Genomic DNA, 57,671 nt, shown 5'->3' on the forward strand with positions numbered 1-57,671 from the left:
ACCCCGCGGGCTACTCCTGCGGCTCGACCCCGGCCCGCATCAGCCCGTACGCGTACGCGTCGTCCAGTGCCTGCCACGACGCGGCGATGACGTTCTCGGCGACACCGACCGTGGACCACTCGCTCTGCCCGTCGCCGGTGGACACCAGGACGCGGGTGATCGAACCGGTGCCCAGCCGGCCCTCCAGGATGCGGACCTTGTAGTCCACCAGCTCCAGCTCCGCCAGCTGCGGGTAGATCCGCTCCAGGGCCACCCGCAGCGCCCGGTCCAGCGCGTGCACCGGGCCGTTGCCCTCGGCGGTGGCCACCAGCCGCTCGCCCTTGGCCCACAGCTTCACCGTCGCCTCGTTGGCGTGCGTACCGTCCGGCCGGTCCTCGACGATCGCCCGCCACGACTCCACCCGGAAGTACCGCAGCGGCCGGCCCTCCGCCTCCTCGCGCAGCAGCAGCTCGAAGGAGGCGTCGGCGGCCTCGTACGTGTACCCGGCCAGCTCGCGTTCCTTGACCCGCTCCACGACCCGGCCGACCAGCTCCCGGTCGCCGCTCAGGTCGAAGCCCAGCTCCTTGCCCTTCAGCTCGATGGACGCGCGTCCCGCCATGTCGGAGACCAGCATCCGCATGCTGTTGCCGACCAGCGCCGGGTCGATGTGCTGGTACAGGTCGGGATCGACCTTGATCGCGGAGGCGTGCAGTCCGGCCTTGTGCGCGAACGCGGAGACGCCGACGTACGGCTGGTGCGTGGACGGCGTGAGGTTCACGACCTCGGCGATGGCGTGCGAGATGCGGGTGGTCTCGGCCAGCTTGCCCGCGGGCAGGACCTGGCGCCCGTACTTCAGCTCCAGGGCCGCCACGACCGGGAAGAGATTGGAGTTGCCGACCCGCTCGCCGTAGCCGTTCGCGGTGCACTGCACGTGCGTGGCGCCCGCGTCCACGGCGGCGAGGGTGTTGGCCACCGCGCAGCCCGTGTCGTCCTGGGCGTGGATGCCCAGGCGCGCACCGGTGTCCGCCAGCACGGTCCGCACGACGGCCGCGACCTGCGCGGGGAGCATTCCGCCGTTGGTGTCGCAGAGCACCACCACGTCGGCGCCGGCCTCGCTCGCGGTCCGTACGACCTGCTTGGCGTAGGCCGGGTCCAGGGCGTACCCGTCGAAGAAGTGCTCACAGTCCAGGAAGACCCGGCGGCCCTGCGCGCGCAGATGGGCGACGGTGTCCCGCACCATCGCGAGGTTCTCCTCCGGCGTGGTGCGCAGCGCCAGCTCCACGTGCCGCACGTGCGACTTGGCGACCAGCGTGACGACCGGTGCCTGCGACTCCAGCAGCGCGGCGACCTGCGGGTCGTCCTCGACCCGTACGCCCGCCTTGCGGGTGGCGCCGAAGGCGACCAGCCGGGCGTGCCGGAAGTCGATCTCCGCACGGGCCCGCTCGAAGAACTCGGTGTCCCGGGGGTTGGCGCCGGGCCAGCCGCCCTCGATGAAGCCCACGCCGAAGTCGTCCAGGTGCCGGGCGATGGTCAGCTTGTCCGCGACGGTCAGGTTGATGCCCTCGCGCTGGGCTCCGTCGCGCAGCGTCGTGTCGAAGACGTGGAAAGCGTCGGACAACGCGGGTTCGGGTACGTCCGTCATGCTCGTCTGGCTCCTGTCGGGTCTCGGTTTACCGGAATGACCGGTTCCACCGCCCCCTCATGGTCCCGCGCGCTCCGCCGCCGGCGAAAGGTGGGCCGGAAACGAAAAAACCTCTCGCGGATGCGAGAGGTCTGCGCGCGGGTCTGGGGCGACGGTGACCGCGCCGTACTCGGTGCGTACGGGGCGGTCACTGCGGACCGGCGCGCCTGCTGCCAATAATCGTGGCGAACGGGAGCATGGGGGCATCCTGCCACAGGTTCCCGGGGGGCGGCCGGGTATCTCACAGTGCGGGCCACTGGGGGTGGCCGGTCCTGTTGTCCTCAAGCTCCCCCAGCTACCGCTGGGAGGTGCCCCCAGACGGGCTGGATTGTGCCGGCTGCGGGCTTGAGATGGGCTCCTGCTTTGTCGGCTTCACCCGGTTGAGGTCGATCGTCTTCGTTTCGCGCATCGTCACGTAGACGATCAGGGAGACCGCCGCGCAGCCCGCCACGTACCAGTAGTAGCCCGATTCGATGCCGCCCTTCTTGAACCACAGGGCGACGTACTCGGCCGTGCCGCCGAAGAGGGCGTTGGCGATGGCGTACGGGAGGGCGACGCCGAGGGCGCGGATGCCGGTGGGGAAGAGTTCGGCCTTCACGCAGGCGTTGATCGAGGTGTAGCCGGTGACGACGAGCAGGGCGAGCAGCGCGAGGCCGAGGGCCGGCCAGAAGCTGCCCGCGTGCCGCAGCAGGGTCATGATCGGCACGGTCAGGAAGGTGGAGCCGACCGCGAAGGTGATCAGCAGCGGGCGGCGGCCGATGCGGTCGGAGAGCTTGCCCGCCAGCGGCTGGATGCACATGAAGACGAACAGCGCGCAGAAGCTGACCAGCGAGGCGGTCGGTTTGTCCATCCCGGCGCTGTTCGAGAGGTACTTGGTGAGGTAGGTCGTGTACGTGTAGTACGCGACGGTGCCGCCCATGGTGAGGGCGATGACGAGGAACGCCTCGCGCCGGTGGGCCCACAGCGCCTTGAGCGTGCCGCGCTCCGGGTCGCTGTGTGCGCTGTCGTCCTGCGCGTACACCTCCGTCTCCAGCATGTTGCGCCGCAGGTAGAAGACGATGGCCGCGCCGAGCGCGCCGATGATGAACGGGATGCGCCAGGCCCAGCTGTGCAGGGCCTCCTCGGACATGGTGCGCTGCAGGAGGATCTGGAGGCCGAGGCCGAGGAGCTGGCCCGCGGTCATGGACACGTACTGGAAGCTGGAGGCGAAGCCGCGCCGCCCCGGGGCGGACGCCTCGGTGAGGTAGGTGGCGCTGGCCGCGTACTCGCCGCCGACCGACAGCCCTTGCAGCATCCGGGCGATGAGCAGCACGGCGACGCCGCCGTACCCGGCCACCGCGTAGGTCGGCGCGACGGCGATGAGGATGGCCGAGGCGGACATCAGGGTGACGGTGAGGGTCAGCGCGGCCTTGCGGCCCTTGCGGTCACCGACCCGGCCGAGCACCCAGCCGCCGACCGGCCGCATGAAGAAGCCGACCGCGAAGATCCCCATGGTGTTCATGAGGTTGGCGGTGTCGTTCCCCTTCGGGAAGAAGGAGTCGGCGAAGTACACCGCGAAACTGGCGTACACGAACCAGTCGAACCACTCGACCATGTTGCCGGCCGAGCCGACCCAGATCTTCTTCCACTGCTCTCGTCCCATGACGGATCACGGTCGCCGACGCCGCCCGCCGCGGCAAGAGCCCGGCGGGCAACGATCACGCTTCGTTACCTGCGGGGTATGCGCGCGATCGGCGTACGGACACGTCTGCGCGCCCGGACGCGTACGGCACGGTGCCGCCCCTCAGCGGACGTGCCGCAGGAACACGTCGCTCTCGTGGTTGGTGTCGCCGCCGACCAGGTCGGCGAGGTGGGACTCGAAGACGACCGCGCGGCCGTCGGCCGTCATGCCGTCCGGCCCGGCGGTGGCCGCCCTCGGTCTGCCGTCGGTGCCGGGGCTGACGAGCGTGTCCTTGCCGGTCTTCAGGTCCTTGACGTACAGGCCGTACTCGACGCCGGCGGAGTGCAGCAGCAGGAGACGGCCGTCCGGACCGATCGCGTCGGCTTCGGCATACTGATTGCCGTCGATGCCGTCCACCCGCCGGATCGCACCGCTGCGGACGTCCCGTACGAAGACGTACGAGCGGGCCTCGTCGGGCACCGGCACGATGTTCTTGGCCGCCGAGTTGAAGACGACGGTACGGCCGTCGGCGCTGATCAGCGGGTCGGTGGAGCCGGAGGTGGCGGGCAGTCCGTCGGCGGTGGTGTCGATCTGCCGCTGCTCGCCGGTGCGCAGGTCGGCGAGGTGGATGTCGGCCCAGTCGCGCTCGCCGCCGGGGCCGCCGCCGCGCCGGCTGCGTTCCCGGTAGGCCACCTTGCCGCCGTCGGCGCTGATGCGCGGCGAGTCGTAGCCGCGGCCTTCCTTGGCGGGAATCCGGCTGGCGCGGCGTGTCGTCCCGGTCTTGCGGTCGCGTACGTAGATGCGGCCGAGGTCTTCGTTCGGCGGCGGGACGGTGCCCTGCCGGCCCAGGAAGGCGACGTAGCGGCCGTCGGCGCTGAGCGAGGGTGTCTCGCCGCCGGTGAAGCCCGCGTCCATGTCCAGGTCGGCGCGTTCCAGGCGTCCGGTGCGCACTTCGTAGACGTATACGTGGTATGTCCCGTTCGTCTCGGCGTTGAAGGCCACGTGGCGGCTGTCCGCGCTGATCGTGGCGAAGTCGGCGTTGCCGGGGCCGAGCGGGGCGTTGAGGCGGCGGAGGGTGCCGGTGCGGCGGTCGCGCAGGAAGACGTCGTGGACGATGGGGCCGGGGTTGTCGTCACCCGGCAGGAGGTTGTCCGCCCCGGAGTCGAAGGCGACGTACCGGCCGTCGGGGCTGATCGCGGCGTTGTACGAACCGCCGCCGACCGCTTCCGAGCCGTCGGGCGCGGTGTTGACCCGTTCGGTACGGGGGCCGTGGCCGCCCGCCGCCACCGCGGGTGTGCCGGTGCCGCCCGCCGCCAGCGCCCCGGCGAGGACGGCGGCCACCGCCGCGCCCGATGCCGTACGTCTGCCGCTGCCGCCTCGCCCCGTGCGCACGCCCATGTTTCCCCCCGGAAACACCCGCCTCCGGCCCTGCGCCGGAGCGCCAGGGGATACAACCGCATCAGCCGCGGCAGGGTCAATGCGCTCTTTTCCGTATAACCCGGGCCGGGTGTCAGGTGTCGGGTGCCAGATATCGGGTGTCGGGTGCCAGATGTCAGGTGTCGGGTCTGCGCGGTCAGGGCCCTTCCGCAGGGCTCAGCGCCTCGTCCAGGAACTCCCCCACATGCCGCAGCACCTGCTCCCGGTCCAGACCCGGCAGGCCGACGACGAGGTGGGTGCCGAAGCCGTCCAGCAGCGCGCGCGTACGCGTGGCGAAGCGCTCCGCGTCCACGGTCCGCAGCTCGCCCTTCGAGGCGCCTTCGGCCAGCAGCGCCACCAGGTCGCGGTGCCAGGCCAGTTCCAGGTCGAGCTGGCGCGCGCGGGTCTCGTCGTCCGCGTTCTGCGAGCGGTTCCACACCTCCAGCCACAGGGTCCAGCGCGGGTCCCGGTGCCCTTCGGGGAGGTAGAGCGCCACCAGCGCGTCGAGCCGTTCGCGGGCCGGGACGCGGCGGGCGAGCGTGGCCCGGCGCCGGGCGCCGAGCTGCTCCTCGCTCCAGTGCAGGGTCTGGAGCAGCAGCTCGTCCTTGGTACCGAAGTAGTAGAGGATGTGCCCGCTGCTCATCCCGACCTCGCGTCCCAGCCCGGCCATGGTCAGCCGGTCCAGGCCCGCTTCGGCGATGGTGGCCATGGCCGCGGCGAGGACCTGCTCGCGCGGCCGGTCGAGCCGCCGCCGTGACGGGCGGACCGGTCCGGGCACGGAAACCTCCGGGAAAAACGTCACACGGTGCCCACCTTGGGCTGCTGCTGGGTGATGCAGTGGATGCCACCGCCCGCTGCGAAGATCGTACGGGCGTCGGCCGGGGTCACCGTCCGCTCCGGGAACAGCCGCCGGAAGATCCCGGCGGCCTGCTCGTCGCGCGGATCGCCGAACGCGCACAGCACCACGCCGCCGTTGCACAGGTAGTGGTTGATGTACGAGTAGTCGACCGGCTCGCCGTCCACCTCGACGACGGTCGGCGCGGGCACCTCGACGACCTCCAGCCGCCGCCCGCGCGCGTCCGTCGAGGAGCGCAGCAGCCCGGCGATCTCCTTGCACACCTCGTGGTCGGGGTGGGCCGGGTCGGGCTGGGTGTGCGCGACGACGACGCCGGGCCGGGCGAACGCCGCGACGATGTCCACGTGGCCGCGGGTGCCGAACTGCCCGTAGTCGGCGGTCAGTCCGCGCGGCAGCCAGATCGCCTTGGTGGTGCCGAGGTACGCGTGGATCTCCGCCTCCACCTCCGCGCGCGTACGGCCCGGGTTGCGCCCGGGGTCGAGCTGCACGGTCTCCGTCAGCAGGACCGTGCCCTCGCCGTCCACGTGCAGGCCGCCGCCCTCGTTCACCAGCGACGACCGGTACGTGCGGGCGCCGGCCAGCCCGGCCACGTACGCGCCCGCCCCGGCGTCCCGCTCCCAGCGGGCCCACTCCTGGCCGCCCCAGCCGTTGAACACCCAGTCGGCGGCGGCCAGCCGGCCGTTCCCGTCCGTCAGGAAGGTCGGCCCGATGTCCCGCATCCACGCGTCGTCGAGCGGCCGCTCGACGACCTCGACGTCCGGGCCGAGCAGCCGCCGCGCCCCGCCGCCCTGGCCGGTGCCCGCCACGACCGTGACCGGCTCGTACCCGCGTACGGCGCGGGCGACGGCGGCCCAGGCCCGGCGGGCCCGCTCCAGCGCCTCGCCGCCCTCCGCGCCGAAGGTGGCGTTGGGTCCGGGCCAGGCCATCCAGGTCCGCTCGTGCGGGGCCCACTCGGCGGGCATGCGGAAGCCGTCGGCGGCGGGGGTGGTCATGGGGTCCTCCGGGCTCGGGGCGGGTGCGGGGGCGATGCAGTGCGGGGGCGGTGCGGTGCGGGGGCAGCCTGTGCACGGCGCCGCGCCGTCGACCGTCGCTTTAGTGCGGCACTCTAACTCTGATCACCGGCGGAGCCAACCAGCTCGGGCCATTGACGCAGTCATCACCCGTAGTCCACATTGAGCACCATATTGAGCACCGTTCAAACACCCCCGCCCCGCAGCTCCGGGCAGCCCGGCACACAGGGGGCGCGGCACCGAGGACTTCCCGGCCACGGCACCAGCGGTGGAGGAATGCATGGAATTACAGAGGACGGCCTTTTCCGTGCTGGCCGCATTGGCCGTCCCGGCAGGTTTGTTCTGGCACAGAAAACTCCCCTGGTATGCGGTGCTGTTCTCTTTCGCCTACCTCTCCCTGGCACTGCTGCCGGCCGGCCACTCCCCTGAGACATGGGCCACACTGGCCGCGACAACGCTGGTCAGCCTCGCCCTGGCCCTTCTGTCCAGGCCGTGGCCGGCCCACTCGTACCGCATCGCGATGACGCTGCCACCGTTCACCGCCGCCACCTGGGCCGGGATCGCACTGCTCCTCACCGCGGCAGCGGTTTACGCCTGCACGGGAATCGGCACCGGCGTCGCGTGGATCGAATCGACGCTGAAGGACGATCGCGTGTGGGTGGTTCTCTCGGGCGCCCTGATCGCCGTATTCGGCTCCCAGCGGACCGTCGCCCGGATCGTCAAACCCCAGGTCGACCACATCGAGAGCCGCATCAGTTCCGGCGCTCTCGGCATCGAGGTCCGGGAGTTCATCGCCGCCGCCGCACACATCGGCTGGATAGAACGCGTACTGCTTTTCGCGTTCCTGGCGTCCGGAAACCCGGAAGCCGCCGCACTGGTCGTGGCGGCGAAGTCCTTCATCCGGTCCCCCGGCTCCAGCCAGGGCGGAAAACTGGTGGGCGACTATTACCTGGTGGGAACGCTGGCGAGCGTGGGATCGGCGCTCCTGATATCTTGTGCGACCAGGATCGCGCTGGGACTGCCGCCGCTCTGAGGGTGGGTATGGATCTACTCGAACTTCCCTTGTTCCAGGAACTTCTGTCACTGGAACTGCCCACGGCCGACTTCGTCATCGCCGGCAGCGGACCCATGCTGGCCCACGGCATCAAGCCGGAAATCGGCGACCTCGACATCGTGGCCCGGGGAGCCGCCTGGAAGAAGGCGATCAGCCTGGGGGAACCGGTCCCCGCACCTTTGGGATACGTCGAGCACGTCCTGTTCTTCTCGGGGAACGTCGAAGTACTGAACGGCTGGTTCGCCTACAGCGTCGACGAACTGATCGAAGAGGCCGATGTGTTCTCCGGCCTGAATTTCTCCCCGCTCAAGAGAGTGCTGGAGTGGAAGACGCAGCTGGCACGGAAGAAAGACCGCGCCGATATCGAAGCCATTCACCGGTATCTGCGCACCCGCACCTGAAGCGCGCGGGTCATCTTCGAGAGAAGCAGGTCATCTTCGGGAGAAGCGGGTCATCTTCGGGAGAACAAGCCGAACGGCCGCCCGGCGACATGCCGGGCGGCCGTTCGGCGCGGTGCGTGCGGGCTCAGCCCAGCGGGTGCATCCAGCCGTGAGTGTCCGGGGTGGCGCCGGTCTGGAGGTCCAGGAGCGCCTTGCGGAGCTGCATGGTGACCTCGCCGGGCTTGCCGTCGCCGACGGTCCAGGAGGCGGCCTCGGACTTGACGGAGCCGACGGGGGTGATGACGGCGGCGGTGCCGCAGGCGAAGACCTCGGTCAGGGAGCCGTCCTCGGTGGCGGCCTTCCAGTCCTCGACGGAGATACGGCCCTCGGCGGCCTCGTAGCCCAGGTCGGTGGCGATCTTCAGGAGCGAGTCACGGGTGATGCCGGGCAGCAGTGAGCCGGACAGCTCCGGGGTGACGATCTTGTTCCCGTACACGAAGTACAGGTTCATGCCGCCCATCTCCTCGATCCAGCGGCGCTCGATCGCGTCCAGCCAGACGACCTGGTCGCAGCCGTGCTGGGCGGCCTGGGCCTGGGCGACGAGGGAGGCGGCGTAGTTGCCGCCGGTCTTGGCGGCGCCGGTGCCCCCGCGCACGGCGCGCACGTACTCCTGGGAGAGCCAGACGGAGACCGGCTTGACGCCACCGGTGAAGTAGGCGCCGGCGGGCGAGGCGATCACGATGAACAGGTACTCGTTGGCGGGCTTGACGCCCAGCCCGACCTCGCTCGCGATCATGAAGGGGCGCAGGTAGAGCGATTCCTCGCCGTTGGTCGGCACCCAGCTCTTGTCCTGCTTGACCAGTGCGTCGCAGGCCTCGACGAACGTCTCGACGGGCAGCTCGGGCATACCGAGGCGGCGGGCGGACGCCTGGAAGCGCCGGGCGTTGGCGTCCGGGCGGAATGTGGCGACGGTGCCGTCGGGCTGCCGGTAGGCCTTGAGCCCCTCGAAGATCGTCTGCGCGTAGTGCAGCGTCATGTTCGCCGGGTCCATGGACAGCGGGGCATAGGGCGCCAGCTGGGCGTCGTGCCAGCCGCGGCCCTCCGTCCACTTGATCGTCACCATGTGGTCGGTGAAGTAACGGCCGAAGCCGGGGCTGGCCAGGATCCGCTCCCGCTCCGCATCGGAGAGCGGGTGGGAGGAGGGCTTGAGCTCGATCGTGGGCGTCGTCATGAGTGCGTGTCCTTCACCGGTGAGGTTGTGGGGCCGCGCTCGCGGAGTCCTTGTCGGTACAGGACGTCCGGTATTCCCCTCGTACAGCGGCTCCACGTTCGATTATCGCTCCCGAGGTGCCGGGGACGGAAATGCCGTGCTGCTCAGGGTGGGACGCCATGGTTCCGAAGGCGGATCCGCGTGCGTCTGCCAGGGGTCGATGGTCGCACCCAACCCGGCGGTAGCACAGTCGCGGACCTACGCGACAGCGCCGGGTCGGTGCGGCCCGGCGCTGTCGTCAGCTGAGGTGCGTTCGGCGAGCGGCGGGGTTCAGCCCGCTACTCGCGCGGCGAGCGCGTCGCCGGTCTCGCCGGTGGTGCGGGGGGTTTCGCCCCGGTCCGCGAGGTCGGCCGCGACGGCCTCCTCGATCCGGGCCGCCTCGGCGTCGAATCCGAGGTGCCGCAGGAGGAGGGCGGTGGACAGGACGGTGGCCGTGGGGTCGGCCTTGCCGGTGCCCGCGATGTCCGGCGCCGAGCCGTGCACCGGCTCGAACATGGACGGGAAGGCGCCCGTGGGGTTGATGTTCCCGGAGGCGGCCAGCCCGATGCCGCCGGTCACCGCCGCGGCGAGGTCGGTGAGGATGTCGCCGAAGAGGTTGTCGGTGACGATCACGTCGAACCGCTCGGGCTGGGTGACGAAGAAGATCGTCGCGGCGTCGACGTGCAGATAGTCGGTGGTGACCTCGGGGTACTCCTCGCCCACCGCGTCGAAGATCTTCTTCCACATGTGGCCGGCGTACACCAGGACGTTGTTCTTGTGGACCAGCGTCAGCTTCTTGCGCGGCCGCGCGTCGGCCCGCTCGTACGCGTCCCGGACCACCCGCTCCACGCCGTACGCGGTGTTCAGGCTGACCTCGGTGGCGACCTCGTGCGGGGTGCCGGTGCGCAGGCTGCCGCCGTTGCCCGTGTACGGGCCCTCGGTGCCCTCCCGGACGACGACGAAGTCGATGTCCGGGCGGCCGGCGAGCGGCGTCGAGGTGTTCGGGAAGAGCTTCGACGGACGCAGGTTGACGTAGTGGTCGAAGGCGAAGCGCAGCTTCAACAGCAGGCCGCGCTCCAGGACTCCGGAGGGTACGGACGGGTCGCCGATCGCGCCGAGCAGGATCGCGTCGTGGTCCTTGAGGGACTCCAGGTCCGCGTCCGGCAGGGTCTCGCCGGTGGCGTGCCATCGCCTGGCGCCGAGGTCGTACTCCTTGGTTTCCAGCTTGACGTCCTGCGGGAGGACCGCGCCGAGGACCTTCAGTCCTTGGGCCACGACCTCCTGGCCGATACCGTCACCGGGGATCACTGCGAGGCGAATGCTGCGAGACATGTCTGGACCCTACTCTCCGTCCCATTGGTTGACACGTGCTGTCCGGGATACGGACAGATGAGCAGCCGGACACCTGCCGTTCACCCGCAGGCCCCCGACCCGTCGAACGGTGATGCGAGGTTGCGCAGCATGGACACACCACGCGTGGGCATTCCCGAACCGCTCGCGAGCCGCATGAGCATGCCCGAACAGCACGAGTACCTCCGTACGAAACTGACCCGCCGCGGACTGCTGCGCACCTCCGCCGTCACCGCCGGCGCCGTCGCGGGCGGGAGCCTGCTGGCGGGCCCGGCCCAGGCCGCCTCCCCCACCCTGCTCTCCTCCCCCGCCACCGGCGCCGTGCACGGCTCGCTGGTCGCGCCGTTCGGCCGGCACCTGGCGTTCGGCGCGGACCCCCAGCACCAGATGCGCGTCTCGTGGCAGGTGCCGTTCGCGGTCAGGCGGCCGTTCCTGCGCGTGGGGCTGCGTCCGTGGGACCTGAGCCGGAAGATCCACGCCGAGGTGCGGGAGCTGCACACACCGGCGCTGACCAAGAAACTGCCCGCGGTCGACCAGTACTACCTGCACGCCGCGCTCGACGGCCTGCGGCCGGGCACCACGTACTACTACGGCGTCGGCCACGACGGCTTCGACCCCGCAGACTCCCGCCACTTCGGCACCCTCGGCACCTTCCGCACCGCCCCGGCCCGCCCCGAGCGGTTCGTCTTCACCGCCTTCGGCGACCAGGGCGTCAGCTACCACGCGCTCGCCAACGACCAGCTCATCCTGGGCCAGAACCCGTCCTTCCACCTGCACGCCGGCGACATCTGCTACGCCGACCCGGACGGCAGCGGCTCCGAGCACGACAGCTACGACGCGCGCCAGTGGGACCAGTTCCTGGCGCAGACCGAGTCGGTGGCCAAGACCGTGCCGTGGATGGTGACGACCGGCAACCACGACATGGAGGCCTGGTACTCCCCCAACGGGTACGGCGGCCAGAACGCCCGCTGGAGCCTGCCGGAGAACGGCCCGGACGCCGAAAAGGTGCCGGGCGTCTACTCCTTCACGTACGGCAACGTCGCCGTCGTCGCGCTCGACGCCAACGACGTCTCCTACGAGATCCCCGCCAACCTGGGCGTGTCCGACGGCAAGCAGACCCGGTGGCTGGACCGCAGGCTCGGCGAACTGCGCGCCGCCAGGGGCATCGACTTCATCGTCGTCTTCTTCCACCACTGCGCCTTCTCCACCACCAACTCGCACGCCTCCGAGGGCGGAGTCCGCGACGCGTGGCTGCCGCTCTTCGAGAAGCACCAGGTGGACCTGGTGGTCAACGGCCACAACCACGTCTACGAGCGGACCGACGCCATCAAGGGCGGCCGCGTCTCCAAGGAGATGCCCATCGGCGAGACGGTGGACTCCTCGCGCGAGGGCATCGTGTACGTGACGGCCGGCGGCGCGGGCAAGTCGCTCTACGACTTCCCGGTGCCGGACAGCTACGAGGGCCACGTGAAGGACCTCGACCACGTGGACACGTACCACTGGGCCAAGGGCAAGGTGAAGGTCAAGGAAGCCGTGCAGTGGTCGCGGGTGCGCTACACCGGCTACTCCTTCATCGCGGTCGAGGTGCTGCCGGGACACCGGCCGCGGATGAAGGTCACCGCGCTCGCCGAATCCGGCGAGAGCATCGACCGCTTCGAGGTCACCCGGCGCGCCTGAGCGGGCGTGCGCGCGCAGCCGCGCCGCACCCCCGCCCACCGGACGGCTCCCGGGCCTGCGGGCCGGGGGCTCAGTGCCCGGTCGAGCCGCCGTTGTCCCGGCGGTCGAGCGCCCGCTGGAGTGCGGCGGCGGCGTTCTTACGGTCGGCCTCGCCGGTCGCACGGGCGGAGTGGCGGATCCTGCGGACAGCGGTCTTGGTCATGATGCGCCTCCAATGCAAAGCCCCGAGAGATGAACGGAAGCGTCCTTCCGGAAACGGCCGACAGACGCGGGGGCCACGGCATCAGCAGGGATCACCTGCCCGCACACACCGGGCCGCACCCGCCACCGCCCGATCGAGCGGAACGTTCGGCTCCTACAAAGCTAAGCCAGTGACGCCGTGATGTCTGCACAATTACTTGGGCTTCCTACTATCTGAGACAGGCGATGGCCTGAGGTACACGTTCGGGTGATCGTCTGTTCATCGGCGCAGTCGAGATGCCACGACTCCGTAGCGTGACGGCGTCGCTTGTGCCACAGGGCCGGGCGCGCCCACACTTGAGGAGGAGGTGCTACGCCATGACTGTTCTCGCCCGCGAGGCGCCCGAGACTGCATCGGAGGCCCAGATGTCCCTGCCTGTTCTGGACGAGGTCCTGTGGGAGGCATGGAAGGCCATGAAACTCCCCGAGGGCTTCCATGCTGAGATCGTTGAGGGGTTCATCGAGGTGTCGCCTACCGGCCGCTCTAGCCACGGCATGATCATCAACCAGCTACGGGAGCACCTCGTGGCGTACCTGGCCGACAGCGATCACGCTTCTTTCCAGGAAATGAACGTGATGCACGGCCTGACCGTGTGGATTCCCGATCTTTACATCGCCCCCAGGGACATCGCGTCATGCTTTACCCCTGACGGTCTCGGTGTAGAGGCGTCTGCCGTGGCTCTTGTCGCCGAAATGGTGTCACCCAGCCACCGGGACAGGACACGCGATCGTGTGCGCAAGCGCCGTGATTATGCGCGCGCCGGAATCCCGATCTACGTCATCATCGACGACTACGACGATCTGGGTACCGTAACCATGCTCAGCGACCCCCGCCCCGACGAGGCCAGTTACGCCGCCGAGCACCGCGTGCCTTACGGAACCAGCCTCACCATCCCCGAAGGCCCCGCCAAGGGCTTCGTCATCGGCGAGTCGATCACCGGACCGCTGCGCACCCGAGGCTGACGTCACGCCGACGGCCCGGCACCCCAACCAAGGGAGCGCCGGGCCGTCGGCATGACGTGGCTACCGGATCAGCCCATGTGCGGGTAGCGGTAGTCCGTCGGGGCGACCATCGTCTCCTTGATGGCGCGCGGGGACATCCAGCGGATCAGGTTGAACTTGGAGCCCGCCTTGTCGTTGGTGCCCGAGGCGCGGCCGCCGCCGAAGGGCTGCTGGCCGACGATCGAGCCGGTGGGGCGGTCGTTGAGGTAGAAGTTGCCGGCGGCGAAGCGGAGCTTCTCCGAGGCCGCGACGAGGACCTGGCGGTCCTGGGCGAGGACGGCGCCGGTCAGGGCGTACGCCGAGGCGGACTCCATCTGCTCCAGCATCGCGTCGAAGTCGGCGTCCTCGTAGACGTGGACGGCGATGACCGGGCCGAAGTACTCGGTCTTGAAGACCTCGTTCTCCGGGTCCGAGCAGGCGATCACGGTCGGGCGCACGAAGTAGCCCACCGAGTCGTCGTACGTGCCGCCCGCGACGATCTCGCAGGTCGGGTCCTGCTTCGCGCGGTCGATCGCGGCCTTGTTCTTGGCGAAGGAGCGGTCGTCGATGACGGCGCCGACGAAGTTCGTCAGGTCGGTGACGTCACCCATGGTCAGCGCGTCGACCTCGGCGGCCAGGTCGTCCTTGAAGCCGCTCTCCCACAGGGAGCGGGCGATGTACGCGCGGGAGGCGGCGGAACACTTCTGGCCCTGGTACTCGAACGCGCCGCGGGTGATGGCGGTCTTCAGGATCGCCGGGTCCGCGGTCGGGTGGGCGACGATGAAGTCCTTGCCGCCGGTCTCGCCGACCAGGCGCGGGTAGGAGCGGTAGCCGGTGATGTTCTCGCCGACCGCCTTCCACAGGTACTGGAAGGTGGCGGTGGAGCCGGTGAAGTGGACGCCGGCCAGCTCCGGGTGCGGCAGCGCGACCTCGGAGACCTCCTTGCCGTCACCGGTGACGAGGTTGATGACGCCCTTGGGCAGGCCGGCCTCCTCCAGGAGCTGCATGAGCAGGATCGCGGAGTGGGTCTGCGTCGGGGACGGCTTCCAGACGACGACGTTGCCCATCAGGGCGGGCGCGGTCGGCAGGTTGCCGGCGATGGCGGTGAAGTTGAAGGGCGTGATCGCGTAGACGAAGCCCTCCAGCGGGCGGTGGTCCAGGCGGTTCCAGACGCCGTTCGGCTGCATCGGCGGCTGCTCCTGGAGCAGCTCGCGGGCGAAGTGGACGTTGAAGCGCCAGAAGTCCACCAGCTCGCAGGGCGCGTCGATCTCGGCCTGCTGGGCGGTCTTGGACTGGCCGAGCATCGTCGAGGCGGCGATGGTCTCGCGCCACGGGCCGGACAGCAGGTCGGCGGCCTTGAGCAGGATCGCGGCGCGGTCGTCGAAGGACATGGCGCGCCAGGCCGGGGCGGCGGCCAGGGCGGCGTCGACCGCGTCCTGGGCGTCCTGGCGGGTGGCGTTGGCGTAGGTGCCGAGGACGGCCTTGTGGTTGTGCGGCTGGACGACGTCGAAGCGCTCGCCGCCGCCCATCCGCTTCTCGCCGTTGATGGTCATCGGCAGGTCGATCGGGTTGCCGGCCAGCTCCTTGAGCTTGGCCTCCAGGCGGGCGCGCTCCGGGGAGCCGGGGGCGTAGCCGTGCACCGGCTCGTTGTACGGGGCGGGTACGTGGGTCACGGCGTCCATGTCGGCCGTCTCCTTCGGTTCGGGGGTGTGCGGGTGCGTCAAGTTGTGGGCGCCGGGCCGTGTACGGGGGCCCGGCGCGTGCGGTCCGGCCGGGGCCGGACGCCTGGCTCAGCCCTTGGTGACGAGCGAGCGCAGGAAGAACGCGAGGTTGGCGGGGCGCTCGGCGAGGCGGCGCATGAAGTAGCCGTACCAGTCGGTGCCGTACGGGATGTAGACACGCATCCGGTGTCCTTCGGCGACCAGGCGCTGCTGCTCGGCCTCGCGGATGCCGTACAGCATCTGGAACTCGTACTCGGCGGGCTTGCGGCCGAAGCGGCGGCCGAGTTCCTGGCCTATCGCCACCATGCGCGGGTCGTGCGACCCGATCATCGGGTAGCCCTTGCCGGCCATGAGGATCTTCAGGCAGCGGACGTATGCCTTGTCGACCTCCCGCTTGTCCTGGAACGCGACCGTCGCGGGTTCCTTGTAGGCGCCCTTGACCAGGCGCACGCGGGAGCCTTCCCCGGCGAGCGCGTGGCAGTCGTCCTCGGTGCGGAAGAGGTAGGACTGGAGCACCGCGCCGGTCTGCGGGAAGCGGGCGCGCAGCTCGCCGAGGATCGCCAGGGTGGAGTCGACCGTGGTGTGGTCCTCCATGTCCAGGGTCACCGTGGTGCCGGCCTCGGCGGCGGCCTCGACGACCGGCGTGACGTTCTTCAGCGCCAGTTCGTGGCCGCCGGACAGCGCCTGCCCGAAGGCGGAGAGCTTGACCGACATCTCGGCCCGCGCGCCCAGGCCCAGGTCCTTGAGGGCGGCGGTCAGCTGGAGGTAGGCGTCGCGGTTGCGCAGCGCCTCGGCCGGATCGGTGATGTCCTCACCGAGATGGTCGAGGGTGACCTCCATACCGCGGTCCGCCAGGGACCGCACGGCGGCCATGGACACGTCCAGCCGCTCACCGGCCACGAAGCGGTCGACGACCGGACGGGTGACCGGGGCGGCCGAGACGACACGGCGGATGCTGTCGCTGCGGGCTGCTGCGAGAAGCACGGGACCCAGCACGGGGCACCTCCACGATTCAAGATGACAAGCCGGGCGGGCGCCTGGCAGGCGGGCGCGACGGCGAGATGAGCCACCTGAAACTTAAGGATCTCGCTACTTGGCGGCCATCGACAGCTGTCTGGCCTTCGTGGCCGGGATCTCAGACAGATGTATGAGAATGGGGGAAGGCCACAACGGCACCGGCGGACCCACTCCCCCCGGTGACCGCACGGACACCCGGGGCCGTCACGGCCCGGGAGCGCGACCCGAAAGGAGCCACGCGGCGTATGCGGGGCGATTACCAGCAGCTCGTGGACGAGATCTCGGCCGCCCTCGGTGCCCCGGCGACCCTGGAGGACCGCGACTTCGGGCTGATCGCCTTCGGGGCGCACGAGGGCGACGACGACCTGGTCATGGACCCCGTACGGACCCGGTCGATCCTCCAGCGGCGCTCGACGGCGGCGGTACGGGCCTGGTTCGAGGCGTTCGGCATCGCCCGCGCGAAGTCGGCGCTGCGTATCCCGCCCGATCCGGCGGCCGGGGTGTTCAAGGGCCGGATCTGCCTGCCCGTACGCCACCGCGGCATCGTGCACGGATACGTCTGGCTGCTGGACGACGGCCACCTGACCGACCTGGAGCTGGGGGGCGGCGGCGCACCGCCGGACCCCCGTATCGAGCAGGCGATGGAGTCGGCCGCCGGTATCGGCGCGCTGCTGGCGGCGGAGGCCCGCGCGGGCGCCGAGCTGGGTGACCTGCTGCGCGCGCTGCTGGTCTCGCGCCCGGCGGAGCGGACGACCGCGGCGGCCGCGCTGCGCGACGGGCTGCGGTCCGCGGCGGACGCGCACCTGATGGTGGTCGCGGTGACGCCGTGGGACGTCCCGGAAGCCGATCACGCGCCGCTGCCCAACCTGCCGGGGCTGCTCGCCGCCTGCACACTGCCTGCCGCGAACGGGGCCGCCGACGGCGCCGAGGGCCCGGCCGTGGCCGCCGCCCCGCCGCCGCGCGCGACCGCCGACGCCCCGTCGCTGGCGGCTCTCGTACGGCTGCGTTCGCCGTCCACCCTCGCCGCGGCGCATACGGCGGCCGAGCATCTGCTGCGCTCGCCGCGCGCGGGCGGCAGCCTGGCGGCGTCCGGGGCGGAAGCCCGTATGCTGCCGGGGGCCGCCGGACTCGGCATGCCCGTACGGGACTTGGCCGGTCTGCCCACCGCCTGGCAGGAGGCGCTGGCCGCGGCGCGGGCCGCGCGCGCCGAACCGCGGCTGGGCCCGGTGGCCCAATGGGACGCCATCGGCTCGTACCGCCTGCTGACGGGCCTGCCGCCGGCCGAACCTGACACGACGGTACGTCCGCTGCTGACCCCCTCGCACAGTGAACTCGCCCGTACCGCCGAGGTGTTCCTCGACTGCGCGGGCCAGGCGGGCCGCACCGCCCAGGCGCTCGGCATCCACCGCCAGACGTTGTACTACCGGCTCGGCCGTGTCGAGAAGCTGACCGGGCTCGACCTGGACGAGGGCAGTGACCGCCTGCTGCTCCACATGGCGCTGAAGACGGCACGGCTGTGAAACGGCCCGGCCGGTCCGGGGCGGCCGGGCCGCCGGGCGCGCGGTACGCCCCGAGCACTCCCGGTGCCCGCGAACGCAGATTTGTTGAGTACTGGACAGGCAGCGGGTCCGGACGCACGATGAGAATCTGTGGGAGCCCGGGACCGGCCGGGAGAACGGGGTACCCGCAGAGGGTGCGGCCGCCGCCGGGAGAAGAACCGGAAACCGGCGGCGACCGGCTGCCGGGCGACGGGGCTCCTCTTCCCCCTCACCTGGCACTGACCGCCCTTCCTGGTGGGCCGGGGGTGCGCGGGAGGACCCCTGGCTGGACAGGCCGGGAAGGGCGGGGCCGGAGTCGCCTGTTCGCTGCGTGACGCGGATCTCCGGCCGATCATGGGTGCGTACTGCTCGGCGACCTCTGGGTCTGGGAGATCCGGGTCCGGCGGCAGCTGCTGCCTGGTCCCGTACGGGGAGCGTAGAACGCGGCGGCGCGGCCGGACAAGTGCGCAGCGGTCAAATACCGAACGGTATCGGCCGGTTGGCCGACGGACCGGACACCGTCCCGGCCGGCGGGCGGACCGCGTACGGTCAGGAAGCGGGCGGACCGCGTACGGTCAGGAAGCGGCCGGTCCGCCGTCCGCGGGCTCCTCGCGCGGCGCGAGCACCGAGCCGGACAGCACCCGCCGCATCGCCTCCACGAGGTCACCGCCCGAAGGCAGCGCCGCCGGGGTGACCAGCGACTGCACCATCAGGCCGGTGAGCAGCGCCTGGTAGAAGGAGCCGACGACGCGCGCCGTCTCCGCGTCCACCTCGGTGTCCGGTACGTTCTCGAAGACCGCGACCATCCCTTCGCCGCCCTCCGGCAGGACCGTGGCGAGCGCAGCGCGCAGTTCGGGATCGCGGGGCAGCAGGCCGAGCACCTCGACCTGGGAGGCCACGAAGTCGCGCTGCTCCAGGAAGCTCCGCAGGATCCGGTCCCAGACGGCCGTGAAGCGCTCCACGGGATCACCGGCCGGTTCCCCGCCACCGGCTTCCTCCGCGCCGGTCAGCGCCGCACCCCACTCCCCGACGGATTCCACCAGCGCCTTGCGCATGAGGACGTCCTTGGAGCCGTAGTGGTAGCCGATCGAAGCCAGGTTGGTGCCGGAGGCGGCCACGATGTCGCGGGCGGTGGTGCGCGCGTACCCCTTTTCCAGGAGGCAGCGCTTGGCCCCTTCCAGCAGGTCTTCACGGTGTCCCATGCGGTCAGCCTATGCCCGGCGGACACCGGCACCGGACGGGCGTCCTGACCGGGGTTCCGGTCGGGCCTTCCGGTCGGGCGTTCCGTACGGCCGTCCACCGGCGGTGCTTCCGCTCCCGCGCGCGGCACAGTACGGAGCCCGGCCCGCCGCGCTGAGGGTGCGGCGGGCCGGGCCCGTGGGACGGCGGACGCTGCCGGGGGCGGCGCCGCGGCGTCGGCGGCCTACCGGCCCCGCTCGGGGCCCGGTCCGCCACGGCCCCGCTCGGGTCCCTGGCCGCCCCGGCCCCGCCGGTCGCGCCGGCCGGTGCCCTTGCCGTCGTCGAACTCCACCTCTTCCCGGTGGACCTCGGTGTTGACCTCCTGCTGCTCGGTGACCCGCTCGGTCTCCAGCCGGATGCGCTCCACCGGCACGTTCTCCTTGCGGACGACGACCTGCTCCTCGTAGAGCGTGACGTCCAGCTCGCCGTCACCGAGTTCCGGCTGCCGGTCCCGGCCCTTGCGGCGGTCCGCTTCGCTGATCTTCTCGCGCCTGATGCGGGCCTCGTCATGGCTGACGGGTACGGAGCGGTGCACCTCTTCGGTCGTCACATGCTTGCGCAGCCGGGCGTGGCCGCTCTCGCGCGTCTCGGTGCCCATCTCGACGTGCTCCTCGGAGATGAGCATCTCCGGGTTCTGCTCCTTGGCGCGGGCGGCGTCCGCGTCCCGGCCGCGGGACATGGCCATCGCGCCGGCCCCGGCTCCCGCCCCGGCCAGCGGCGCGGACTCGGTCCGCTCTCGGCGGCGGTCCCCGGGCCGGTTCGTGCCGGCCGCGCCCGCGGCACCGGCGGTGCCCATTCCGGCGCCGGCGGCCGTGGTGCGGCCCGGAACCGTGCCGGACGGTGCGGTACCCGGCCGCGCCATCCCGTAGTGCCGGTACAACCGCTCCTCCTCGGCCGGTTCCAGATGGCCGTCCGCGTCGATCCGCGGCGCGTCCTTGATCTGGTCCTTGGTGGACGGAACCTGTAGTTCATCGCCCACCCGCCGGGCCCCGGCGAGCGGAACGAAGGTCTCCTTCATGCCGAACAGACCGGTGCGCACGGTGATCCACTCGGGCGCGTCGGTGGCGTCGTCCCGGTAGATCTGCTGGACCGAGCCCACCTTGGTGCCCTCCGCGTCGACCACGTTCATGCCGGTCAGATCCTGAGGGTTGCCACCCAGGGGTGCGTTCATGGCGTCGCTCTCCTTCCGCACGCGCCGGCAGGGGGCACGCGCAGTTCCCATTGCGCGTCGCCCCGCCGCGCGCAGCGAGTCGGAAATCCCCCGGAACACCGGCCGCACGGCGAGTTTGCAGGGCGCCCGCCCTCGGCCCGCACTACGCCGAACGGGTGACGGGCGAAGCCCTCACCCACGGTGGGCCGAGCACCCACCCACCGCGACCCGGAACCTCCACCCGCCGTGGCCGGGCGTATACGGCAGCGGGCCCGGACTCCGCCGCAGCGGGGTCCGGGCCCGGTGAAGGAGCGTGTCCGGCCGTGGATCAGTCCGTGAGGTTGACCGCGCGGGCCGACGTGGCGCCGATCTCGTCGGCGATCTCGGCGAGCACCGGCGCCGGGATCGTGTCGTCGACGGTCAGCGCGACCAGGGCCTCGCCGCCCTCGTCGGCCCGCGAGACCTGCATCCCCGCGATGTTGATGCCCGCCTCGCCGAGGATCCGGCCGAGGGTGCCGACGACGCCGGGGCGGTCGCCGTAGCGCAGGAAGGCCATGTGGTCGGCGAGCGCGAGGTCGATGGAGTGGTCGCCGACCGCGACGATCTTCTGCTGGTTCTTGTTGCCCGCCAGCGTGCCGGAGATGGAGATCTCGTCGCCGTCGGCCAGGGTGCCGCGCACCGTGACCACGTTACGGTGCTCGGCCGACTCGCTGCTGGTCGTCAGGCGTACCTCGACACCGCGCTCCTGCGCGAACAGGGGGGCGTTGACGTACGAGACCGTCTCGGCCACCACGTCCTCGAAGACGCCCTTGAGCGCGGACAGTTCGAGCACCTTGACGTCGTGCTGGGTGATCTCGCCGTACACCTCGACGTCGAGACGGACCGCGACCTCGCCCGCCAGCGCGGTGAAGATCCGGCCCAGGCGCTCGGCCAGCGGCAGGCCCGGCTTGACGTCCTCGGCGATCACGCCGCCCTGGACGTTGACCGCGTCCGGCACCAGCTCGCCCGCCAGCGCCAGGCGTACCGACCGGGCGACCGCGATGCCCGCCTTCTCCTGCGCCTCGCCCGTCGAGGCGCCGAGGTGCGGGGTGGCGACGACCTGGTCGAACTCGAACAGCGGGGAGTCCGTACAGGGCTCGGTGGCGTAGACGTCCAGACCGGCGCCGGCGACCCGGCCCTCCTTCAGGGCGCTCGCCAGCGCGTCCTCGTCGACGATGCCGCCGCGCGCGGCGTTGACGACGCGGACCGACGGCTTGACCTTGTGCAGCGCGTCGTCGCCGATCAGGCCGACGGTCTCGGGGGTCTTGGGGAGGTGGACGGTGATGAAGTCCGCGACCTCCAGCAGCTCGTCCAGGGAGACCAGCTTGACGCCCATCTGCGCGGCGCGGGCCGGCTGCACGTACGGGTCGTAGGCGACGATCTTCATGCCGAAGGCGGACATGCGCTGGGCGACCAGCACGCCGATCCGGCCGAGGCCGACCACGCCGAGCACCTTCTCGGAGAGCTCGACGCCGGTGTACTTGCTGCGCTTCCACTCGCCGTTCTTCAGGGCGGTGTTCGCCTGCGGGATGTTGCGGGCCGTGGCGAGCAGCAGGCCGCAGGCCAGCTCGGCGGCGGTGACGATGTTGGAGGTCGGCGCGTTGACGACCATCACGCCGGCCTTGGTGGCGGCGGAGACGTCGACGTTGTCCAGGCCGACGCCGGCGCGGGCGACGACCTTGAGCTTGCGGGCCGCGGCGATGGCCTCGGCGTCGACCTTGGTCGCGCTGCGCACCAGGATCGCGTCGACGTCGGCGATGGCGGGGAGCAGCTCGGCGCGGTCGGCGCCGTTGCAGTGCCGGATCTCGAAGTCCGGACCGAGTGCGTCGACGGTGGCGGGCGACAGTTCCTCGGCGATCAGAACGACAGGTTTCGAGCTCACGTGGTCTTCAGTCCTCACTAGTCCTGGGGGCCCCTCCCGTGCCCCTTGTGGCTACGGGCGAGGACGGCCGTCCCGACGGCCGAAGGCGGTGAAGGGGGCAGCCGCGTGGAAGACGCACGACGCTGTGAGCCTGACGCGCTTGTGGTGTGCAGTGTAGTGGCGGCCCCCACCTGTTCATCCGCCGTTTCGGAAGGATCACCCGGTAGTGGTGTGACGGGATGGACAACACCACCGCGGGCCGCGGTGCCGGTCATGGCGAACGGGGCCGCGGCGGCTGCCGCGGCCCCGTGCCTTACGGGCTTACTGCTCCTCGTCGACCCAGCTCATGAGCTTGCGGAGCTTCTTGCCGGTGGTCTCCAGCAGGTGGTCCTCGTCGGCCTTCTTGTACTCGTTGTACTTCGGCAGGCCGGCGTTGTACTCCGCCATCCAGTTGTTGGCGAAGGTGCCGTCCTGGATCTCGGCGAGCACCTTCTTCATCTCGGCCTTGGTGGCGTCGTTCACGATCCGCGGGCCGGTGACGTAGTCGCCCCACTCGGCGGTCTCGGAGATCGACCAGCGCATCTTCTCCAGGCCGCCCTCGTACATGAGGTCCACGATCAGCTTCAGCTCGTGCAGGCACTCGAAGTAGGCGATCTCCGGCTGGTAGCCGGCCTCGACCAGCGTCTCGAAGCCCGCCTTGACCAGTGCCGAGGCACCGCCGCAGAGCACCGCCTGCTCGCCGAAGAGGTCGGTCTCGGTCTCCTCGGTGAAGGTGGTCTTGATGACGCCGGCGCGGGTGCCGCCGATGGCCTTGGCGTAGGACAGGGCCAGCTCGAAGGCGTTGCCGGAGGCGTCCTGCTCGACGGCCGCGATACACGGCACGCCGCGGCCCTCCTCGTACTGGCGGCGCACCAGGTGGCCCGGTCCCTTGGGGGCGACCATGCAGATGTCGACGTTCTCCGGGGGCTTGATGAAGCCGTAGCGGATGTTCAGGCCGTGGCCGAAGAACAGCGCGTCGCCGTCCTTGAGGTGGTCCTTGACGGACTCCTCGTAGACCTTGGCCTGGATCGGGTCCGGCACCAGGATCATGATGACGTCGGCCTCTTCGGCCGCCTCGGCGGGGCTGACCACGCGCAGCCCCTGCTCCTCGGCCTTGGACTTCGACTTCGAGCCCTCGTGCAGACCCACCCGCACGTCGACGCCGGAGTCACGCAGGGAGAGGGCGTGGGCGTGGCCCTGGCTGCCGTAGCCGAGAACCGCGACCTTGCGGCCCTGGATGATGGACAGGTCGGCGTTGTCGTCGTAGAACAGCTCGGCCACTTCGGGTATCTCCTTGGATCTAGCTGGTTGCCCGACACATTACGTCGGGCGGGGAAGGAAAGGATCGGGGGTCTCGCGATACGGTCCGGGCGGGCCGGACGGCTCAGGCCGAGCGGTCCAGCGCCCGCAGCGAGCGGTCCGTGATGGACCGGGCGCCGCGCCCTATGGCGATGGTTCCGGACTGCACCAACTCCTTGATGCCGAACGGCTCCAGCATCTTGAGCATCGCCTCCAGCTTGTCGCTGCTGCCGGTCGCCTCGATGGTCACCGCGTCCGGGGAGACGTCGACGGTCTTGGCGCGGAAGAGCTGGACGATCTCGACGATCTGCGAGCGGGTCTCGTTGTCGGCGCGCACCTTGGCCAGCACCAGTTCCCGCTGGACGGCGGAGCCGGGCTCCAGCTCGACGATCTTCAGGACGTTGACGAGCTTGTTGAGCTGCTTGGTGACCTGCTCCAGCGGGAGCGACTCGACGCTCACGACGATGGTGATACGGGAGATGTCGGGGTGCTCGGTGACGCCCACGGCGAGCGAGTCGATGTTGAATCCGCGGCGGGAGAACAGCGCGGCGATCCGGGCCAGGATGCCGGGGGTGTTCTCCACCAGGACGGAGAGCGTGTGCTTGGACATGGTCGGTCTTCTCTCTTCTATCCGCGTGTCTCGCGTCCCGGCGTCTCAGTCGTCTTCGCTGTCGCCGAAGTCGGGGCGCACCCCGCGGGCCGCCATGACCTCGTCGTTGGAGGTGCCGGCCGCGACCATCGGCCAGACCTGGGCGTCCTCGTGGACGATGAAGTCCACCACCACCGGGCGGTCGTTGATCGCGTTCGCCTTGGCGATCACCGCGTCCAGCTCGGCCGGGTCCTCGCAGCGCATCGCCACACAGCCCATCGCCTCGGCCAGCTTGACGAAGTCCGGGACGCGGGTGCCGCCACCGGAGACGTCCGCGGTCGCCAGGCAGTCCTCGGGGCCGCGGTGCAGCACGGTGTTCGAATACCGCTGGTTGTAGAACAGCGCCTGCCACTGGCGGACCATGCCGAGGGCGCCGTTGTTGATGACCGCGACCTTGATCGGGATGTTGTTCAGCGCGCAGGTGACCAGTTCCTGGTTGGTCATCTGGAAGCAGCCGTCGCCGTCGATCGCCCAGACCGTACGGTCCGGCTGCCCGGCCTTGGCGCCCATGGCGGCCGGAACGGCGTACCCCATCGTGCCCGCGCCGCCGGAGTTCAGCCAGGTGGACGGCTTGTCGTAGTCGATGAAGTGGGCGGCCCACATCTGGTGCTGGCCGACGCCGGCCGCGTAGATGGTGCCCTCCGGGGCCAGTTCGCCCAGGCGCTGGATGACCTGCTGCGGGGCCAGGCTCCCGTCCGCGGGGTGGTCGTAGCCCAGCGGGTACGTCTCGCGCCAGCGGTTGAGGTCCTTCCACCAGGCGGTGTAGTCGCCGGCGCGGCCCGCCGCGTGCTCGGCCTGGAGGGCCACGACCAGGTCGGCGATGACCTCGCGGGCGTCGCCGACGATCGGCACGTCGGCCGCGCGGTTCTTGCCGATCTCGGCCGGGTCGATGTCGGCGTGCACGATCTTGGCGAACGGGGCGAAGGAGTCCAGCTTGCCGGTGACGCGGTCGTCGAAGCGGGCGCCGAGCGCCACGATCAGATCGGACTTCTGCAGGGCCGTGACGGCGGCGACCGCACCGTGCATGCCCGGCATCCCGACGTGCTGCGGGTGGGTGTCGGGGAAGGAGCCCAGGGCCATCAGGGTGGTGGTGACGGGCGCGCCGGTCAGTTCGGCCAGCACCTTCAGCTCGGCGGTGGCGCCGGACTTCATCACACCGCCGCCGACGTAGAGGACCGGGCGGCGGGCCTCGGTGATCAGCCGGGCGGCCTCCCGGATCTGCTTGGCGTGCGGCTTGGTCACCGGGCGGTAGCCGGGCAGGTCGGTGTGGGGCGGCCAGGAGAAGGTGGTCTGCGCCTGGAGGGCGTCCTTGGCGATGTCCACCAGGACGGGTCCCGGACGGCCGGTGGAGGCGATGTGGAACGCCTCGGCGATGGTGCGGGGGATCTCGGCCGCTTCGGTGACCAGGAAGTTGTGCTTGGTGATCGGCATCGTGATGCCGCAGATGTCCGCCTCCTGGAAGGCGTCCGTGCCGATCGCCTTGGAGGCGACCTGGCCGGTGATCGCGACCATCGGGACGGAGTCCATGTGGGCGTCGGCGATCGGGGTGACGAGGTTGGTGGCACCGGGTCCCGAGGTGGCCATGCAGACGCCGACCTTGCCGGTGGCCTGCGCGTAGCCGGTGGCGGCGTGGCCCGCGCCCTGCTCGTGGCGGACCAGGACGTGGCGGACCTTCGAGGAGTCCATCATCGGGTCGTACGCGGGGAGGATGGCGCCCCCCGGAATGCCGAACACGGTGTCGGCCCCGACCTCTTCGAGCGAACGGATGAGGGACTGCGCGCCCGTGACGTGCTCCACGGCGGTCCCGGGTGCTCCGCCGGAGTTACGGGCCCGCGGCTGCGGATGGTGGGCCCCGGTGGCCTGCTCGGTCATCTGCGTCTCTTCTCGAAGCTGAGGGTTTTGATGGGGTATGGGGGTGGTGATGCAACAAAAAACCCCTCGTGCCGTGAGGCAAGCGAGGGGAGCGCGCCGGTGCGGAGCGCTGGGTTTCCTTGGGTGACCCAGCTTCAGCCGACGCGCTTTCCAAGTACGAGAATTCGGGTGCGCATGGAACTGACCCTCCCCCTGCCGCCAGGGGGGTGTCAAGTGGGTGGGACGGAGGTCTCACTATTTGGGCGCAGCGGAGGCCGCGCCAACGCCGCCTCCGCTCCGTCCCTGCTGTCACCGGGCGCGAAACGCCTGGGCAGTTCGCCCAGCACCCGTCCGGGTGACACCGGTTCGCGGCCCTTCTTGACGTGGCGTACCGGCAGGCCCGTACCGCTGAGCATCACCGCCCGGCCCTCGCTCCCCGGGCCCGGCACCGGATAGACGCCCTGGGCCAGCGCGTGGCGCAGCCGGTGCTCGTCCAGCGGCCCGGAGAAGGCCATGCCCTGGCCGTGCGTACAGCCCATGGAGCGCAGCGCGACGATCTGCTCGGGCAGGTCGACGCCGTCGGCGACGGACTGCATGCCGAGGTCGGAGGCGATCCGCAGCAGCCCCGAGGTGATCTTGTGCAGCCGGGCGGAGTCCACCACCCCGTCGACCAGGTCGCGGTCCAGCCGCAGGACGTCGACGGGCAGCCGCCGCAGCGCTCCGATGGCGGCCGCGCCGCTGCCGAAGCCGTCCAGGGCGATCCGTACCCCCAGACGGCGCAGGGCGACCAGGCGGCGCTCCAGCTCCTCCAGCGGTATCCGCGGATCGGTGTCCGCCAGCTCCAGGACCAGCGCCCCGGACGGCAGGCCGTGCCGGGACAGCAGCGCCTCGATGCTCTTGGGCGGCAGCGCCCGGTCCAGCAGCCGGTGCGCGGAGATCCGGACGGCGACCGGGACCGGATGGCCCGCCCGGTGCCGGCCGGCGGCCTGCTGCACCGCCTCCTCCAGCTGCCAGCGGCCCAGCTCGGCGGTGCGGTCGCCGTCCTCCTTGAGCCGGCCGCGGTCGCCGACCCGCAGGAACTCGGCGGGGGTGAAGAGTATGCCCTGGGCGGAGCGCCAGCGGGCCAGTGCGGCGACCGCCGTGATCCGGCCGCCGGCCAGCTCCACCACGGGCTGGTGCAGCAGCGCGAACTCGCCGTCGTGCAGGGCCGTGCGCAGCTTGGTGGCCAGCTCGGCGCGGCGCACCACGTCGGCCTGCATCTGCGGTGCGTACAGCTTGACGCAGCCCTTGCCGGCCTGCTTCGCGCGGTACATCGCCAGGTCGGCGTTGCGCATCAGGGGGCCGGGGGTGATGCCCGGTTCGGCGAAGGCCGCGCCGATGCTGGCGGCGACCCGCACGTCCCGGCCGTCGATCTTGTACGGGTCGGAGAGCCGGATCCGCAGCCGGTCGGCGATCTCGTGGACCCGGTGCTCGCGGGCCGTGTGGTCGCGGGAGCCGTCGCCCATGATCAGCGCGGCGAACTCGTCGCCGCCCAGCCGTGCGGCGGTGTCCCCGGCCCGTACGGATTCGGCCAGTCTGCGGGCGGCCTGGATCAGCAGCTCGTCCCCGGCCTGGTGGCCGATGGTGTCGTTGACCTGTTTGAAGCCGTCCAGGTCGATGTAGAGCACGGCGGTGCCCGGATCGGTGGCGCGGCGGCCGGTCAGCGCCTGGCTGACCCGTTCGGTGAACAGGGCCCGGTTGGGCAGGTCGGTGAGCGCGTCGTGCGAGGCGTTGTGCTGGAGCTGGGCCTGGAGTCGGACGCGTTCGGTGACGTCGCGGGAGTTGAAGATGAGGCCGCCGTGATGGCGGTTGACCGTGGACTCGACGTTGAGCCACTTCTCGCCGCCGGCGCGGTGCTCCCCCGCGCGAAAGCGGCACTCGATGCGGGTGGTCGGTTCGTCCTCGGGGCGGGCGGCGAGGAATCTGCGCACCTCGTGCACCACGCGCCCCAGGTCCTCGGGATGGATGAGGGAGGCCAGCTCGGAGCCGACCAGTTCCTCCGCGTCCCGGCCGTAGACCCCCGCGGCGGCGGGGCTGACGTAGCGCAGTATCCCGGTCGGCGCGGCGATCATGATGACGTCGCTGGAGCCCTGCACCAGCGAGCGGAAGTGGTTCTCCTTCTGGGCCAGTTCCTGGGTGAGGGTGATGTTGTCGAGCAGCATGATGCCCTGGCGCACGACCAGGGCGAGGACGACCGTGCAGCCGGTGAAGAGCACCACGCGGTCGATGCGGCGGCCGTCCAGGACGTTGTACAGGATGCCCAGGGTGCAGACGGCGGCGGCCAGGTACGGGGTGAGCGCGGCCAGCGAACCGGCGATGGGCCGCTGGGCCGCGGTCGTCCCCGCGGCCGGCGGCGTGCGGGGCGCGGCGCGCTCGGGGACGTCGGCGGTGTCGCCGCCGGGCAGCCGCCGGGCGACCCAGGGCGCGTACGTGAGCAGCATCGAGCCGGCGAACCAGCCGGCGTCCAGGATCTGTCCGGAGCGGTAGTGCTCGCGCAGCAGCGGCGAGCTGAACAGCGCGTCGCACAGGACCGTCAGGGCCAGCGCCGCGATGGCGGTGTTGATGGCCGAGCGGTGCGCCGAGGAGCGCTTGAAGTGCAGCGCGAGCACCATGCTCACCAGCACGATGTCCAGCAGCGGATACGCCAGCGCGAGCGCGCCCTGCGGCACGCTCTGGCCCTGGAAGTGCGCGGTGTGCGCGAGCGCCAGACTCCAGGAGAGCGTCAGCAGCGAGCCGCCGATCAGCCAGGCGTCCAGCCCCAGGCAGACCCAGCCGGCCTTGGTCACGGGCCTCTTGGCGAGCACGAGCAGGCCGACGATGGCCGGTGGCGCGAAGAGCAGGAAGCAGAAGTCGGCGAGCGACGGGCTCGGCACCGGTTCGCGCAGTACGACCTCGTACCAGCCCCAGACGCCGTTGCCGATCCCGGCCATCGCGGAGGAGGCGGCGAACAGCAGCCAGGCGGGTCGAAACCGGCCGTGGTGCCTGCGGGCGTACAGGAAGCAGGAGACGGCAGCGGCGAAGGCGGCCACGCTGAGGCCGAAGTCGCCCATGAAGAGCGCGAGTTCGGGAGAGCCCCAGCCCAGGGCGGCGCCCACCGCGTAGCCGCCGCAGACGACGGCGAGCACGACCTGCGGCACCACACCCGGGGCACCGCCGGCCTGGACCGGCGGCCGGGTGAGGACCGCGCCCGTGGCGCTCACCGCCCTCTCCTCCCGTCCGCCGCGCGACATCGTCGTGGCCGGTGCGCGCATGGCGCCCGGCGCGCCCTGGATCCCGGAGGTGTCCCCCCGGGGGATCGCGGAATGCCTGTCTCGCGAATCGTCCATCGGCCGTACATCGCCCGTCGCCCCCCTCGGTTCCGGTCTTTCGCGCTGCGCCGATCACTGCCCGGCACGGCCCCCGCTCGGACGATACACCAGGTTCGTCACTCAGGGACATAGCCTCTCTACGCAGCGTGACTGTCAGTGGGATGCGGATACCCAGTGCAGTCGTACGGCCCCGTAGAGCTACCCGCAAGGGGTCCCGGCAGGTTTCACCCGGCCGTAGCCACGACGTTGCGCAAGGGTTCACCGGAGGCGAAGCGCGCCAGCTGATCCCTCATGAGGCGCTTCGCGCGGGGCATGAAGGCGGAGCTGGGGCCGCCGACGTGCGGAGTGATGAGCACGCCGGGAGCGTGCCACAGCGGGTGCCCGGCGGGCAGCGGTTCCGGATCGGTGACGTCCAGGGCCGCCCGCAGCCGCCCGGATTCCAACTCCGCGAGAAGTGCCTTGGTGTTGACGACGGCGCCGCGCGCGACGTTCACCAGCAGCGCTCCGTCCTTCATACGGGCCAGGAAATCGCTCCCGACCAGGCCGCGGGTGGTGTCGGTGAGCGGCGTGGTGACGATCACGACGTCCGCCGCGGGCAGCACGGCGGGCAGTTCGGCGAGCGGAAGCACAGGCCCGCGCACGGTCTCACGTGCGGTGCGCGCAATGCGCGCCACCCGCGCACACTCGAAGGGAGTGAGCCGGTCCTCGATAGCACTTCCGATCGAGCCGTAACCCACAATGAGGACCGTCTTGTCGGCGAGCGCCGGCCGGAATCCGGCCAGCCACTGCCCCGCGTCCTGGCCGCGGACGAAGTCCGGGATGCCGCGCAGCGAGGCGAGCGTCAGCGTGAGCGCCAGTTCGGCCGTGCTGGCGTCGTGCAGACCGCGGGCGTTGCACAACCGGGTACCGGGAGGCATCTGGGGCAACGCGGGCAGCATGTGCTCGATGCCGGCGGTCAGGGTCTGCACGGCGCGCAGCCCGGTCATCTCCGGCAGCGGTCGTACACACGCCTGCGGACTCTTCATGTACGGGACCACGTAGAAGGCGCAGTGGGCGGGGTCTGCGGGGAACTCCGGTCCGGCGTCCCAATGGACGTAGTGAAAGCCGTCCGGCAGTCCACCGACCTCATCAGGAGGGATCGGAAGCCATACGTCGTTCGCGGCGGTGCGCGGGTCTGCGGAAGCCATGGCCAGAGGCTATGCGATTCCTCCCTGTGCTCAGACGTTAGTTTGGTCAGGCCCTTGATCGGGGGCGAGGGGATGGAGGCACGACCACGTGGAGCGCAGGACAATAGGGGCAACAGCGCTCGAAGTGGGTGCAATCGGGCTCGGCTGTATGCCGATGAGCTGGGGATACACCGAGTCGCAGCGCAACGGCGAGAGATCGCTGCGCACCGTGCACGCCGCCCTCGACCAGGGCTGCACCCTGCTGGACACCGCTGACATGTACGGGCCGTTCACCAACGAGCTGCTCGTCGGACGGGCCCTGAAGGAGCGCCGCGCGCAGGCCTTCGTGTCGACCAAGGTCGGCCTGCTGGTGGGCGAACAGCACATCGTCGCCAACGGGCGCCCCGGCTACGTCAAACGGGCCTGTGACGCCTCACTGCGCCGCCTCCAGACCGACTGCATCGACCTGTACCAGCTGCACCGGACCGACCCCGAGGTGCCGATCGAGGAGACCTGGGGTGCGATGGCGGAGCTGGTGGCAGCCGGAAAGGTGCGGTCGCTGGGCCTGTGCGCGGTGGGCGCGCGCGCCGGCCGCCGCCGGGGCACACGGCTGTACGACGGGACACTGCGGCAGTTGGAACGCATCCAGCAAGTGTTCCCGGTCAGCAGCGTGCAGGCCGAGCTGTCGGTGTGGTCGAAGGAGGCACTGGAGGCGCTGCTGCCGTGGTGCGTGACGCGCGGCGTGGGGTTCCTCGCCGCGATGCCGCTGGGCAACGGCTTCCTCACCGGCACGCTGACTCCTGGTCAGGGCTTCGAACCGCGTGACATACGGGCCCGCCATCCGCGCTTCACCGCCGAGATGATGGCCGCCAACCAGCCGGTGGTGGCCGGGCTGCGCCGGGTCGGTGCGCGGTACGGGGCCACGCCGGGGCAGGTGGCGCTGGCGTGGGTACTCGCGCAGGGGCCGCACGTCGTGCCCGTACCGGGGACGAAGCAGGAGCGCTGGGCCGCCGAGAACGCGGAGGCGGCCGGGCTGGCGCTGGACCGCCGCGATCTGGCGGAGATCGCCGCGCTGCCGCCGGCCCGGGGGTCGTGGGACTGAAGGCGGCGGGGCGGCCGCACGGCGCGGGGCCTCGGAGTGCGGCGGGCCCGCCGGGGCCGGGTGGCGGGTCCGGGGCGACCGGGCCGGAGCGGGGGCCTGACGCGAGGGGTGCGGTGTGGTGTCGTAGGGCGGGTTCCGTCGACGAGAGGACTTCGCCGTGCAACGACGCTCCGTGACCTCCGTGTTGGCCGCTGCCTCGCTGCTGCTGGCGGCGGGGTGCTCCACCGGGGGATCGCCGGCCCCGGCCGGCTCCCCCGCCGTCTCCTCCCCTTCAGCCCCGGGCAGCACACCGGCCTCCCCGTCCCCTTCGGCACCGCCCGCCAAGGGTTCGGTGAAGGTGGTCAGCACCCTGACCACCGATCTCACCTCACCCTGGGGAGTGGCCGCGCTGCCGGGAGGTGACCTGCTGGTGTCCTCACGCGACACCGGGAAGATCTTCCGGGTGGCGGCGGACGGCGGCCGGAAGACCGAGCTGGGCACGGTGCCGGGAGTCGCACCGGGCGGTGAGGGCGGCCTGCTGGGGATCGCGGTGGCCCCGTCGTTCGGCCGGGACCACCAGGTGTACGCGTACTTCACCACCGAGTCCGACAACCGCATCGCCCGTATGAACTACGACGCGAAGAAGCAGCCGGGCCGCCAACTGGGCGCTCCCGACACGGTGCTGAAGGGCATCCCCAGCGGACAGATCCACAACGGCGGCCGGATCGCGTTCGGCCCGGACAAGATGCTCTACGCGGGCACCGGCGAGACCGGCGACACCGGGCTCGCGCAGGACCGGAAGTCGCTGGGCGGCAAGATCCTGCGCATGACGCCGGACGGCGAGCCGGTGCACGGCAACCCCGACGCCGACTCGGTGGTGTACACGTACGGGCACCGCAACGTGCAGGGCCTGGCCTGGGACGCCGGGGGCCGGCTGTGGGCCGCGGAGTTCGGCCAGAACACCTGGGACGAGCTGAACCTGATCGAGCCGGGCAGGAACTACGGCTGGCCCGAGGTCGAGGGCAAGGGCCGGGGCGACGCCCGGTTCGTGGACCCGGTGGCGCAGTGGGGGACGGCGGAGGCCTCGCCGAGCGGCATCGCGTACGCCAGGGGCTCCGTCTGGATGGCGGGACTGCGCGGCGAGCGGCTGTGGCGGATCCCGCTCGGCGGCCGGCAGGCGTCGGCCGCGCCGCAGGCGTTCCTCCAGGGCGAGTACGGGCGGCTGCGTACGGTCGTGCCGACCGGGGACGGCGGGCTGTGGCTGGTCACCAGCAACACCGACGGGCGCGGCGATCCGAAGAACGGCGACGACCGGATCCTGCGTCTGGACGTGCGCTGACGGCGGCGTGCGCGGATGGCGGCCGGGGCGGACAGCTGCCGGGGCGGACGGGACGCCCCGGGCGTACGGGTTCGCCCGCAGCCGTCCGTTTCATTCCGGTGGTGCCTACACTCGTCGTACGGGACCGGCCACGTCGTCAGGGGGCAGGATGTTCAACCTGGTGGAGGAGCTGTTCGCGCCGGGGCGCAAACACACCGACGAGGAACGGCGGCGGCTGACCCTGGTGGTCACCGACACCGGCGACAGCGATCCGGGCAAGGGACCGATAGACCTGTCCTCGGGCAGGGTCACCGTCCGCCTGCCGGAGCAGGGGCCGGAGCAGGCGCCGGCGCGGGACGGCTGAACGGCGGCCGGGCCCCGGACCGGCGGTTCCCCGGGAGGCCGCGTACGGCCTCGGGAACTGCCGGATTCCGGGGCCCGTCGCCTCGTGGAGAACCTGTCGGCCCGTGGAGAGCTGTCAGCTCGCGGGGAGCCTTTCGGCCCGTACGAGCCCTCAGGAGCCGGGGGTTCCGGCGCCGCCGGTCTTGGGCAGCGTGGGCATGCTCGCGAAGAGGTCGAAGTACATGCCGGCGGAGACGATGATCCCCACGACGCCGAGGGCGATGCCGCCCCAGGCCACGGCGCGCACCCAGGTCGGGCGGGGCCAGGTGAGGACCAGGCCCGCGACCACGATGGCGAGCAGCGCGAAGATGCCGTTGACGAGGGCGTGGGTGTGCCAGGGGGCGCCGTAGACGGTGCCGATCTGGTCGGTGGCCTTGCCCGTCTGGAGCTTGATCTGGCCGAGCAGGGTCTGGCGCTCGGCCAGCACCGTGCCGGCCCAGGTGCCGGTGAGCGAGGCGAGGCCCAGGCCCGCTGCGGCGACGGCCCCGGCGCCGGACGCCACCGAGGCGGCCGGGGCGGCGGGCGGCGCGTCGGCGTCCCCGGCCTCCTCCCCGTCCACGTCGTCGGCGTCCGCGGTGTGCGGGGCGTCCGCGTCGGCCGCGGCGCCGGACGGCGTCTTCCCGTCCTTCTCTGCGGCCTCGGACGTCCCGTCGGCCTCCGTCGTCCCGGTGGCCGCCTTGGCCTCGTCGGCCTTCGTGTCGTCGGTGCGCTCTTCGGTCTTGGTGGTGTCCATGGGCGCGACCGTAGGCGTCGCGTCTGAGAGACGTATGAGAACGGCCGGGGCGCACGGGAAACCGGCCACGACGGCGGACGCGACGGCTCCGCGGGGCGCGCGGTCCGGTCCGCGCCTCCCGCCCCGCGCCACCGCTTCCCCGTCCCACGCCACCGCCCCGCCCGTGCCGCCCCGACGCGCCCGCCCGCTACTTCCGTACCAGCCCGTCGCCGCCCCGCCGCGGCCCCGGAACGGCAAGCGGAACCGCAACCGGAACCCCCGGCGCGCCGCCCGCGCCCGGACCCGCCGACGGGTCCTCGGCCGGATCCGCAGCCGGGTCCCGCTCCGGCGGCGGCTCGATGCTGATCCGCGGCAGCCGCCGATCCAGCCACCCCGGCAGCCACCAGTTCGCGCCGCCGAGCAGGTGCATCAGAGCGGGTACGAGCAGGGTGCGCAGCACGAAGGCGTCGAGGGCGACGGCGGCGGCCAGGCCGATGCCGAACATCGCGATGATGCGGTCGCCGCTGAGCACGAACGCCGCGAAGACGGCGATCATGATGACGGCCGCCGAATTGATGACCCGGCCGGTCTCGGCCAGTCCGACGCGCACCGCGCGACGGTTGTCGCGGGTCAGCCGCCATTCCTCGTACATCCGGCTGACCAGGAAGACCTGGTAGTCCATGGACAGCCCGAAGAGGACCGAGACCATGATCACGGGCAGGAAGGGCTCGATCGGGCCCGCGCTGCCGAGCCCGAGCAGTTCGCTCCCCCACCCCCACTGGAAGATCGCCACCACGATCCCGAAGGAGGAGGCGACGGCCGCGATGTTCATCGCGGCGGCCTTCAGCGGTATGCCGATGCTGCGGAAGGCGAGGAGCAGCAGGACGCAGCCCAGGCCGATGACGACGCCGACGAAGAGCGGCAGCTTGCCGACGATGACGGAGGCGAAGTCGTCGTAGCTCGCGGTCACGCCGCCGACGTGGACGCGCATGCTGGTGCCCTCCCCGGCTTTCGGCAGCACCTCGTCGCGCAGCCGTTCCACCAGGTCGGAGGTCTGCCGCGACTGCGGGGAGCCATCCGGTACGACCGTGATCACGCCCGTGCTGCCACTGCCGTCGAACTCCGGCCCCTGGACCTGCGCCACGCCCGGGGTGCCCCGCAGCTCGTCCGGCAGCCGGTCGAAGGCGAGCCGGTCCTTGGCCCCGTCGAGGTCGCCGACCAGGGTCAGCGGCCCGTTCGAGCCCGGCCCGAAGCCCTCGCCGAGCAGGTCGTACGCCTGCCGGGTGGTGCTCGTCGCGGGGTTGTTGCCCTGGTCGGAGGTGCCCAGGTGCAGGGAGAGCGTGGGCAGCGCGAGGACCAGCATGACGACGGCAGCGGCCGCCCCCAGCAGCTTGGGGTGGCGCTCCACGAAGCCGGACCACCACGCCGCGAAGCCGGCGGGCGGCGCGGGGCAGGGGCCGTCGGCGGCCAGCTGCCGCCGTTCGCGCCGGCTCAGCGCCCGCGGCCCGATGACGCCGAGCAGGGCCGGGAGCAGGGTGACGGAGGCGGCGACGGTCAGGACGACGGTGAGCGAGGCGGCGATGGCGACGCCGTTGAGGAAGCCGAGCCGCAGGACGAGCATGCCGAGCAGGGCGATGCAGACGGTGGCCCCGGCGAAGACCACCGCGCGCCCCGACACGCTGACCGCGCGCTCGGCCGCCTCCTGGACGCCGAGGCCGGATCTCAGCCCTCTGCGGTGCCGCGTCACGATGAAGAGCGCGTAGTCGATGCCGACACCGAGGCCGATGAGCATCCCCAGCATCGGGGCGAAGTCGGCCACCGTCATCGCGTGGCCGAGCAGCGTGATGCCCGCCGAGGCGGTGCCGACGCTCACCACCGCCGTGACGAGCGGCAGGAGGGTGGCGGCGAGCGAGCCGAAGGCGAGGAAGAGGACGACGGCGGCGGCGCCGAGGCCGATGAGTTCGGCGAGCTGGGCCCCGGAGGTCTCGGTGACCGCGATGCCGGCGCCGCCCAGCTCCACCTGGAGTCCGTCGCCCGCGGCGGCCTTGACGGTGTCCACGACGCGCTGGACCTGCGCCTTGTCCAGGTCCTCGGCGGGGGCGTCGAAGGCCAGGCCCGCGTAGGCGGTGTGCCCGTCCTGGCTGATCTGCCCGGCGCCCTGCGGTCCGTACGGGCTCTGTACGGACGCGACCCCGGGCAGCCGGGAGACCGTGTCGAGGGTCTGCTGGAGATCCTTCTGCACGGCGCCCGCGCGGACGGTGCCGGACTCCGTGTGCCACACGATCGTGTCGCGGTCCCCCGACCGGTCCGGGAAGGCCCGCTCCATCAGGGCTCCGGCCTGCCCCGATTCGGTACCGGGGACGTCGTAGTGGTCGGAGTAGGCGGAGCCGGCGGCTCCGGCCGCGGCGGCGGCTCCCGCGAAGGCGGCGAGCCAGAGCACGATCACGACGATGCGGCGCCGCAGGCACCACCGGGTCAGTGCGGTCATCAAGCTCTTCGTCTGCTTCCCGGGTCAGGCGCCGATGTCTCCCGGGATATACCCGTGGTGCCGTACGCGTAAGGGAGGGGGAAGCACGGGACCGCCGCCTGCCGACGAAGGAGCGGCGGGCCCGTACCTCTTGCAGAGTGACAGTACGAAGAGATCCTTTGCCCTCTTTGTGGACTTCCCCACAAGGGGACCGGGAAGCGGAACCCGGCCGCCGGACAGAACGCCGCCGGTTCCGTCCGTATCCGGTCAGCCGGTGATCGATTCCTTTCCGTTTTCGATGTGCCCCATGAAGCGGCGGTGGAAGGACGTGTCCTGGGCGACGGACAGGTCCAGGTCGTACCAGCCGTGGGCCTGCGCCGCGGAGTGCGCGACGGTGCGGGTGCTGCCCGCCCGCACCGTGACCGTGCGCGGCGCGGCGTCGCCGTACGCCAGCGGCGCCAGGGTGAAGGTGAGGTCGGCGCTCCCCTTGTTGACGAGCGTGAGGTGCAGCTCGCGCCGGTGCGCGTCCAGGCGGGTGCCGATCCGGACCGCGGCGGCCGCGCCGCCGGCCGTGCCCGCGTGCTCGCGCCGGAACCCGTTGGGGCCCGTAAGGGTGAAGTGGTACGCGCTGTCCTTGACGGGCACCTCCCAGTCGGCCCGGCCCAGCACGTCGCGGTGCTGCGGCGTTCCGTACTCGCCCGCGTACGGGTACAGCGCGAAGTGCGCGCTGGCCCGGCCGTCGTTGCGCACCGCGAGCCGGAAGCGCTTGCCCTGCGCGTCGTAGGCGCCGTCCGCGTCGGGCTGGTACGGCAGCGGGCGCGCGGGCCGGGTGCCCGGCTCCTGGCGCGGCAGCTGCTGCTCACGCGGCGGGCGCGGCGCCCAGCGTCCGCTGAACGCAGGGATCGCGCCGGGCCGCTCGACGGCGGGCTGCCGACGCCCGCGGGAGAAGTCGAAGGCGGTGGTCAGGTCGCCGCAGACGGTGCGCCGCCAGGCGCTGATATTGGGCTCCCGCACGCCCGTCCAGCGCTCCAGGAAGCGGATGATCGAGGTGTGGTCGAAGACCTGCGAGCAGGCGTGGCCGCCCACCGTCCAGGGCGAGATCACGAGCATCGGTACGCGCATCCCGAGCCCGGTCGGCTTGCCGTCCCAGAACTCGCCGTCCGTGCCCTGCGGCGGCACCGGCGGCGGCACGTGGTCGAAGAAGCCGTCGTTCTCGTCGTAGGTCAGGAACAGCGCGGTGTGCCGCCACACGTCCGGGTTCTTCCCGAGCGCGTCGAGCACCTTGTAGACGATGGTGGCGCTGGCGACCGGCGAGGACGAGCCGGGGTGCTCGGAGTCCGCGGCAGAGGGGACGATGTAGGACACTTCCGGCAGCTTCCCCGCGGCGACGTCCGCGGCGAAGGCGGTGGCCGTGGAGTCCGGCTCGCCGCGGCGCAGCGCGCGCTCGAAGAGGCTGCGGTCGGCCTCACTGAGCGCCTGTACGCCCTCGTCCAGCAGCCCCTGCAAGCGCTTGCGCTCCGCCTCGCCTGCCGCCGCCACCTTGCCGTAGAAGGCGGTCATGTTCTGTACGCCGCCCACCTTGGCCAGCGCCTTCTTCATGACCGCCTTGAAGGTGGCGTAGAACTCCAGGTTGTTGTCGGTGAAGTTGTCCCACTCCTGGTAGACGCGCCAGCTGTGCCCGGCCTTCTCCAGGCGCTCGGCGTACGTGGGCCAGGTGTAGCCGGTGTGGGTGTCCTCCGCGTAGGCGTCGTTGCCCACCGCGCGCTTGCCGGAGCCCGGTTCGAAACCGGTCCAGCCGCTGACCAGGTGGTTGCGGTTGGGGCTGGTGGAGGAGTGGATCGAGGAGTGGTAGGCGTCGCAGACGGTGAAGGTGTCGGCCAGCTCGTAGTGCAGCGGTACGTCCTGGCGGTCGTAGTGGGCCATGGTGGCGGCCGTCTTGGCGGTGACCCAGTTGTCCATCCAGCCGTCGTGCCACGCCTTGGCGCCGCCGGACCACTCGTGGTTGAGCGCCCCGATGTACTGGAGGTCCTTCTTCTGGGCCGCCGCGGCCTCGCGCACGGAGAAGGGCAGGACGGTGCCGACGCCGAGCGCGCCCGGCTGCTCGAAGACGCTCCGGTTGCCGCCCGGGAGCTGGACGGCGTTGCGGTCGGCGTAGCCGCGTACGCCGCGCAGCATTCCGAAGTAGTGATCGAAGGAACGATTCTCCTGCATCAGCACGACGACGTGCCTGATGTCGCCGAGCCCGCCCCGGCCCCGGCCTCGGCCGCGCCCGGCCGCGGCCGGTTCGGCGGCCAGCGCCTGTTGCAGCGACGGCGGCAGCAGGGACGCGGCGGCGGCCGCTCCCGCCGCCGCCGCGCCAAGTCCCATGACCCGTCTGCGAGATACCTCGGATGCCACGCTCGACCTCCCAGTCGACTGCCCGCGGTCGGGCAATGGTTCACATACAGCCCATTTGGTTGATGCGAGCGGGACGGTAGTGGAGCGGGGTGGCGGGCGACAGGTGTCGGAGTGACGTTTTCGAGAACAGATGGGTCCGGTTCCGGTTGTGAAACAGCGGGACGAGTGGGGGTGGGGCCTTTCGCATGTCCGGGGCAGGGTCCGCGTCGTACGCTCGGAACATGAGCACTGCGGGGCAGAGGGTCAAAGAAGTCCGCAAGCGTCGCGGGCTGTCACAGCGTGAATTGGCGGACGCGTCGGGAGTCTCGCTCTCGGCCATCCGCAAACTCGAACAAGGAGAGCGGGAAACCGCCCGCCTGGAGACCTTGCGCAAGCTCGCGCAAGCGCTGAGGGTGCCGACAATGCGTCTGGCCGGGGAACCGAACCCGGAGGGCGCCAGCGCGGACACAGTGGATCGATGGGCAGCGGTCCGGCACGCGCTGGAACGTCCCCCCGTCACCCTCGGACCGGACGACGAGCCGCCGACCGTCAGCGGAGTACGCGCCACCCTGGCAGACGCGGCTCCGCTGTTCGCCGGTGACCAGTACGCGGCACTGTCGGCACTCCTGCCACCCTTGCTGCGGGACGCGGACGCGCTGGGCACGGAGGGCCGCGCGGTCCGCGTGCGGCTGTTGCAACTCGCCGGGTGGCTCATGGTTCAGACCCGGCAGTTCAAGGCCGCCGAGACGGCCCTGGAGCGAGCCCTGGACGACTCGGCCAACCGTATGGAGGGGGCCGCCACAGTCAACACACTGTGCTGGCTGCTGCTCCGGCAGGGCGAGTTGGGGAAAGCTTACGACCTCGCCGTCAAGTGGGCCGACGAGACCGAGCCCCGGTTTTCCCGCGCGACCCCGGCGGAGCTGAGCACATGGGGCTGGATGCTGCTGCGCGTGTCCGCTGCCGCCGTGCGCAACTCTCGGCCCGGCGACGCGGAGGACGCACTGCGGCTTGCCACAGCGGCAGCCGTCGCGCTGGGGCGTGAGCACGCGCCGAACAACGACTTCCTCCGCACGTTCGGGCCCACCACGGTCAAACTCAAGGCCGCGGAGAACGCCAGTGTGACCGACCGGCCCGACATGGTGCTCCGCATCGCCGAACGCGTGCCCGTCTTCAGCCTCAAGCCCACGTCGAACAACCGGAACCGCCATTTGCTGGACGTGGCCGACGCGTACGCCAAGACCGGCGACTACGCCGAGGCGTTCGGCAAGCTGGAGCAGATCCGTGCCGACAGCCCGGAATGGCTGCCGAACCAGCGCTATGCCCGGGACATCCTCGGCCGGGTGGCCCAAGGACGGCGGACGTTGACGGCGGACATGCGGGCCATGGCCGACGTGGTGGGCCTGCCGCTCTAGCACTTGTGGCACTTCCCCTCGGCGGGTCTCCGAAGTGCCACAGACAACAGAGAGTGGCCGTCCCTAGCGTTGAGTCATCGGATCACGCGAGGGACGGCGATGCACCATGGCCCACGACTGGGCGCCCGCCACGGGCACGTACGCGGTAGACACGACGAACGGCCGGCTCGGCGAGGTGCGCAGACTGCTCGAAGACGCCGCCTGCCTCGTTCCGCCGGGCGGAGGCGCCGAGTGGACAGTCAGCCCCCACCAGCTGCGCAAGCCCACCGACGAGGAACGCGCACGGGCCCGGACCTGGACGCGCCCGGTCGGGAGCCGGTCATGAACCGCCCCCATCCCCCACCGCACCGCAGCTACCCGGAGCCACCGGTCACCCTCCCGATGCACGCCCCGTCACTGGAACCGGCGCCGGTCGAAGGCTGCAAGGTGTGCGCGAGCGCCGCGGCCTGGCGACGGGCGTACCGGACGGGCAAGGGCACCGCGGACGGCCGTACGAACCACTCCGCGGCCGTGGACTGTTCCCTGGAGATCCGCAACCACCCGCACGAGCCGCGCGTGACGGGCCTGCCGGTCGGCACCCCGGCGGTGCGCCCGTGAGCACCCGCAGCGTGATCCGCGCCGTGCAGCACGCCATCGGCACGCACCCACGTAGCGACGTCACCGTTTCGGCGCGCTGCCTGGCCGGCGGATGCCTCTGGACGCTGGCAGTCACCGCCGACCTGAAGGCGGCCGACCTGGCGGCCATGGCGCACACGGGCCGTACGGGGCACCCGACGTTCGCCCGGACGTTCGAGGACGTGGCGCTCGTACGCCGCCTGGAACTGAACGAGGGCCAAGCGGCCGTCCCACCGCTCCCGGCGCCCCGCTGAGCCCCCGCTCCGGCCGCCCTCACCCTGGACAGGTCGAGCGGCCGGAGCGGGTCGACCCGCACAGGCAGATGCGTGACACATGGCGGCGGCCAGGACAGCTAAGCTGCCGCACCCCGGCAGAAGGCTTCATCGTCCCCCCGGCGGCAGCTGACCGCCCGCACCCGGCCTGCCCGTGGGCAGCCCGGGTGCGGGCACGATCACCGCGATGGCCGGATGGACAACGCGTGCCGGAACTCGTCGCGCGGGTCCCAGCGGGCCTTCACGCGCTGCAACCGCGGGTAGTTGCCCTTGTAATAGAGCGTGTGCCACGGGACGCCGGACGTGTTCAGCGCCGGGTCGGCCAGGTCCACGTCCGGATAGTTGACGAACGCCCCGTCGCTGACCTCCCCCGGCACCGGCACGCCGCCGCTGTCGGCGTACACGGCGCGGTAGAGGTCCCGGACCCAGGCCAGGCGCGGCGCGCCCGCCTCCCCCGCCTCCCAGCTGGTCAGGTAGATCGCCTTGAGGATCGAGTCCCGCTGGGGGACGGCGGTCGCGTCCGGCGCGACCGCGTTGACCTGCCCGCCGTAGGAGACCAGCCACAGCGCTCCTCCGGCGCTCGCCTCCTTGCCCGCCCCACCGGCGCCACCCGCCAGGTACGTGTAGGCCGCCCCGATCTGCTCATCCGTGAACCGGTTCCGCAAGTAGCCCGCCTTGCTCTTGAACGCGGCGGGGGCGGTCTCCTGCACCGAGGCCACCGCCTGCAGCCACGGCGTCTCCTCGTGGCCGGAGACGGGCCGGGCTCCCACTCCGCGCCCGACGGCGTCCACGTACGCCTGCATCAGCCGCTCGGCGCCGGGCGTCGCCGCGTCCAGCTGGCCGGTCAGGAGGATGTCGCCGCTGCCGCGCGCGTTGACCATCAGCACGCTGAAGAGACCGGCGTACGGTGAATCGGGCGCGCTGTTGTGCTCGTACCAGGAACCGTGGTTGCGCAGCAGGCGGGTGAAGGCACGCTCGTCCAGGTTCTTCCAGTCCCAGACCGCGTAGGAACTGAGGACGGTCCCGGGCGCCTTGGGCAGGAGCTGTGCGGGGTCGTCGCCCTTCGCGGCCGGATCGCGGAACCAGTAGCACGTGACGATGCCGAAGTTGCCGCCTCCGCCGCCGGTGTGCGCCCACCACAGGTCGTGGTGCGGGTCCTCCGGGTCGCGGGTGGCCACGACGCTGCGGGCCGTGCCGGAGCGGTCCACCACGACGACCTCGACGGCGTACAGGTGGTCGACGGACAGCCCGTACCGCCGGGAGAGCGTGCCGTACCCGCCGCCGAGAACGTGCCCGCCCACGCCGACCTCGGCGGTGGCGCCCGCCGGGATGGACACGCCCCAGCCGAGGAACAGCGCGCGGTAGACCTCGCCGAGCAGGGCGCCGGGCTCGACGGCGAACGCCCGCCGGGCGGCGTCGTACCGGATCGCCCGCATGGGCGAGGTGTCGATCAGGACGCCGACGGACGGGTCGTCGACGAAGTTCTCGAAGCAGTGGCCGCCGCTGCGTACGGCGATGCGCCTGCCGTCCCGTACGGCCTGCTGCACTGCGGTGACGACCTGCTCGGTGGTGTTCACGACGTGGACGCGCGCGGGCTTGCCGGTGAAGCGCGCGTTGGTGCCGCGGCGGGTGAGCGAGGGGTAGCGCGGGTCTTCGGGGCCGACCGTGACCAGGCCCTGGCCCGGCGGGCGGCCGGCCGCCGGGGCGGCGGGCGCGGCAGGCGGAGCCGCGGGCGCGGCAGGCGGGGCGGCGGCCTGCCCGGCGCTCGCGGTGCCCGGCGCGGCCACGGCCGCAGCCGTTCCTCCCAGGGCCGCCGCGCCCGCGAGCAGGCTCCGGCGCGTCACTTCACCCATGGTCCGCTCCTGTAACTGTGGTGGTTCCGGCGGTGGTTGATGCTGCACATCTCCACCATCGGCCCCGTCCGGCGCCGGAGCATCGTCCACGATGACCAACTGCCCCGTAGGAAGAACGATGTACGGCGCGCGGCGCCCCCGGTCCCCCAGGAGGGTGCGCGGCGGGCGCACATCCTCCGCAGGAAGGGTTCGCCGCTCCCCGCGCGGCAACGGGCCTGCGCGGGCGAACTCTTCACGAACTCTTGACAACCGCATTGGTCTGGACCATTTTGTGCCCAACGCCCGCTGCACCTCCGGACCGGGCGGGCGGCCCTTCCGGGCCCATTACTTGGAGACAGCCATGCCGCACCCCCTCATGTCCCGCACCCCCCGCTCCCGGCACAGACGGTGGCTCACCACCGCCGTCACCGGGCTGGCCGGCGCCGCCCTGGCCGTGACCGGCACTCAGACCGGCGCCTCGGCGGCCCCCCACGCCGCCCCCCGGGCCGCCGCCGACGTCAACAACGCCAAGAACCCGGGCTTCGAATCCGGGCTCTCCGGCTGGACCTGCTCCTCGGGCGCGGGCTCCACCGTGTCCTCCCCCGTGCACGGCGGCACATCGGCCCTGAAGGCCACACCGGCCGGCTCCGACCAGGCCAAGTGCTCGCAGACCGTGGCCGTCAAGCCCGGCTCCACGTACACGCTCAGCGCGTACGTCCAGGGCTCCTACGTCTACCTCGGCGCGAGCGGCACCGGCACCACCGACGTGTCCACCTGGGCCCCCGGTGCCACAACCTGGCAGCAGCTGAAGACCACCTTCACCACCGGCCCCTCCACCACCTCCGTCACCGTCTACACCCACGGCTGGTACGGGCAGTCCGCCTACTTCGCCGACGACATCAGCGTCTTCGGGCCGGACGGTGGCGGCAACGGCGACCCGGGCGATCCGGTTCCCGACGCGCCCGCCGGGCTGACCGTCGGCGCGGTCACCTCGTCCTCCGTAGCGCTGTCGTGGAGCCCCGCCAAGTACGCCACCGGCTACACCGTCTACCGCGACGGCGCCAAGGTCCAGTCGGTCACCGGCACGTCGGCCACCGTGACCGGCCTGAGCCCGTCCACCGCGTACCGCTTCCAGGTCGCCGCGGCCAACGCGGCGGGCGAGTCCGCCAAGTCCGCCGAGGTCACCGCCACCACGTCCCCGGGTGGCGGCGATCCCGGCCCGTCCGTGCCCAAGCACGCCGTCACCGGCTACTGGCAGAACTTCAACAACGGCGCGACCGTACAGAAGATCAGCGACGTGCCGAACCAGTGCGACATCATCGCGGTGTCCTTCGCCGACGCGACCACCACGCCCGGCGCGATCACCTTCAACCTCGACTCGGCGGGTCTGGGCGGCTACACCGTCGACCAGTTCAAGGCCGACATCAGGGCCAAGCAGGCGGCCGGCAAGAACGTCATCCTGTCCGTCGGCGGCGAGAAGGGCACCATCTCCGTCAACGACTCCGCGTCCGCGAACAACTTCGCCAACAGCGCCTACGCCCTCATGCAGGAGTACGGCTTCAACGGCGTCGACATCGACCTGGAGAACGGCCTCAACCCGACCTACATGTCCCAGGCCCTGCGCTCGCTGTCCCAGAAGGCGGGCAGCAAGCTGGTCATCACCATGGCCCCGCAGACCATCGACATGCAGTCCACCCAGGGCGGCTACTTCAAGACCGCGCTGAACATCAAGGACATCCTCACCGTCGTCAACATGCAGTACTACAACAGCGGTTCGATGCTCGGCTGCGACGGCAAGGTCTACTCGCAGGGCACGGTGGACTTCCTCACCGCCCTGGCCTGCATCCAGCTCGAAGGCGGTCTCGACCCGTCCCAGGTCGGCCTGGGCCTGCCCGCCTCGACCCGCGCCGCAGGCGGCGGCTACGTGTCGCCCAGCGTCGTCAACAACGCCCTCGACTGCCTCACCAAGGGCACCGGCTGCGGCTCCTTCAAGCCCGCCAAGACCTACCCGTCCCTGCGCGGCGCCATGACCTGGTCCACCAACTGGGACGCCGCGACCGGCAACGCCTGGTCCAACGCGGTGGGCCCGCACGTGCACAACCTGCCGTAACGCGTCACGACCATACGGCTAAGGGCGGCACACCGGTGGTGTGCCGCCCCTCGCGTACGGGAACCGGGTGTCAGCCCTCGACGCCCAGCTTCTCCAAGATCAGCTCACGGACACGGGCCGCGTCGGCCTGGCCGCGGGTGGCCTTCATGACCGCGCCGACCAGCGCGCCGGCCGCCGCGACCTTGCCGCCGCGGATCTTGTCGGCGATGGCGGCGTTGGACTCGATGGCCTCGTCGACGGCCTTGCCCAGCGCGCCCTCGTCGGAGACGACCTTCAGGCCGCGCTTGTCGACGACGGTGTCCGGGTCGCCCTCACCCGCGAGGACGCCCTCGATGGCCTGGCGGGCCAGCTTGTCGTTGAGGGAACCCTCCGCGACCAGCGCCGCGACCCGCGCGACCTGCTCCGGGGTGATGGGCAGGGCGGCGAGGTCGACGCCGTCCTCGTTGGCGCGGCGGGCCAGCTCGCCCATCCACCACTTGCGGGCGGCGGCGGAGTCCGCGCCGGCCTCGGTGGTGGCGACGATCAGGTCCACGGCGCCGGCGTTGAGGATCGACTGCATGTCGTGCTCGGAGACGCCCCAGTCCTCGCGCAGCCGGTTGCGGCGTACGCGCGGCAGCTCGGGCAGGCCCTTGCGCAGCTCCTCGACCCACTCGCGGGACGGGGCCACCGGGACCAGGTCGGGCTCCGGGAAGTACCGGTAGTCCTCGGCCTCCTCCTTGATCCGGCCGGGCGTGGTGGAGCCGTCCTCCTCGTGGAAGTGGCGGGTCTCCTGGACGATCGTGCCGCCGGAGGACAGCACGGCCGCGTGCCGCTGGATCTCGAAGCGGGCGGCCCGCTCGACGCTGCGCAGCGAGTTGACGTTCTTCGTCTCGGAGCGGGTGCCGAACTTCTCGATGCCCTTGGGGCGCAGCGACAGGTTCACGTCGCAGCGCATCTGGCCCATCTCCATGCGGGCCTCGGACACGCCCAGCGCCTTGATCAGCTCGCGCAGCTCGGCGACGTACGCCTTGGCGACCTCCGGAGCCCGCTCGCCCGCGCCCTGGATGGGCTTGGTGACGATCTCGATGAGCGGGATGCCGGCGCGGTTGTAGTCGAGCAGGGAGTGGGACGCGCCGTGGATACGGCCGGTGGCGCCGCCGACGTGCGTCGACTTGCCGGTGTCCTCCTCCATGTGGGCGCGCTCGATCTCCACGCGGAAGATCTCGCCGTCCTCCAGCTGTACGTCCAGGTACCCGTCGAAGGCGATGGGCTCGTCGTACTGCGACGTCTGGAAGTTCTTCGGCATGTCCGGATAGAAGTAGTTCTTCCGGGCGAAGCGGCACCACTCGGCGATCGAGCAGTTCAGGGCCAGGCCGATCTTGACGGCGGACTCGACGCCGATCGCGTTGACGACCGGGAGCGAGCCGGGCATGCCCAGGCAGGTGGGGCAGGTCTGCGAGTTGGCGTCGGCGCCCAGGGTGGTGGAGCACCCGCAGAACATCTTGGTCTTGGTGCCGAGTTCGACGTGCACCTCAAGACCCATCACAGGGTCGTAGGTGGCCAGCGCGTCCTCGTACGACACCAGTTCAGTGACGGTCACGGAAAACTAACCTCTCAGTCCCGCTCAGCCCGCGAGCACGTCGTCGTCGGCGAGCCGACGCAGATCACGGACCAGCAGCGCGACTCCGGTGGCGATGGCGGCGGCGGAGACGACGGCGTCGAGGAGCTGGAGCCGGTCCTGCTCGCCCTTCGCCTTCTTCGCCTGCTTGACGACGCTCACCGCACCGAACAGCGTGGTGCCGATGGACAGATACGTACCGGCCTTGGACTTCTTGAAGCCCTTGGCCTTCGCGAGCTTTCCACTCACAGGGACGGTGCCTCCTCAAGCAGCGGGTGCCCCCAACGGGCGGTGAACGCGGCCTCGACCGCGGCACCGACCTTGTAGAGCCGGTCGTCGGCCATGGCAGGAGCGATGATCTGCAGCCCCACCGGCAGCCCGTCCTCGGGGGCCAGGCCGCAGGGCAGCGACATGGCCGCGTTGCCTGCCAGGTTCGTCGGGATCGTGCACAGGTCGGCGAGGTACATCGCCATCGGGTCGTCGGCGCGCTCGCCGATCGGGAAGGCCGTGGTGGGCGTGGTCGGCGAGACCAGCACGTCGACCTGCTCGAAGGCCTTCTCGAAGTCCCGGGTGATCAGGGTGCGGACCTTCTGCGCCGAGCCGTAGTACGCGTCGTAGTAGCCGGAGCTGAGCGCGTACGTGCCGAGCATGACGCGGCGCTTGACCTCGGGGCCGAAGCCGGCCTCGCGGGTCAGGGCCGTGACGTCCTCGGCCGACCGGGTGCCGTCGTCGCCGACCCGCAGGCCGTACCGCATGGCGTCGAAGCGGGCCAGGTTCGAGGAGCACTCGGACGGCGCGATCAGGTAGTACGCCGCGAGCGCCTTGTCGAAGGACGGGCAGGAGATCTCGACGATCTCCGCGCCCAGCTCGCGCAGCAGCTCCACGGACTCGTTGAAGCGCTGCATGACGCCGGGCTGGTAGCCCTCGCCGGAGAACTCCTTGACGACGCCGACGCGCATCCCCTTGACGTCACCGTTGCGGGCCGCCTCGACGACCGGCGGGACCGGCGCGTCGATGGAGGTGGAGTCCAGCTCGTCGTGGCCGGCGATGACCTCGTGCAGCAGGGCCGCGTCCAGGACCGTACGGGCGCAGGGCCCGCCCTGGTCGAGGGACGAGGAGAACGCCACCATGCCGTAGCGGGAGACCCCGCCGTAGGTGGGCTTGACGCCGACCGTGCCGGTGACGGCGGCGGGCTGGCGGATCGAGCCGCCGGTGTCCGTGCCGATGGCGAGCGGCGCCTCGTAGGAGGCGAGCGCGGCGGAGGAGCCGCCGCCGGAGCCGCCCGGGATACGGGTGAGGTCCCAGGGGTTGCCGGTCGGGCCGTAGGCGCTGTTCTCGGTGGAGGACCCCATGGCGAACTCGTCCATGTTGGTCTTGCCGAGGATGACGACGTCGGCGGCCTTGAGCCGCTTGGTCACCGTCGCGTCGTACGGCGGGATCCAGCCTTCGAGGATCTTCGAACCGACGGTGGTGGGAATGCCCTCCGTGGTGAAGATGTCCTTCAGGGCGAGCGGGACGCCGGCCAGCGGGCCCAGCTTCTCGCCGCGCTCGCGCTTGGCGTCCACGGCACGGGCCTGGGCGAGCGCGCCCTCGCGGTCCACGTGCAGGAAGGCGTGCACCTTCTCGTCGACGGCCTCGATGCGGGCCAGGTGCGCCTCGGTGACCTCGACGGCCGTGACCTCACCGGCGGCGATCTTCGCCGCGGTCTCGGCGGCGGTGAGCTTGATCAGATCTGCCATGTCGGTCACTCCTCCCCCAGGATCTGCGGCACCTTGAAACGCTGCTGCTCCTGGGCCGGGGCGCCGGACAGCGCCTGCTCGGGCGTCAGCGACGGACGGACCACGTCCGGCCGCATGACATTGGTCAGGGGCAGCGGGTGGGAGGTCGGCGGTACGTCTTGGTCGGCGACCTCGGAGACGCGGGCTACCGCGCCGATGATGTCGTCGAGCTGTCCGGCGAAGTGATCGAGCTCTTCGTCCTTCAGCTCCAAGCGCGCCAGCCGGGCGAGGTGGGCAACCTCCTCGCGCGTGATGCCAGGCATGCAGCGATCCTCAGGGTGAGTGTCTTGGCTGTGTTGTCCGGGCCAATCCTATTGCGTAGCCGATAGGGGTTCGAAACGCATTCCCGGAGGGACGCGTCCGAGTCGCTTCCGGAGGGCTGCGGGGAGGGGTCCCGGGTGGCCGGTGGAGGCGTGGGGAGGGACGCGGGGAGGGGGCCCGGGGGGCCGGTGTGCGGGGAACGGGAGGGGCGGCCGGTGGGCGGAGAACGACCGAAGGCAGCCGGTGGGCGGGGAACGCCCGAAGGCAGCCGGTGGGCGGGGAACGCCCGAAGGCAGCCGGTGGGCGGGGATCGGCCGGGGGCGGCCGGTGGGGGCTGCGGCAGGGCGGCCGTCTTGTGGCGCGGGGCCCGGGGGTGGCCGGGCCGGACGGCGGGCCCGGTGGCGGGCCCGGTGGCGGGCCGGTCAGATGACGCGCTGGTCGGCTTCCTCGGCGGCCGCGGCGCGCTCGTGCTGGGGTTCGTGCTGAGCCGCGGCGGCGGGCCGCTCCGCCTCGCGCTGCCAGCCGCGCTCGCCGCGGGCCCGCAGCCAGGCCGTGGTCTCGTCCGGCGGCATCGCGGCGGCGACCAGCCAGCCCTGTACGGCGTCGCAGCCCAGGTCGCGCAGCCGCTCCCAGGTCTCGTCGTCCTCGACGCCCTCGGCGACCACCAGCAGGCCGAGCGAGTGGGCCAGGTCCAGCGTGCAGCGGACGATCTCGGCGTCCTCGTTGTCCACGGCGAGCCGGGCGACGAAGGAGCGGTCGATCTTCAGCTCGCTGACCGGCAGACGCCGCAGGTGGACGAGGGAGGAGTAGCCGGTGCCGAAGTCGTCGAGGGACATCTTGACGCCGTGCCCGGTCAGCCCGGCCAGCGTGTCGGCGGCCCGCTGCGGGTCCTCCAGCAGGACGTGTTCCGTTATCTCCAACTGGAGTGACCCGGGAGGCACTTGGTGGCGAGCCAGCCGCGCGGCCACCGCACCGGCGAAGCCGGGGGTGTGCACGTCGCGCGGTGAGACGTTGACCGCGACCGGCACCTCCAGGCCGGACGCGCGCCACCGGGCCACCTGGGCGAGCGCGGTCTCCAGGACGTACTCCGTCAGGCGCGGCATCAGCCCGGACGACTCGGCGATGGCGATGAACTCGTCCGGAGGGACCCTGCCACGCTCCGGATGGACCCACCGGACCAGCGCCTCCAGCCCGGCCACATGGCCGTCGAAGCCGACCTTGGGCTGGTAGTGCAGCTCCACGTCACCGGCGTCCAGCGCGCGGCGCAGGTCGCCCAACAGGCCCAGCCGGTCCGGGGTGTTGCCGTCCCGCTTGGCCTCGTAGACCTCGACGCCGCTGCGGTCCCGCTTGGCCTGGTACATGGCGACGTCGGCCCGGCGCAGCAGTCCCTCGGCGTCCAGGGCGTGGTCGGGGAAGACCGCGACCCCCGCGCTGGCCTCCAGCACGAGGGTGAGTCCGTCCAGGTCGAGCGGTGAGCCGAGGGCCGCGACCAGGTTGCGGGCCACCCGCTGGGCGCTGGTCAGGGAGTCGGCGGTGGGCAGCAGGACCGCGAACTCGTCGCCGCCGAGCCGGGCGACCTCCGCGCCGCGCGGCAGGGCGTGCCGCAGCCGGTCGGCTATCTGGAGCAGCAACCGGTCCCCCGCGAGGTGGCCGAGGGTGTCGTTGACCGAGCGGAAGCGGTCCAGGTCGATGAGGACGAGCGCGGAGCGGGCGCCGATGCGCTCGGCGTCGTCCAGCGCGGTCCAGGTGCGCTCCAGCAGCCACTGCCGGTTGGGCAGGCCGGTGAGCGGGTCCCGCAGCTGCTCCTCGGCCCGTGCGCGGGCGATCCACAGGGTGGAGTCCAGGGCGATCAGGGGCACGGCGAACATCGGCAGCAGGAACGGCGCGTGCACGGCGGCCACCACGATCAGCGGTGAGATGCCCAGCAGCGCCACGCCGACCAGGGCCTGCCGGGCCAGGGCCGTCCGGGCGATGGTGGGCAGGCTGCCGCTGCGCGAGGCCATCGTGAACCACAGCAGGGCGCGGGTGACGACCAGGTAGGCGGCGGCCGCGACCAGGATGTCGGGCAGCACGGACAGGTCCCAGGCCGCGGGCTGCCACGGGTGCTCGACGGTCGGTACGACGTGGAAGGCGGCGAGGCCCAGCGCCGCGGCGCCGATCCCGAGGATGTCGACCGCGCCGTGCAGCAGGGCCTGTCGCCAGCGGTGCCGGCGGGCGGCGCCGACCAGCAGCACGACGGCCACGCTCACCAGGACGGCGGGCACCCAGCCGTACAGCAGCAGGACGGCGAGGGCCAGGGCCGCGCCCGAGCCCGTGCCGCCCCACCAGCGGTCGCGGCCGAGCGCGACGAGATGGCCGACGATGACGCCGGTGAGGATCGCCAGGCCCCAGCCGACGGCGCCTTCCGGGAACAGGGCCCGGCCGGCGCCGAGCGTGCGGATCACTCCCGCCGCGAGTGCGCTGCCCGCCACCAGCACGACGGCCGCGGGCAGCGCGGGCACGACGAGCCGGCGGAGCCGCGACGCCGGAGCGGCGCTGTCGGTCGGTTTCATTCCGATACCTCTCACAGCCGGCTGTGCCCGCGCCACGGCAGGCGCACACCTCAACAGTAGGCCGCAGAAGGCCGCCGCGGGCAGCGATCGGCAGCGGTTGCCCGAATGCGACCCGGCCATCCGGAACCATCTGCTATGCGCCGATGAGGTGACTCCTCACTCGCCCTCAGGCGGAGTGACAGCTACCGCTCGTGCTTCATCGGGACCCTGCTCCAGCAGCACCGCGAAGCCGTCATCGTCTAGCACAGGCACCTTCAACTGCATGGCCTTGTCGTACTTCGAACCAGGATTGTCTCCCACCACCACGAAACCGGTCTTCTTCGAAACGGAACCGGTCACCTTCGCTCCGAGACGCTGCAGGGCTTCTTTCGCGCCATCTCTGGTGTGTGACTGAAGTGTGCCCGTTACAACGACGGTGACGCCTTCAAGTGGACGCGGACCTTCGTCTCCTGAGGATTCTTCTTCCATCCGGACCCCGGCGGCCCGCCACTTCTCCACGACCTCGCGGTGCCAGTCCTCGGCGAACCACTGCTTGAGCGAGGCCGCGATGGTCGCACCGACCCCCTCGACGGCGGCCAGCTCCTCCTCGCTCGCGTCCCTGATCCGGTCCAGCGAACGGAACTCCATCGCGAGCGCCTGGGCGGCCACCGGGCCGACATGACGGATCGACAGGCCCGTCAGGATGCGGGCCAGCGGGCGCTCCTTGGCCGCCTGGATGTTCTCCAGCATCGCCAGGGCGTTCTTCTTCGGCTCGCCCTTCTGGTTGGCGAAGAAGGTGACGACCTTCTCCTCGCCCGTCTTGGGGTCGCGCTTGGGCAGGCCGCTGTCCGGGTCGAGCACGTAGGACTTGATGGGCAGCAGCTGCTCGATGGACAGGCTGAAGAGGTCGCCCTCGTCCTTCAGCGGCGCCTCGGCCGGCTCCAGGGGCTGGCTGAGCGCCGTGGCCGCCACGTAGCCGAAGTTCTCGATGTCCAGCGACTTGCGGCCGGCCAGGTAGAACAGCCGCTCGCGGATCTGGGCGGGGCAGGAGCGGGCGTTGGGGCAGCGGAGGTCGATGTCGCCCTCCTTGGCGGGCTGCAGCGCCGTACCGCACTCGGGGCACTCGGCGGGCATCACGAACTCCCGCTCGCTGCCGTCCCGCAGGTCCGCCACCGGGCCCAGGATCTCCGGGATCACGTCGCCCGCCTTGCGCAGCACGACCGTGTCGCCGATGTAGACGCCCTTGGCCTTGACCACGTCCTGGTTGTGCAGGGTGGCGAACTCCACCTCGGAGCCGGCCACCGTGACCGGCTCGACGACCGCGTACGGCGTGACGCGGCCCGTACGGCCGACGCCGACGCGGATGTCCACCAGCTTGGTGTTGACCTCCTCCGGCGGGTACTTCCACGCGATGGCCCAGCGCGGCGCGCGCGAGGTGGCGCCGAGGCGGCCCTGGAGGGCGATCTCGTCCAGCTTGACCACGGCGCCGTCGATCTCGTGGGCGACGGCCGTGCGCCGGGTCTCCGGGTCGCCGTAGCGCTCGATGAAGTCGCGCACGGCCGCCAGGGAGTCGACGACCTCGTTGTGGTCGGCGGTCGGCAGGCCCCACTCGCGCAGCAGGTCGTAGGCGTGCGACTGGCAGTCGATGTCGAAGCCCTCGCGGGCGCCGATGCCGTGCACGACCATGTGGAGCGGGCGGGTGGCGGTGACCTTCGGGTCCTTCTGGCGCAGCGAACCGGCGGCGGCGTTGCGCGGATTGGCGAACGGCGGCTTGCCGTCGGCCACGAGCCGCTCGTTCAGCTCCAGGAACTTCTCCATCGGGAAGTAGACCTCGCCGCGCACCTCCACCAGGTCCGGGACGCGGTCGCCCTTCAGGCGGTCCGGGATCTCGGTGATCGTACGGACGTTGGGCGTGATGTCCTCGCCCGTACGGCCGTCGCCGCGGGTGGCGGCGCGGGTCAGCCGCCCGCTCTCGTACGTCAGGTTGACCGCGAGGCCGTCGACCTTCAGCTCGCACAGGAAGTGGTAGCCGGCGCTCTTCGGGTCGCCGCCCAGCTCCGTCGCGAGCCGCTCGGCCCAGGCCGCCAGCTCCTCGTCGTCGAAGGCGTTGTCCAGCGAGAGCATCCGCTCGCGGTGCGCGACCTCCGTGAACTCCGTCTCGTACTGCCCGGCGACCTTCTGCGTCGGGGAGTCCGGGGTCCGCAGCTCGGGGTGCTCGTCCTCCAGGGCCTCCAGGGACCGCAGCAGCTTGTCGAACTCCGCGTCGCTGACGACCGGGGCGTCCCGCACGTAGTAGCGGAAGCGGTGCTCCTCGATCTGCTCGGCCAGATGGGCGTGCTCTTCCCGCGCCTTCGCGGGCACCGCGTGCCCCGCCGTGTGCTGTTCGCCGGCCACCGTTACGTCCTCCCGTGGTCCTTGAGTGCCGTCACTCAGGGTTGTCTGCGAGCGATCTCGCGGCCCGGGCGCAGTGGGCGAGCACCGAGCGGGCATATGCGGGCGAAGCGCCCGCCAGCCCGCACGACGGGGTGACCACCACGGACTCGGCGAGAGTCCCCGGCGACAGCCCCAGCCTGCGCCACAGCGTCCTGACACCCATGACGCTACCGGCAGGGTCTGACAATGGGCCGTCCACGCCCGGCACCACGCCCGCCAGCAGCGTCGTGCCGCCCTCGACCGCCTCGCCGATCGTCTCCTCCTCACGCTCGGTGAGCAGCCCGAAATCGAACGAGACGCCGGTCACGCCGGCCCGCCGCAGCAGGGCGAAGGGGACCTCGGGAGCACAGGAGTGCACGACCACCGGCGCGCCGGCCGCACCGGCGACGGCCACCAGGTCGCGCAGGGCGTCCTCCACGACGCCCCGGTCCACCGCGCGGTGCGTACGGTAGCCGCTCGCGGACCTGATCCGCCCCTGGAGCACGGCGGTCAGCGACGGCTCGTCGAGCTGGAGCACCGGCCGGGCGCCGGGCACCCGCCGCTGTACGTCGGCGAGGTGTACGCGGAGGCCCTCGGCCATCGACGCCCGCAGGTCCCGGCAGGCGCCGGGGTCGCTGAGGGCCGCCTCGCCGTTGCGCAGCTCCAGCGCGGCGGCCAGGGTCCACGGGCCGACCGCCGACACCTTCAGGTCGCCCTCGTAGCCCTGGGTGAACTCCTCGACCGCGTCGAGGTCCTCGCCCATCCAGGAGCGGGCGCGCCGGGTGTCCCGGCCGGGCCGGTCACTGATCCGCCAGCCGCTCGGCTCCACGTGGGCGTACATCTCGGCGAGGAGCCCGACGGTACGGCCGATCATGTCGGCGCCGGGCCCGCGGGCGGGCAGCTCCGGCAGGTACGGGAGGGTCTCCAGGGAGCCGGTCACGGTCCTGGCGGCCTCGCGGGCGTCGCCGCCGGGCATCGATCCGACACCGGTGGCGGTACCGGTGCCGGCGTGGCCGGCGAGGCGGGCGGGGGTGTTGTTCTCGGTCACCGTCCGAGGGTAAGTGGTGCGGCGCTGTGGCCTTTGGCCACGGGGGTCCGGGTGGGCCGCCGGGGCCCGCGGCCGCGGGCCCCGGTGACGGCCGGGCCATGGGTCCGTCACCCCTGTCCTCAAACGCCGGACGGGCTGGATGGCGCGGACCGGGAACCCCTCGGCAGCCGCTCACCGGCCCGGACGTACCGTCAGCGGCCAGGACCTACCGTCACCGGCCCGGACGTACCGTCAGGTCGTTGATCTCCGCGTCGCGGGGGAGGTCGATGGCGGTGAGGAGGGTGGTGGCGACCGACTCCGGGTCGATCCACTGGGCGGCGTCGTAGTCGCGGCCCTCCTGGCGGAAGACGTTCTCCTGCATGGGGGTGGCGGTGCGGCCCGGGTAGATGGAGGTCACCCGTACGCCGTTGCCGTGCTCCTCGGCCCGCAGCGAGTCGGCGAGCGCCTTCAGGCCGTGCTTGCTGGCGGCGTAGGCGCCCCACTGGGGACCCGCGTTCAGGCCGGCGCCGGAGTTGACGAAGACGACGTGGCCCTTGGCGATCCGCAGCTGCGGGAGGAACTGGCGGGTCAGTTCGGCGGGCGAGGCGAGGTTGGCGGCGAGCGTGCGCTGCCAGGCCGCGGGGCCGAGGTCGCCGATCGCGCCCAGTTCGACGACGCCCGCGATGTGCAGCAGGGAGTCGAGGCGGTCGGGCAGCGACTGCTTGCCGAAGGCCCAGTCCAGCTTCTCGGGGGTGGCGAGGTCGCCGACCACCGTGCGGGCGCCGGGGAACTGCCCGGCGAGTTCCTTGGCGCGGCCGGCGTCGCGCGCCAGCAGCCAGAGCTCCTCGCCGCGGTCGGCGAGCCGCCGCGCGACCGCCGCTCCGATGCCCGATCCTGCGCCCGTGATCAAGTGCGTACCCATGGGACCGATCCTAACGAGGGATGCGGGTGCGGCACGGCACCGTCCGCGTCAAGCGGAATCATGGATTCCGCCGAACCCGTACGGCCCTGCACCGCCCTGCCCGGCCCCGGCGCGGCCCCGCCCGGCCCCGTACGCCCCGTACGCCCCTCCGTACGCCTCAGCCCTGGATGCCCGCCTGCTCCTCCAGGTACGCCATCGCCCCGGCGCCGTCCTCCGCGAAGAACACCAGCTCGGTGAGGGGCAGCGGCAGGAAGCCCTCGTTGTCCATGCGCTGGAACTGCTCCTTCAGGCCGTCGTAGAAACCGGCGGTGTTCAGGAGCACCACCGGCTTGGTGTGCAGTCCGTGCTTCTTGAGCTCCAGGATCTCGGTGGCCTCGTCGAGCGTGCCCGTGCCGCCGACCATGACGACGACGGCGTCGGCGCGCTTCAGGAGCTCGGCCTTGCGCTCGGCGAGGTCCTTGGTGACCACCATGTCGTCCACCCCCTCGCGCACCTTGTGCGCGAGGAAGTCCACGGAGACGCCGACGAGCCGGCCGCCCGCCTCCTCCACGCCGTCCGCCATGACCTTCATCAGCCCGCTGTCCGAGCCGCCCCACACCAGTGCGTGGCCGCCCGCGCCGATCAGCCGGGCGAATTCCCGGGCGGGGGTGGTGTAGCGGGCGTCGAGGTCGGCGGCGGAGCAGAAGACACAGATGTTCATGCCGGTCACTCTACGAGCCGGCACCGACACCGGTGCGGGTGCCGGCCGGGCCCGGCACCCGCACCGCTCAGATCAGCCCCTGCGCCAGCATCGCGTCCGCGACCCGCTCGAAGCCCGCGACGTTGGCGCCCGTGACGTAGTCGCCCGGCACGCCGTGCCGCTCCGCGGTCTCGTGGCACATGTCGTGGATGCCGCGCATGATCGCCGCCAGCTCGCCCTCGGTGCGTTCGAAGCTCCAGGACTCGCGGCCGGAGTTCTGCCGCATCTCCAGCGCGCTGGTGGCCACGCCGCCCGCGTTGGCCGCCTTGCCCGGTCCGAAGGCCACTCCCGCTTCCTGGAAGAGGGCCACCGCCCCGGGGGTCGTCGGCATGTTGGCGCCTTCGGAGACGGCCTTGACGCCGTTGCGCACGAGGACGCGCGCGGCGTCGGCGTCCAGTTCGTTCTGGGTCGCGGAGGGCAGTGCCACATCGCACGGCACGTCCCAGACCCGTCCGCCCGGTATGTACCGGGCGGAGGCGCCGCGCCGGTCCGCGTACTCCTCGATCCGGCCGCGCTCGACCTCCTTGATCTGCTTGAGCAGGGCGAGGTCGATGCCCTTCTCGTCGATCACGTAGCCGCCGGAGTCCGAGCAGGTCAGCACGTTCGCGCCGAGGGCCTGGGCCTTCTCGATCGTGTAGACGGCGACGTTGCCCGAGCCGGAGACCACGGCCTGGAGGCCGTCCAGGTCCTCGCCGCGCTGCCGCAGCATCTCGGCGGTGAACAGCACGTTGCCGTAGCCGGTGGCCTCCGTGCGGGCCGTGGAGCCGCCCCAGTCGAGCCCCTTGCCGGTCAGCACCCCGGCCTCCCAGCGGTTGGTGATCCGCCGGTACTGCCCGAAGAGGAAGCCGATCTCCCGGCCGCCGACGCCGATGTCGCCCGCCGGTACGTCGGTGTGCTCGCCCAGGTGCCGGTGCAGTTCGGTCATGAAGGACTGGCAGAAGCGCATCACCTCGGCGTCGGAGCGGCCGCGCGGGTCGAAGTCGCTGCCGCCCTTGCCGCCGCCGATGTTCAGCCCGGTGAGCGCGTTCTTGAAGATCTGCTCGAAGCCGAGGAACTTGACGATGCCGAGGTTGACGGACGGGTGGAAGCGCAGGCCGCCCTTGTAGGGGCCGAGCGCGCTGTTGAACTCCACCCGGAAGCCGCGGTTGACGTGGATGTCTCCGGAGTCGTCCTGCCACGGTACGCGGAAGAGGAGCTGGCGCTCCGGCTCGCAGATCCGCTCCAGGATCCTGGCCTCGGCGTATTCGGGACGGGCCGTCAGCGCCGGGGCGAGGGTCTGCAGCACTTCGAGGGCGGCCTGGTGGAACTCGGGCTCTCCGGGGTTGCGCTGCACCAGTTCCCTGTGCAGAAGCTCCAGG

45 protein-coding genes (1 of these 45 running past the window's edge) are annotated in these 57,671 nt (G+C 71.6%); 13 read left to right on the forward strand and 32 right to left on the reverse strand.

The window, feature by feature from the left end; genetic code table 11:
* Window positions 1–10 precede the first annotated feature (10 nt).
* The 5 genes from cimA to A6A06_RS00035 form a co-directional block, all read right to left on the reverse strand.
* Entirely contained in the window at window positions 11–1,621 is a 1,611-nt protein-coding gene (cimA, locus tag A6A06_RS00015; protein ID WP_073757476.1) for a citramalate synthase, read from the reverse strand.
* A 334-nt stretch (window positions 1,622–1,955) separates the two neighbouring features.
* Window positions 1,956–3,302: an MFS transporter gene (locus A6A06_RS00020; protein WP_073757478.1), complete on the reverse strand. Its 1,347-nt coding sequence runs from the start codon at window positions 3,300–3,302 to the stop codon at window positions 1,956–1,958.
* Window positions 3,303–3,443: 141 nt separating this feature from the next.
* A complete protein-coding gene (locus A6A06_RS00025; protein WP_199930605.1) occupies window positions 3,444–4,712 on the reverse strand; it encodes a TolB family protein in 1,269 nt (422 codons plus the stop codon).
* A gap of 181 nt (window positions 4,713–4,893) precedes the next feature.
* Window positions 4,894–5,514: a TetR/AcrR family transcriptional regulator gene (locus A6A06_RS00030; protein ID WP_073759553.1), complete on the reverse strand. Its 621-nt coding sequence runs from the start codon at window positions 5,512–5,514 to the stop codon at window positions 4,894–4,896.
* A gap of 20 nt (window positions 5,515–5,534) precedes the next feature.
* Window positions 5,535–6,584, reverse strand: coding sequence for an agmatine deiminase family protein (locus A6A06_RS00035; protein WP_073757482.1), 1,050 nt, complete (start codon window positions 6,582–6,584; stop codon window positions 5,535–5,537).
* 298 nt (window positions 6,585–6,882) lie between these two features.
* Here A6A06_RS00035 and A6A06_RS00040 point away from each other — a divergent pair, with 298 nt between their 5' ends.
* The gene (locus A6A06_RS00040; protein WP_199930606.1) at window positions 6,883–7,635 is read left to right on the forward strand and encodes a hypothetical protein; all 753 of its coding nucleotides are present in this window, start codon (window positions 6,883–6,885) and stop codon (window positions 7,633–7,635) included.
* 8 nt (window positions 7,636–7,643) lie between these two features.
* Window positions 7,644–8,057, forward strand: a complete 414-nt coding sequence (locus A6A06_RS00045; protein WP_199930607.1) for a hypothetical protein — start codon at window positions 7,644–7,646, stop codon at window positions 8,055–8,057.
* A gap of 124 nt (window positions 8,058–8,181) precedes the next feature.
* Here A6A06_RS00045 and A6A06_RS00050 read toward each other — a convergent pair whose 3' ends face one another.
* Complete coding sequence (locus A6A06_RS00050; RefSeq protein ID WP_073757487.1) at window positions 8,182–9,267, reverse strand: branched-chain amino acid aminotransferase; 1,086 nt, start codon at window positions 9,265–9,267, stop codon at window positions 8,182–8,184.
* A gap of 309 nt (window positions 9,268–9,576) precedes the next feature.
* Window positions 9,577–10,617 carry a 3-isopropylmalate dehydrogenase gene (locus A6A06_RS00055; RefSeq protein ID WP_073757490.1) on the reverse strand — a complete coding sequence of 347 codons (1,041 nt, stop codon included), beginning with the start codon at window positions 10,615–10,617 and terminating at the stop codon, window positions 9,577–9,579.
* 129 nt (window positions 10,618–10,746) lie between these two features.
* Between A6A06_RS00055 and A6A06_RS00060 the strand changes: the two genes are divergently transcribed.
* The gene (locus tag A6A06_RS00060; RefSeq protein WP_073757492.1) at window positions 10,747–12,312 is read left to right on the forward strand and encodes a purple acid phosphatase family protein; all 1,566 of its coding nucleotides are present in this window, start codon (window positions 10,747–10,749) and stop codon (window positions 12,310–12,312) included.
* Window positions 12,313–12,382: 70 nt separating this feature from the next.
* Here the strand turns inward: A6A06_RS00060 and A6A06_RS43430 are convergent, their stop codons facing one another.
* A complete protein-coding gene (locus A6A06_RS43430; protein WP_274535863.1) occupies window positions 12,383–12,514 on the reverse strand; it encodes a hypothetical protein in 132 nt (43 codons plus the stop codon).
* A gap of 356 nt (window positions 12,515–12,870) precedes the next feature.
* On the opposite strand from A6A06_RS43430, the gene A6A06_RS00065 reads away from it, so the two are divergent.
* The gene (locus tag A6A06_RS00065) at window positions 12,871–13,515 is read left to right on the forward strand and encodes a Uma2 family endonuclease (RefSeq protein ID WP_073757494.1); all 645 of its coding nucleotides are present in this window, start codon (window positions 12,871–12,873) and stop codon (window positions 13,513–13,515) included.
* Between the two features lie 68 nt (window positions 13,516–13,583).
* Here the strand turns inward: A6A06_RS00065 and pruA are convergent, their stop codons facing one another.
* Together pruA and A6A06_RS00075 are read right to left on the reverse strand one after the other, a co-directional pair.
* Entirely contained in the window at window positions 13,584–15,215 is a 1,632-nt protein-coding gene (pruA, locus tag A6A06_RS00070; protein ID WP_073757496.1) for an L-glutamate gamma-semialdehyde dehydrogenase, read from the reverse strand.
* 108 nt (window positions 15,216–15,323) lie between these two features.
* Window positions 15,324–16,250: a proline dehydrogenase family protein gene (locus A6A06_RS00075; protein ID WP_073757498.1), complete on the reverse strand. Its 927-nt coding sequence runs from the start codon at window positions 16,248–16,250 to the stop codon at window positions 15,324–15,326.
* A 266-nt stretch (window positions 16,251–16,516) separates the two neighbouring features.
* On the opposite strand from A6A06_RS00075, the gene A6A06_RS00080 reads away from it, so the two are divergent.
* Window positions 16,517–17,791, forward strand: a complete 1,275-nt coding sequence (locus A6A06_RS00080; RefSeq protein ID WP_073757500.1) for a PucR family transcriptional regulator — start codon at window positions 16,517–16,519, stop codon at window positions 17,789–17,791.
* Between the two features lie 593 nt (window positions 17,792–18,384).
* Here A6A06_RS00080 and A6A06_RS00085 read toward each other — a convergent pair.
* From A6A06_RS00085 to A6A06_RS00120, 8 genes are all read right to left on the reverse strand, one after another.
* Window positions 18,385–19,011, reverse strand: a complete 627-nt coding sequence (locus A6A06_RS00085) for a TetR/AcrR family transcriptional regulator (protein WP_073757502.1) — start codon at window positions 19,009–19,011, stop codon at window positions 18,385–18,387.
* Window positions 19,012–19,232: 221 nt separating this feature from the next.
* Window positions 19,233–20,219, reverse strand: a complete 987-nt coding sequence (locus A6A06_RS00090; protein ID WP_073757504.1) for a PRC and DUF2382 domain-containing protein — start codon at window positions 20,217–20,219, stop codon at window positions 19,233–19,235.
* 307 nt (window positions 20,220–20,526) lie between these two features.
* Window positions 20,527–22,119 carry a phosphoglycerate dehydrogenase gene (serA, locus tag A6A06_RS00095; protein WP_073757506.1) on the reverse strand — a complete coding sequence of 531 codons (1,593 nt, stop codon included), beginning with the start codon at window positions 22,117–22,119 and terminating at the stop codon, window positions 20,527–20,529.
* 300 nt (window positions 22,120–22,419) lie between these two features.
* On the reverse strand, window positions 22,420–23,418 hold the full coding sequence (gene ilvC, locus A6A06_RS00100) for a ketol-acid reductoisomerase (protein ID WP_073757508.1): 999 nt from the start codon (window positions 23,416–23,418) through the stop codon (window positions 22,420–22,422).
* A 103-nt stretch (window positions 23,419–23,521) separates the two neighbouring features.
* Window positions 23,522–24,046, reverse strand: coding sequence for an acetolactate synthase small subunit (ilvN, locus tag A6A06_RS00105; protein ID WP_003986033.1), 525 nt, complete (start codon window positions 24,044–24,046; stop codon window positions 23,522–23,524).
* Window positions 24,047–24,091: 45 nt separating this feature from the next.
* Window positions 24,092–25,957 (reverse strand): acetolactate synthase large subunit, encoded by a 1,866-nt coding sequence (locus A6A06_RS00110; protein WP_073757510.1) that lies wholly within the window; start codon window positions 25,955–25,957, stop codon window positions 24,092–24,094.
* Between the two features lie 209 nt (window positions 25,958–26,166).
* The gene (locus A6A06_RS00115; protein ID WP_073757512.1) at window positions 26,167–29,175 is read right to left on the reverse strand and encodes a putative bifunctional diguanylate cyclase/phosphodiesterase; all 3,009 of its coding nucleotides are present in this window, start codon (window positions 29,173–29,175) and stop codon (window positions 26,167–26,169) included.
* Between the two features lie 332 nt (window positions 29,176–29,507).
* Entirely contained in the window at window positions 29,508–30,470 is a 963-nt protein-coding gene (locus tag A6A06_RS00120) for a 2-hydroxyacid dehydrogenase (RefSeq protein WP_073757515.1), read from the reverse strand.
* Between the two features lie 88 nt (window positions 30,471–30,558).
* Here A6A06_RS00120 and A6A06_RS00125 point away from each other — a divergent pair, with 88 nt between their 5' ends.
* From A6A06_RS00125 to A6A06_RS00135, 3 genes are all read left to right on the forward strand, one after another.
* Window positions 30,559–31,551 (forward strand): aldo/keto reductase, encoded by a 993-nt coding sequence (locus A6A06_RS00125; RefSeq protein ID WP_073757517.1) that lies wholly within the window; start codon window positions 30,559–30,561, stop codon window positions 31,549–31,551.
* Window positions 31,552–31,723: 172 nt separating this feature from the next.
* Window positions 31,724–32,869: a PQQ-dependent sugar dehydrogenase gene (locus tag A6A06_RS00130; protein ID WP_443333702.1), complete on the forward strand. Its 1,146-nt coding sequence runs from the start codon at window positions 31,724–31,726 to the stop codon at window positions 32,867–32,869.
* Between the two features lie 148 nt (window positions 32,870–33,017).
* Window positions 33,018–33,212, forward strand: a complete 195-nt coding sequence (locus tag A6A06_RS00135) for a DUF6191 domain-containing protein (protein WP_073757522.1) — start codon at window positions 33,018–33,020, stop codon at window positions 33,210–33,212.
* A 150-nt stretch (window positions 33,213–33,362) separates the two neighbouring features.
* Here the strand turns inward: A6A06_RS00135 and A6A06_RS00140 are convergent, their stop codons facing one another.
* The 3 genes from A6A06_RS00140 to A6A06_RS00150 all read right to left on the reverse strand — a co-directional run bounded on the left by A6A06_RS00140 (window position 33,363) and on the right by A6A06_RS00150 (window position 38,826).
* Entirely contained in the window at window positions 33,363–33,983 is a 621-nt protein-coding gene (locus A6A06_RS00140; RefSeq protein WP_073757524.1) for a hypothetical protein, read from the reverse strand.
* A gap of 187 nt (window positions 33,984–34,170) precedes the next feature.
* Window positions 34,171–36,450, reverse strand: coding sequence for an MMPL family transporter (locus A6A06_RS00145; RefSeq protein WP_073757526.1), 2,280 nt, complete (start codon window positions 36,448–36,450; stop codon window positions 34,171–34,173).
* 246 nt (window positions 36,451–36,696) lie between these two features.
* The gene (locus tag A6A06_RS00150) at window positions 36,697–38,826 is read right to left on the reverse strand and encodes a phosphocholine-specific phospholipase C (protein ID WP_073757528.1); all 2,130 of its coding nucleotides are present in this window, start codon (window positions 38,824–38,826) and stop codon (window positions 36,697–36,699) included.
* Between the two features lie 221 nt (window positions 38,827–39,047).
* Between A6A06_RS00150 and A6A06_RS00155 the strand changes: the two genes are divergently transcribed.
* The 4 genes from A6A06_RS00155 (at window position 39,048) to A6A06_RS00170 (ending at window position 41,086) form a co-directional block, all read left to right on the forward strand.
* Window positions 39,048–40,217, forward strand: a complete 1,170-nt coding sequence (locus tag A6A06_RS00155; protein WP_073757530.1) for a helix-turn-helix domain-containing protein — start codon at window positions 39,048–39,050, stop codon at window positions 40,215–40,217.
* 106 nt (window positions 40,218–40,323) lie between these two features.
* Window positions 40,324–40,542, forward strand: coding sequence for a hypothetical protein (locus A6A06_RS00160; RefSeq protein WP_073757532.1), 219 nt, complete (start codon window positions 40,324–40,326; stop codon window positions 40,540–40,542).
* Window positions 40,539–40,814, forward strand: coding sequence for a hypothetical protein (locus A6A06_RS00165; RefSeq protein WP_242440502.1), 276 nt, complete (start codon window positions 40,539–40,541; stop codon window positions 40,812–40,814). The genes A6A06_RS00160 and A6A06_RS00165 overlap by 4 nt, the downstream gene beginning before the upstream one ends.
* On the forward strand, window positions 40,811–41,086 hold the full coding sequence (locus tag A6A06_RS00170; RefSeq protein ID WP_073757536.1) for a DUF7848 domain-containing protein: 276 nt from the start codon (window positions 40,811–40,813) through the stop codon (window positions 41,084–41,086). The genes A6A06_RS00165 and A6A06_RS00170 overlap by 4 nt, the downstream gene beginning before the upstream one ends.
* Before the next feature lie 197 nt (window positions 41,087–41,283).
* Here the strand turns inward: A6A06_RS00170 and A6A06_RS00175 are convergent, their stop codons facing one another.
* Entirely contained in the window at window positions 41,284–42,957 is a 1,674-nt protein-coding gene (locus tag A6A06_RS00175) for an FAD-binding oxidoreductase (protein WP_073757538.1), read from the reverse strand.
* A gap of 340 nt (window positions 42,958–43,297) precedes the next feature.
* On the opposite strand from A6A06_RS00175, the gene A6A06_RS00180 reads away from it, so the two are divergent.
* The gene (locus A6A06_RS00180) at window positions 43,298–45,046 is read left to right on the forward strand and encodes a chitinase (protein ID WP_443333703.1); all 1,749 of its coding nucleotides are present in this window, start codon (window positions 43,298–43,300) and stop codon (window positions 45,044–45,046) included.
* Window positions 45,047–45,116: 70 nt separating this feature from the next.
* Here the strand turns inward: A6A06_RS00180 and gatB are convergent, their stop codons facing one another.
* The 10 genes from gatB to gdhA form a co-directional block, all read right to left on the reverse strand.
* Window positions 45,117–46,625, reverse strand: a complete 1,509-nt coding sequence (gene gatB, locus A6A06_RS00185) for an Asp-tRNA(Asn)/Glu-tRNA(Gln) amidotransferase subunit GatB (protein WP_073757540.1) — start codon at window positions 46,623–46,625, stop codon at window positions 45,117–45,119.
* A 24-nt stretch (window positions 46,626–46,649) separates the two neighbouring features.
* Window positions 46,650–46,892 carry a hypothetical protein gene (locus tag A6A06_RS00190; RefSeq protein ID WP_073757542.1) on the reverse strand — a complete coding sequence of 81 codons (243 nt, stop codon included), beginning with the start codon at window positions 46,890–46,892 and terminating at the stop codon, window positions 46,650–46,652.
* Window positions 46,889–48,382, reverse strand: coding sequence for an Asp-tRNA(Asn)/Glu-tRNA(Gln) amidotransferase subunit GatA (gene gatA / locus A6A06_RS00195; protein ID WP_073757544.1), 1,494 nt, complete (start codon window positions 48,380–48,382; stop codon window positions 46,889–46,891). Before gatA ends, A6A06_RS00190 begins: the two co-directional genes overlap by 4 nt.
* Window positions 48,383–48,387: 5 nt before the next feature.
* Complete coding sequence (gatC, locus tag A6A06_RS00200; protein ID WP_003984986.1) at window positions 48,388–48,684, reverse strand: Asp-tRNA(Asn)/Glu-tRNA(Gln) amidotransferase subunit GatC; 297 nt, start codon at window positions 48,682–48,684, stop codon at window positions 48,388–48,390.
* A 420-nt stretch (window positions 48,685–49,104) separates the two neighbouring features.
* On the reverse strand, window positions 49,105–51,234 hold the full coding sequence (locus A6A06_RS00205) for a putative bifunctional diguanylate cyclase/phosphodiesterase (protein WP_073757546.1): 2,130 nt from the start codon (window positions 51,232–51,234) through the stop codon (window positions 49,105–49,107).
* A 156-nt stretch (window positions 51,235–51,390) separates the two neighbouring features.
* A complete protein-coding gene (ligA, locus tag A6A06_RS00210) occupies window positions 51,391–53,607 on the reverse strand; it encodes an NAD-dependent DNA ligase LigA (RefSeq protein ID WP_073757548.1) in 2,217 nt (738 codons plus the stop codon).
* Between the two features lie 31 nt (window positions 53,608–53,638).
* Window positions 53,639–54,601 (reverse strand): methionine synthase, encoded by a 963-nt coding sequence (locus tag A6A06_RS00215; RefSeq protein ID WP_242440572.1) that lies wholly within the window; start codon window positions 54,599–54,601, stop codon window positions 53,639–53,641.
* A gap of 283 nt (window positions 54,602–54,884) precedes the next feature.
* The gene (locus tag A6A06_RS00220; RefSeq protein WP_073757552.1) at window positions 54,885–55,574 is read right to left on the reverse strand and encodes an SDR family oxidoreductase; all 690 of its coding nucleotides are present in this window, start codon (window positions 55,572–55,574) and stop codon (window positions 54,885–54,887) included.
* A gap of 157 nt (window positions 55,575–55,731) precedes the next feature.
* Window positions 55,732–56,274: a TIGR00730 family Rossman fold protein gene (locus A6A06_RS00225; protein WP_073759559.1), complete on the reverse strand. Its 543-nt coding sequence runs from the start codon at window positions 56,272–56,274 to the stop codon at window positions 55,732–55,734.
* A gap of 67 nt (window positions 56,275–56,341) precedes the next feature.
* Window positions 56,342–57,671, reverse strand: partial view of an NADP-specific glutamate dehydrogenase gene (gene gdhA, locus A6A06_RS00230; protein ID WP_073757554.1) — the 3' portion only. Its footprint extends 53 nt past the window's final position; the window shows 1,330 of its 1,383 coding nt (coding positions 54–1,383); the start codon falls outside the window, past its right edge; it ends in the stop codon at window positions 56,342–56,344.

The organism is Streptomyces sp. CB02923 (assembly GCF_001905005.1).
Lineage (GTDB): Bacteria > Actinomycetota > Actinomycetes > Streptomycetales > Streptomycetaceae > Streptomyces.

Excerpts from the sequence above, each read along its gene's own strand:
- A6A06_RS00160 (WP_073757532.1), top strand. The coding sequence starts at position 40,324 with ATGGCCCACGACTGGGCGCCCGCCACGGGCACGTACGCGGTAGACACG.
- A6A06_RS00050 (WP_073757487.1), bottom strand. The coding sequence starts at position 9,267 with ATGACGACGCCCACGATCGAGCTCAAGCCCTCCTCCCACCCGCTCTCC.
- A6A06_RS00215 (WP_242440572.1), bottom strand. The coding sequence starts at position 54,601 with ATGCCCGGCGGCGACGCCCGCGAGGCCGCCAGGACCGTGACCGGCTCC.
- A6A06_RS00155 (WP_073757530.1), top strand. The coding sequence starts at position 39,048 with ATGAGCACTGCGGGGCAGAGGGTCAAAGAAGTCCGCAAGCGTCGCGGG.
- ilvN (WP_003986033.1), bottom strand. The coding sequence starts at position 24,046 with ATGTCCAAGCACACGCTCTCCGTCCTGGTGGAGAACACCCCCGGCATC.
- cimA (WP_073757476.1), bottom strand. The coding sequence starts at position 1,621 with ATGACGGACGTACCCGAACCCGCGTTGTCCGACGCTTTCCACGTCTTC.
- A6A06_RS00145 (WP_073757526.1), bottom strand. The coding sequence starts at position 36,450 with ATGACCGCACTGACCCGGTGGTGCCTGCGGCGCCGCATCGTCGTGATC.
- A6A06_RS00135 (WP_073757522.1), top strand. The coding sequence starts at position 33,018 with ATGTTCAACCTGGTGGAGGAGCTGTTCGCGCCGGGGCGCAAACACACC.
- A6A06_RS00165 (WP_242440502.1), top strand. The coding sequence starts at position 40,539 with ATGAACCGCCCCCATCCCCCACCGCACCGCAGCTACCCGGAGCCACCG.
- A6A06_RS00220 (WP_073757552.1), bottom strand. The coding sequence starts at position 55,574 with ATGGGTACGCACTTGATCACGGGCGCAGGATCGGGCATCGGAGCGGCG.
- gatC (WP_003984986.1), bottom strand. The coding sequence starts at position 48,684 with ATGCCTGGCATCACGCGCGAGGAGGTTGCCCACCTCGCCCGGCTGGCG.
- A6A06_RS00040 (WP_199930606.1), top strand. The coding sequence starts at position 6,883 with ATGGAATTACAGAGGACGGCCTTTTCCGTGCTGGCCGCATTGGCCGTC.
- A6A06_RS00175 (WP_073757538.1), bottom strand. The coding sequence starts at position 42,957 with ATGGGTGAAGTGACGCGCCGGAGCCTGCTCGCGGGCGCGGCGGCCCTG.
- A6A06_RS00045 (WP_199930607.1), top strand. The coding sequence starts at position 7,644 with ATGGATCTACTCGAACTTCCCTTGTTCCAGGAACTTCTGTCACTGGAA.
- A6A06_RS00080 (WP_073757500.1), top strand. The coding sequence starts at position 16,517 with ATGCGGGGCGATTACCAGCAGCTCGTGGACGAGATCTCGGCCGCCCTC.
- A6A06_RS00225 (WP_073759559.1), bottom strand. The coding sequence starts at position 56,274 with ATGAACATCTGTGTCTTCTGCTCCGCCGCCGACCTCGACGCCCGCTAC.
- A6A06_RS00120 (WP_073757515.1), bottom strand. The coding sequence starts at position 30,470 with ATGGCTTCCGCAGACCCGCGCACCGCCGCGAACGACGTATGGCTTCCG.
- A6A06_RS00180 (WP_443333703.1), top strand. The coding sequence starts at position 43,298 with ATGCCGCACCCCCTCATGTCCCGCACCCCCCGCTCCCGGCACAGACGG.
- A6A06_RS00110 (WP_073757510.1), bottom strand. The coding sequence starts at position 25,957 with ATGACCGAGCAGGCCACCGGGGCCCACCATCCGCAGCCGCGGGCCCGT.
- A6A06_RS00065 (WP_073757494.1), top strand. The coding sequence starts at position 12,871 with ATGACTGTTCTCGCCCGCGAGGCGCCCGAGACTGCATCGGAGGCCCAG.
- A6A06_RS00060 (WP_073757492.1), top strand. The coding sequence starts at position 10,747 with ATGGACACACCACGCGTGGGCATTCCCGAACCGCTCGCGAGCCGCATG.
- gatA (WP_073757544.1), bottom strand. The coding sequence starts at position 48,382 with ATGGCAGATCTGATCAAGCTCACCGCCGCCGAGACCGCGGCGAAGATC.
- A6A06_RS00140 (WP_073757524.1), bottom strand. The coding sequence starts at position 33,983 with ATGGACACCACCAAGACCGAAGAGCGCACCGACGACACGAAGGCCGAC.
- A6A06_RS00035 (WP_073757482.1), bottom strand. The coding sequence starts at position 6,584 with ATGACCACCCCCGCCGCCGACGGCTTCCGCATGCCCGCCGAGTGGGCC.
- A6A06_RS00090 (WP_073757504.1), bottom strand. The coding sequence starts at position 20,219 with ATGAACGCACCCCTGGGTGGCAACCCTCAGGATCTGACCGGCATGAAC.
- A6A06_RS00055 (WP_073757490.1), bottom strand. The coding sequence starts at position 10,617 with ATGTCTCGCAGCATTCGCCTCGCAGTGATCCCCGGTGACGGTATCGGC.
- A6A06_RS00020 (WP_073757478.1), bottom strand. The coding sequence starts at position 3,302 with ATGGGACGAGAGCAGTGGAAGAAGATCTGGGTCGGCTCGGCCGGCAAC.
- A6A06_RS00085 (WP_073757502.1), bottom strand. The coding sequence starts at position 19,011 with ATGGGACACCGTGAAGACCTGCTGGAAGGGGCCAAGCGCTGCCTCCTG.
- pruA (WP_073757496.1), bottom strand. The coding sequence starts at position 15,215 with ATGGACGCCGTGACCCACGTACCCGCCCCGTACAACGAGCCGGTGCAC.
- A6A06_RS43430 (WP_274535863.1), bottom strand. The coding sequence starts at position 12,514 with ATGACCAAGACCGCTGTCCGCAGGATCCGCCACTCCGCCCGTGCGACC.
- A6A06_RS00205 (WP_073757546.1), bottom strand. The coding sequence starts at position 51,234 with ATGAAACCGACCGACAGCGCCGCTCCGGCGTCGCGGCTCCGCCGGCTC.